Source organism: Paenibacillus sp. cl123 (assembly GCF_900101595.1).
Taxonomy (GTDB): domain Bacteria; phylum Bacillota; class Bacilli; order Paenibacillales; family NBRC-103111; genus Paenibacillus_G.
In genome coordinates, this window is sequence record NZ_FMYY01000003.1 from 1 (window position 1) to 57,671 (window position 57,671).

Annotated in this window: 43 protein-coding genes and 1 riboswitch (1 of these 44 running past the window's edge); of the genes, 28 read left to right on the forward strand and 15 right to left on the reverse strand. The window is 56.9% G+C overall.

Annotated features, from left to right (window positions below):
* On the reverse strand, nt 1–2,534 hold a 2,534-nt coding region (locus tag BLR08_RS06700; protein WP_176835445.1), incomplete at its 3' end, for a polysaccharide lyase 8 family protein.
* 415 nt (nt 2,535–2,949) lie between these two features.
* Nucleotides 2,950–3,092, forward strand: a riboswitch (cyclic di-AMP (ydaO/yuaA leader).
* Between BLR08_RS06700 and BLR08_RS06705 the strand changes: the two genes are divergently transcribed.
* On the forward strand, nt 3,093–3,950 hold the full coding sequence (locus BLR08_RS06705) for a C40 family peptidase (protein ID WP_256257418.1): 858 nt from the start codon (nt 3,093–3,095) through the stop codon (nt 3,948–3,950).
* A gap of 203 nt (nt 3,951–4,153) precedes the next feature.
* Here BLR08_RS06705 and BLR08_RS06710 read toward each other — a convergent pair whose 3' ends face one another.
* Nucleotides 4,154–5,080, reverse strand: a complete 927-nt coding sequence (locus BLR08_RS06710; RefSeq protein ID WP_072328399.1) for an AraC family transcriptional regulator — start codon at nt 5,078–5,080, stop codon at nt 4,154–4,156.
* Between the two features lie 191 nt (nt 5,081–5,271).
* On the opposite strand from BLR08_RS06710, the gene BLR08_RS06715 reads away from it, so the two are divergent.
* Nucleotides 5,272–6,330 (forward strand): glycoside hydrolase family 88/105 protein, encoded by a 1,059-nt coding sequence (locus BLR08_RS06715; protein ID WP_072328400.1) that lies wholly within the window; start codon nt 5,272–5,274, stop codon nt 6,328–6,330.
* 191 nt (nt 6,331–6,521) lie between these two features.
* Here the strand turns inward: BLR08_RS06715 and BLR08_RS06720 are convergent, their stop codons facing one another.
* The 3 genes from BLR08_RS06720 to BLR08_RS06730 all read right to left on the reverse strand — a co-directional run bounded on the left by BLR08_RS06720 (nt 6,522) and on the right by BLR08_RS06730 (nt 10,646).
* On the reverse strand, nt 6,522–7,049 hold the full coding sequence (locus BLR08_RS06720) for a type 1 glutamine amidotransferase domain-containing protein (RefSeq protein ID WP_072328401.1): 528 nt from the start codon (nt 7,047–7,049) through the stop codon (nt 6,522–6,524).
* A 73-nt stretch (nt 7,050–7,122) separates the two neighbouring features.
* Nucleotides 7,123–9,039 carry a GAF domain-containing protein gene (locus tag BLR08_RS06725; protein WP_072328402.1) on the reverse strand — a complete coding sequence of 639 codons (1,917 nt, stop codon included), beginning with the start codon at nt 9,037–9,039 and terminating at the stop codon, nt 7,123–7,125.
* A gap of 32 nt (nt 9,040–9,071) precedes the next feature.
* Nucleotides 9,072–10,646, reverse strand: a complete 1,575-nt coding sequence (locus BLR08_RS06730) for a DUF342 domain-containing protein (protein ID WP_072328403.1) — start codon at nt 10,644–10,646, stop codon at nt 9,072–9,074.
* 347 nt (nt 10,647–10,993) lie between these two features.
* Between BLR08_RS06730 and BLR08_RS06735 the strand changes: the two genes are divergently transcribed.
* The gene (locus BLR08_RS06735) at nt 10,994–11,677 is read left to right on the forward strand and encodes a sulfite oxidase-like oxidoreductase (RefSeq protein WP_072328404.1); all 684 of its coding nucleotides are present in this window, start codon (nt 10,994–10,996) and stop codon (nt 11,675–11,677) included.
* A gap of 142 nt (nt 11,678–11,819) precedes the next feature.
* Here BLR08_RS06735 and BLR08_RS06740 read toward each other — a convergent pair whose 3' ends face one another.
* On the reverse strand, nt 11,820–12,425 hold the full coding sequence (locus BLR08_RS06740; RefSeq protein WP_072328405.1) for a pentapeptide repeat-containing protein: 606 nt from the start codon (nt 12,423–12,425) through the stop codon (nt 11,820–11,822).
* Between the two features lie 296 nt (nt 12,426–12,721).
* Here BLR08_RS06740 and BLR08_RS06745 point away from each other — a divergent pair, with 296 nt between their 5' ends.
* The 5 genes from BLR08_RS06745 (at nt 12,722) to BLR08_RS06765 (ending at nt 17,214) form a co-directional block, all read left to right on the forward strand.
* Nucleotides 12,722–13,450, forward strand: coding sequence for an amino acid ABC transporter ATP-binding protein (locus BLR08_RS06745; RefSeq protein ID WP_072328406.1), 729 nt, complete (start codon nt 12,722–12,724; stop codon nt 13,448–13,450).
* 38 nt (nt 13,451–13,488) lie between these two features.
* Entirely contained in the window at nt 13,489–14,346 is an 858-nt protein-coding gene (locus BLR08_RS06750) for a transporter substrate-binding domain-containing protein (protein ID WP_072328407.1), read from the forward strand.
* 21 nt (nt 14,347–14,367) lie between these two features.
* Nucleotides 14,368–15,021, forward strand: a complete 654-nt coding sequence (locus BLR08_RS06755; RefSeq protein ID WP_072328408.1) for an amino acid ABC transporter permease — start codon at nt 14,368–14,370, stop codon at nt 15,019–15,021.
* A gap of 15 nt (nt 15,022–15,036) precedes the next feature.
* The gene (locus BLR08_RS06760) at nt 15,037–15,687 is read left to right on the forward strand and encodes an amino acid ABC transporter permease (protein WP_072328409.1); all 651 of its coding nucleotides are present in this window, start codon (nt 15,037–15,039) and stop codon (nt 15,685–15,687) included.
* A gap of 159 nt (nt 15,688–15,846) precedes the next feature.
* Nucleotides 15,847–17,214 (forward strand): PDZ domain-containing protein, encoded by a 1,368-nt coding sequence (locus tag BLR08_RS06765; protein WP_072328410.1) that lies wholly within the window; start codon nt 15,847–15,849, stop codon nt 17,212–17,214.
* Nucleotides 17,215–17,436: 222 nt separating this feature from the next.
* Here the strand turns inward: BLR08_RS06765 and BLR08_RS06770 are convergent, their stop codons facing one another.
* Nucleotides 17,437–19,443: a DUF2264 domain-containing protein gene (locus tag BLR08_RS06770; RefSeq protein ID WP_072328411.1), complete on the reverse strand. Its 2,007-nt coding sequence runs from the start codon at nt 19,441–19,443 to the stop codon at nt 17,437–17,439.
* A 197-nt stretch (nt 19,444–19,640) separates the two neighbouring features.
* Here BLR08_RS06770 and BLR08_RS06775 point away from each other — a divergent pair, with 197 nt between their 5' ends.
* From BLR08_RS06775 to BLR08_RS06790, 4 genes are all read left to right on the forward strand, one after another.
* Nucleotides 19,641–20,543, forward strand: coding sequence for a carbohydrate ABC transporter permease (locus BLR08_RS06775; RefSeq protein WP_256257419.1), 903 nt, complete (start codon nt 19,641–19,643; stop codon nt 20,541–20,543).
* Between the two features lie 66 nt (nt 20,544–20,609).
* Entirely contained in the window at nt 20,610–21,398 is a 789-nt protein-coding gene (locus BLR08_RS06780; RefSeq protein WP_072328855.1) for a carbohydrate ABC transporter permease, read from the forward strand.
* Between the two features lie 171 nt (nt 21,399–21,569).
* Nucleotides 21,570–23,372, forward strand: coding sequence for a cache domain-containing sensor histidine kinase (locus BLR08_RS06785; protein WP_072328857.1), 1,803 nt, complete (start codon nt 21,570–21,572; stop codon nt 23,370–23,372).
* Nucleotides 23,365–24,993 (forward strand): response regulator transcription factor, encoded by a 1,629-nt coding sequence (locus BLR08_RS06790; RefSeq protein ID WP_072328412.1) that lies wholly within the window; start codon nt 23,365–23,367, stop codon nt 24,991–24,993. Before BLR08_RS06785 ends, BLR08_RS06790 begins: the two co-directional genes overlap by 8 nt.
* A 68-nt stretch (nt 24,994–25,061) precedes the next feature.
* Here the strand turns inward: BLR08_RS06790 and BLR08_RS06795 are convergent, their stop codons facing one another.
* Nucleotides 25,062–27,329 carry a helix-turn-helix domain-containing protein gene (locus tag BLR08_RS06795; RefSeq protein ID WP_072328413.1) on the reverse strand — a complete coding sequence of 756 codons (2,268 nt, stop codon included), beginning with the start codon at nt 27,327–27,329 and terminating at the stop codon, nt 25,062–25,064.
* A gap of 321 nt (nt 27,330–27,650) precedes the next feature.
* Between BLR08_RS06795 and BLR08_RS06800 the strand changes: the two genes are divergently transcribed.
* From BLR08_RS06800 to BLR08_RS06840, 9 genes are all read left to right on the forward strand, one after another.
* A complete protein-coding gene (locus tag BLR08_RS06800; protein WP_072328414.1) occupies nt 27,651–28,574 on the forward strand; it encodes an ABC transporter permease in 924 nt (307 codons plus the stop codon).
* 16 nt (nt 28,575–28,590) lie between these two features.
* Nucleotides 28,591–29,457 carry a carbohydrate ABC transporter permease gene (locus BLR08_RS06805; protein WP_072328415.1) on the forward strand — a complete coding sequence of 289 codons (867 nt, stop codon included), beginning with the start codon at nt 28,591–28,593 and terminating at the stop codon, nt 29,455–29,457.
* A gap of 36 nt (nt 29,458–29,493) precedes the next feature.
* The gene (locus BLR08_RS06810; RefSeq protein WP_072328416.1) at nt 29,494–31,053 is read left to right on the forward strand and encodes an extracellular solute-binding protein; all 1,560 of its coding nucleotides are present in this window, start codon (nt 29,494–29,496) and stop codon (nt 31,051–31,053) included.
* Nucleotides 31,054–31,064: 11 nt separating this feature from the next.
* A complete protein-coding gene (gene eis / locus BLR08_RS06815) occupies nt 31,065–32,288 on the forward strand; it encodes a GNAT family N-acetyltransferase (RefSeq protein ID WP_072328858.1) in 1,224 nt (407 codons plus the stop codon).
* A gap of 246 nt (nt 32,289–32,534) precedes the next feature.
* Nucleotides 32,535–33,914, forward strand: coding sequence for an ABC transporter substrate-binding protein (locus tag BLR08_RS06820; RefSeq protein ID WP_072328417.1), 1,380 nt, complete (start codon nt 32,535–32,537; stop codon nt 33,912–33,914).
* An 83-nt stretch (nt 33,915–33,997) separates the two neighbouring features.
* Complete coding sequence (locus tag BLR08_RS06825) at nt 33,998–36,019, forward strand: beta-galactosidase (protein ID WP_072328418.1); 2,022 nt, start codon at nt 33,998–34,000, stop codon at nt 36,017–36,019.
* 2 nt (nt 36,020–36,021) lie between these two features.
* Nucleotides 36,022–37,896 (forward strand): heparinase II/III family protein, encoded by a 1,875-nt coding sequence (locus BLR08_RS06830; RefSeq protein WP_072328419.1) that lies wholly within the window; start codon nt 36,022–36,024, stop codon nt 37,894–37,896.
* Nucleotides 37,897–37,950: 54 nt separating this feature from the next.
* The gene (locus tag BLR08_RS06835; protein ID WP_072328420.1) at nt 37,951–39,087 is read left to right on the forward strand and encodes a glycoside hydrolase family 88 protein; all 1,137 of its coding nucleotides are present in this window, start codon (nt 37,951–37,953) and stop codon (nt 39,085–39,087) included.
* A gap of 266 nt (nt 39,088–39,353) precedes the next feature.
* Entirely contained in the window at nt 39,354–41,261 is a 1,908-nt protein-coding gene (locus BLR08_RS06840) for a sensor histidine kinase (RefSeq protein WP_083536733.1), read from the forward strand.
* Nucleotides 41,262–41,496: 235 nt separating this feature from the next.
* On the opposite strand, the gene BLR08_RS06845 is transcribed toward BLR08_RS06840, so the two are convergent.
* On the reverse strand, nt 41,497–41,739 hold the full coding sequence (locus tag BLR08_RS06845; protein ID WP_176835446.1) for an NHLP leader peptide family RiPP precursor: 243 nt from the start codon (nt 41,737–41,739) through the stop codon (nt 41,497–41,499).
* A 70-nt stretch (nt 41,740–41,809) separates the two neighbouring features.
* Nucleotides 41,810–42,757, reverse strand: a complete 948-nt coding sequence (locus tag BLR08_RS06850; protein WP_072328422.1) for a hypothetical protein — start codon at nt 42,755–42,757, stop codon at nt 41,810–41,812.
* Between the two features lie 190 nt (nt 42,758–42,947).
* On the opposite strand from BLR08_RS06850, the gene BLR08_RS06855 reads away from it, so the two are divergent.
* From BLR08_RS06855 to BLR08_RS06870, 4 genes are all read left to right on the forward strand, one after another.
* Complete coding sequence (locus tag BLR08_RS06855; protein ID WP_072328423.1) at nt 42,948–43,913, forward strand: carbohydrate kinase family protein; 966 nt, start codon at nt 42,948–42,950, stop codon at nt 43,911–43,913.
* Between the two features lie 293 nt (nt 43,914–44,206).
* Nucleotides 44,207–45,751: an FAD-dependent oxidoreductase gene (locus tag BLR08_RS06860; protein WP_072328424.1), complete on the forward strand. Its 1,545-nt coding sequence runs from the start codon at nt 44,207–44,209 to the stop codon at nt 45,749–45,751.
* Nucleotides 45,752–45,773: 22 nt separating this feature from the next.
* Nucleotides 45,774–47,522 carry an alpha-glycosidase gene (locus tag BLR08_RS06865; RefSeq protein ID WP_072328425.1) on the forward strand — a complete coding sequence of 583 codons (1,749 nt, stop codon included), beginning with the start codon at nt 45,774–45,776 and terminating at the stop codon, nt 47,520–47,522.
* Between the two features lie 120 nt (nt 47,523–47,642).
* Entirely contained in the window at nt 47,643–48,311 is a 669-nt protein-coding gene (locus BLR08_RS06870) for an FG-GAP repeat protein (RefSeq protein ID WP_072328427.1), read from the forward strand.
* 241 nt (nt 48,312–48,552) lie between these two features.
* Here the strand turns inward: BLR08_RS06870 and BLR08_RS06875 are convergent, their stop codons facing one another.
* Nucleotides 48,553–49,440, reverse strand: a complete 888-nt coding sequence (locus BLR08_RS06875) for a LysR substrate-binding domain-containing protein (protein ID WP_072328428.1) — start codon at nt 49,438–49,440, stop codon at nt 48,553–48,555.
* Between the two features lie 148 nt (nt 49,441–49,588).
* On the opposite strand from BLR08_RS06875, the gene BLR08_RS06880 reads away from it, so the two are divergent.
* Entirely contained in the window at nt 49,589–50,656 is a 1,068-nt protein-coding gene (locus tag BLR08_RS06880) for a branched-chain amino acid aminotransferase (RefSeq protein ID WP_072328430.1), read from the forward strand.
* 132 nt (nt 50,657–50,788) lie between these two features.
* Here BLR08_RS06880 and BLR08_RS06885 read toward each other — a convergent pair whose 3' ends face one another.
* Nucleotides 50,789–51,679 carry a LysR family transcriptional regulator gene (locus BLR08_RS06885; RefSeq protein ID WP_072328431.1) on the reverse strand — a complete coding sequence of 297 codons (891 nt, stop codon included), beginning with the start codon at nt 51,677–51,679 and terminating at the stop codon, nt 50,789–50,791.
* Nucleotides 51,680–51,797: 118 nt separating this feature from the next.
* On the opposite strand from BLR08_RS06885, the gene tkt reads away from it, so the two are divergent.
* The gene (gene tkt / locus BLR08_RS06890) at nt 51,798–53,825 is read left to right on the forward strand and encodes a transketolase (protein WP_072328433.1); all 2,028 of its coding nucleotides are present in this window, start codon (nt 51,798–51,800) and stop codon (nt 53,823–53,825) included.
* Between the two features lie 50 nt (nt 53,826–53,875).
* On the forward strand, nt 53,876–54,532 hold the full coding sequence (gene fsa / locus BLR08_RS06895) for a fructose-6-phosphate aldolase (protein ID WP_072328434.1): 657 nt from the start codon (nt 53,876–53,878) through the stop codon (nt 54,530–54,532).
* A gap of 253 nt (nt 54,533–54,785) precedes the next feature.
* On the opposite strand, the gene BLR08_RS06900 is transcribed toward fsa, so the two are convergent.
* The 3 genes from BLR08_RS06900 to BLR08_RS06910 all read right to left on the reverse strand — a co-directional run.
* Nucleotides 54,786–55,775: an electron transfer flavoprotein subunit alpha/FixB family protein gene (locus BLR08_RS06900; protein ID WP_072328436.1), complete on the reverse strand. Its 990-nt coding sequence runs from the start codon at nt 55,773–55,775 to the stop codon at nt 54,786–54,788.
* Between the two features lie 1,041 nt (nt 55,776–56,816).
* Nucleotides 56,817–57,581, reverse strand: a complete 765-nt coding sequence (locus BLR08_RS06905) for an electron transfer flavoprotein subunit beta/FixA family protein (RefSeq protein ID WP_072328438.1) — start codon at nt 57,579–57,581, stop codon at nt 56,817–56,819.
* Nucleotides 57,582–57,613: 32 nt separating this feature from the next.
* Nucleotides 57,614–57,671: the 3' portion of a TetR/AcrR family transcriptional regulator C-terminal domain-containing protein gene (locus BLR08_RS06910; RefSeq protein ID WP_305367644.1), read on the reverse strand. Its footprint extends 380 nt past the window's final position; the window shows 58 of its 438 coding nt (coding positions 381–438); its start codon lies beyond the right edge, outside the window; its stop codon occupies nt 57,614–57,616.

A 57,671-nucleotide genomic window follows, 5' to 3' on the forward strand; every position in this document is an offset into this window, starting at 1 on the left:
TACGTGCCGCTTGACGGGACATCCAAACTGTACTCCACATAGTCGTTGACCCCGTTGGCATCCAGCTTGTTTCCTGCCCCGTTGGAGCTTTGAGAATCCGTAAAATCGGCCTGGACGGCGCCCGATGCGGTGGTCGGCAAATCTTCCGCCTCGTACAGAGTCGGCGACAGATTGAATTTTGCTTTAAAGGTTTTCCCCTTTGCTCCGCTGACATTGACAGAAAATTTGATCGTCGGGCTAAGCTGAGAAACGGTGATTCCCGCATCGGCCGATATTGTGCCAAATGCCCGTTTGGCGATCTCAATAGTGATGCTGCCTGTGTTCACTTGCGTCGGGTCGGATACGGACACTTCGATATCCGAGCCAGCGTTTTCCTTTGTCATAACAGACGCTTTCGAATCGCTGGTAATGATGCCTGCCGTATGGCCGCTGGTCCAGAAATTAGCGGCTGTGATGTTCAAGTTCTTTTCCCTTACGGCTTGAACATTTGTGGAATTTTCCAGTACGGTGATATGAGGATTTGCCGCATAGCTGCTCACTTGCGCGCTTGTTTTGCCGGGCAGCAGCACATACGAGTAATCCGCATTCGTCGGATTAGTGCCATGATCCAACCACAGGGTGGCGTAATTGCCGGTGATGGGAGCGGTGGAAGAGGAGCTTCTTCCGTCGATATCGCGCCATTTGCCCGTTCTGGCTTCTCGCAGTCCTTTCAGCGTCGTCCCTCCAGGGAAATAGTAGCCGATATCCGACCCGGCCGCATTGCCTGCCAGATGAACCCAGTTCACGCCTGTCATCGTTTCCGACCAACCGAGCGCAGTGGACTTGGCGGTTCCGTTCACCGTCAATGCGTTATTGCCGCTGCTGGTTAGTTTGCGGTTCTCAACGGTCGTCTCCACCTTGCGGGGGGTGCCGTCCCAGCCGTTGCCGGTCTGGCCCGTAGTCGTGATCCCGGAACCAAGCGCCACCACTTCGTCGTCGAACATAAACCAGGACTTATTAGCAGTCAAATTGGTGTCGTTAATATCGGCGGCCATGCCGGAAATCCCGTAGAGCCCCAGAATGGAGGTGCCGCCCACCCAGCTTCTCGAGCTCAAATAGCTTTTGCCGCTGGAGTTGGATCTCGTAAGCGTATCTTCCGTCGTCCCTGGAAGACGATACGGATTCACGGTCGGCCAGAAATTATCCGTGTATTGAGAGATATCGTTATTGTACAAATACGTCATGCCGTCGCCGGTGTACCAGCCTTTCAAATTCTCGCCATTGATGGATTCATAATTATAGATGCGGCTCGACGACATGTTGACAGCAAAGCCGAACCCCGGACGCAGATGAACCGCTTGGTCCATTCTGGGGTACTGCTTGTGTTTGATTAACTCTCCGCGAGAGGTGGCATTCGCATCGATTTCCTTGGCCAAAAGAATCATATTGATCGGAGCGTAAGTGAAGAAGTCTCTGTACGTATTTGTATTAATCCAATATTTCACCATGCTGCGGAACGCGGCTTTATCCGCTGCCGGAGCCGATTGCGACAGGCGAATGATCGCCTTGATCGCACTGACGCCGGTGTCGTGGTCCTGGGCATAGGAACGGGATATATTTCTGCCTCTCGACATATCCATCATCGCGCCTTTGTAGATCAGCGGCTCAAACGAATCGTATACCCAGTCGTAGGCATTCTGCTTGCCGGTATGGGTCACGGCCCATGTGGAGCCGCTAAGCAAATACATCAAATTGCCAATATCCGTAATCAATGCCGTGCCGTAACCCCCGTTATAAGGGTGCTTTTCATGCTGAATAAACGATCCGTCCGTATAAAATCCGTCTCCCGAGTTCACATAAGCAAACAGCGGACTGAGCCCGTCCCGAGCGGCGATCATTTTTGCCGCATCCTTCACGATGATGCCGCGTACGGCGATGATCGTGCATTCCCAAGCCCGGTTCGCGCCGGTCATGCTGACAGAAGGCTGAAACTTATTGACGGCAGTCATATAATTGGTAATTTGAGCCGGAGACAAGTTATCGTACAGCATCACAACCGTATCATTGAGGTTTAACGGCACGCCGATTTCCCAATCCCACCAATTGCCGTATTTCGTCACGGATTCGTTGTATCGGTTCGTATATATCCAATCCAGGGCGGTTTTGATATCCGCCAGCAGCGCTGCGCTGTTGTGAAGCGACGAACCGGTTGTCGCATACGCAAGCGCCATAAGCTTGATCCGGCCATAGGCCGTTGTAATTTGGCTGGAATCCGTCGTGCTGGTCAGATCGCTCCACAGGTAAGTGCCCGGCGTCTTGTCCATGGAGCTCCAGTGGGTATTGGCCGTAGCGGTGATGGCAGTTATTTTACCGGCAATATCCGGGTCCAGCGGGTTGTAGGCCGTTCCGCCGGTTATCATTTCCTTCCATCTGGCCCTCAAGTCATCAAACTCATCTGCCGCTGAAGCCTGATTTACAAAGAACGAGTTGATGGACATAAGCAACATAAGCGTCAATGTAACCATGCTCCCAAGCCGCTTTATTTTTTTTGACAACTCATACTCCTCCTTTGATCGTTGAAATTTTAAAGCGCTTGCAAATTTGTTGTTTCCGATTAGCAGGAATCTCTCCTCCTCCATCCATAAGGTTCTCCGGGTTCATCCGGGAGTCTATGAAACAGCTTCATCATACAGACAAGCGAATGTTTCCGATAGAGGACAGGTTTTTGATTTCTGGTTCATTTGTATACAAATAGGGAAAACAGAAAACTTGGCGCGCCCCATCAGGTTGGGGAAACGTTCAGCCCTTACATTCAATGAAGGATGTGAAAGGTTCTGGTATTTATTGGACGTATACAAAATAATCTGGGTGACTTGTGTCGAAAAGGACGAAATATAGTCGAAATTTAGGGAAAATTTGGTCGAAATGGTTGCGCAATCATTGAAAGAGCGGACCGCCCATGCTAGTCTAATAAAAAAATGGCCGAATCCTATTCAGCATAAGAATGGGTACGGGGGATGATTTACCTGGGGTGAATGTTCGTTTTTTGCGAACTAGGGAGCTACCTCTTCCGAATCCGTCAACTAACCTCGAAGGCTGCAGGAGGAATCTGATTGAACCGTTTTTTCAAAACGCTTGTTTTATCGTGCGCCGTTTCCGCTATCGGGCTGGTAGCCGGTTATGAAGCTCCTGCCGCATATGCGGCATCGACTGAAGTGAAAGTACAAGTGAATGACAGCCTGATCCAGTTTCCGGATGCACAGCCTTTTATCGACACGGCCAATACGCTGCAGATTCCTCTGCGCTTGCTCGTCGAAAATCTTGGATACGGGATAGAGTGGAGCAAGGAAGCCGATATCGTCAAAGTCACCTTGGCCAATGAAGAACGCACCATCGTTCTCCAAACCGGGGATAATCACGCTGTTGTCGACGGCAAGCAGGTGACGATGGATGCGCCGGCACAATTTTCGCAAGGCCGGGTTTATCTCCCGCTCCGTTTTGTGTCCGAAACGTTCGGTTACCGGGTTCAGTGGGATTCCAATAACCGCATAGCCATCATTAATGAAGACGGCCAATATCACGCGCCTGCCTGGTACAAGCCGAAGCCTGCGCCTCCCGTCGTGCAAAGCGCCTATCAATACCTGGGCACTCCGTATGTATATGGCGGACAATCGACCAAAGGGTTTGACTGCTCGGGTTTCGTTCGCTATGTATATCAGCTTCACGGGATTTCACTGCCAAGAACCTCGGTGGATATGTATGATTACGCGGGTCAGGACGTGACGAACTTGCAGGAGGGCGACCTGGTATTTTTCGCAGAGAAAAATAAAACGTCGCATGTGGGGATTTACTTGGGCAACGGCCAGTTTATTTCGGCCGCTTCTTCTTCGGGCGTCTCCGTCGCCAGCATAACGACCGGCTACTGGGGCAAGCGCTACGTCGGAGCCAAGCGGGTTACAACCGTTTCCTGATGGTAACTTAATGGTAAACGATAAGAACTTATATAAAGATCACGAAAAGCTCCTTTCAGGAGCTTTTTTTTGTTCAAGTCTCACTCCACGGGCATGTTTACCTTGATATAGTAGTTTTTACCCTGCATTTCATCGCATGAAACAATCTGTTGCGGCGTTCAGCCGATTGGTGCTGGCCTGCTGCGGCTAAGTCACCGGACGGCCTACAGCAGGCCGTGCGTTGCCCGGTACTGCGTAGGCGTCCGCCCAACCTCACGCTTGAACGTGTGACAGAAATGGGAGACATCCTGAAAGCCTGACGCTGCTGCGATTTCGATAATCGGCAGCCGGGTTGTTTGCAGCAGTTCTTTGGCTTTGTTCAGCCGGTAAGTGACGACGAACCCGTTCAGCGTAGCCCCGGTGTGGCGCTTAAACAGCAAAAAGAGATGCGAGCGGGACAGGTTGAAGTGCCGGCACAGCCGGTCGGCCGGCAGCGGCTCGCGGTAATGCTCCATCAGATAGGCGAGAATACGCTCGATCAGCTGCTTATGGTCCCGGGAAGCGTCGCTCGGGGGCAGCGGTTCCGCGCGGCCCGTATGCCGGTTCAGATCGGCGAACAGCTTCAGCAACAAGCTTTTGACCATAAGAGGATATCCGGGGCTGCGCAGCTTCTGCTCCAGTTCCAGCTGGGTCAGCGTTTCCTGAACAATCAGCAGCCGCTGGGCGTCCAGCCGGCGATATTTGGCATGCTGGCCGGGTTCCGGCAGCCAGGGGCGCATCCAGACCGAGATCGCTTCATCCTGCTCGCCAAGACTGTTCAAGTAACTTTCCTCCACTGCGAGCACAAAACGATGAAACGGCACATCGGCCGCAGGTCGGGAAATATGCAGAGCGTTCGGGCGCACCGCGATCCAGGCGCCCGGGCCGAGGTCGTACAGCTTGCCGCCCGCTATGTAGCTGCCGGTCCCGCTGAGACACAGATACAGCTCGAATCCCGAGTGGGAGTGGAACTGGCGCTGATGCAGCATGCTCGCTCTGAATGTGCAGTTGACCGGAAATGCCGAGAGAGAAGCATTCGTCACCTCATCCTCCCAGATCTGCTCTTCTTGATCCATACTCCCGAAGGAAGGCGGTAAGCTCGTATTGTCCATATCTTGACCTCCTCATGCGCTGCCGCTGCGTCAGCGAGCCGGCTGTGAGTTCAGTATATCAGATAATTGCAGACGATTCCCCAATTCACCGTGGCATATAAGCCAAGAAAACGTCTGTTTTTTCCTGTAAAGTAACTTTAAGACTGCAAAGCAGCTTACTCAATCGCCATACGAAATGGAGGCAGGGATTCATGGACAACAGCGTGTCGAAAGCGGATCTTCAACAGACGGCGAGCCGCATCTGCGCTTATATGCTGGAAGATCATCGGGGCAATTGGGGAATGGATATTCACGAGTGGGATTGGGTGCCGGGTGTAGGCGTCATTGCGATTCTGTCTTATTACGAAGCGACGCGGCTTCCGCAGACGCTGGAGGCTCTGACGCGATGGACGGCGGACAATTTGCATAAAGCCGAGAAGCAGAAAGTGATCAATTCGGCAGCTCCGTTCGCCATCTTCCCGGAGCTGTACCGGCAGACCGGCGACCCGTTGCTGCTGCAGACAGCTGCTCGGATCGGCGACTGGATGCTGACCGAGGCTCCGCGCACGAGGGAGGGCGCCTGGGAGCATACCGTCACCGAGAACGCCAGCTTTCCGGAGCAAGTATGGGCGGATACGGTGTTTATGGCCGTCCTGTTTATGGCGAGGCTGGGACGGCTTACGGGAGACTCCCGCTATACCGGCGAAGCGCTGCGCCAGCTGGAGCTGCATCTGAAGCTTCTGCAGGAGGAGTCAACCGGCGTCCTGTTCCATGGCTGGAACTGTATGGAGGGCAACCATATGTCGGGGGCGCGATGGGCTCGCGCCAATGCATGGGTCGCCTTGGCGGCGCCGATGATTCTGGAGGAGCTCGCGGACCTCAAGACTGTGCCTGCGGGAGTGAAGGAGCGGTATGCCAAGTTGATGCGCGGGCTGATCCGTTTTCAACGCGCAGACGGCATGTGGTCCACGGTCCTGGATCGGCCGGATTTTTATGCGGAAACGTCCGGAACGGCCGGCATCGCCTGCGGAATATGGAAAGCCGTCAGGCTGAATCTGCTTGAGGAGGACTGCACGGAAGCGGCCGATCGGGCGCTGAAGGCCGTGCTCGGAACCGTGCTTCCTTCCGGGGAGGTGACAGGCGTGTCAAGCGGAACGCCGGTGATGCCGACGATTGAGGCTTACAATCATATCCCCTTGCATGCGACGCTGTATGGGCAGGGGCTTGCGTTGATGCTGCTGGCGGAGAAGCTTAGCCAGAGTGGAGGCTAGGGGAGGAGAAGGGCGGCCTTTCGCCCCAATGTTCGGGACCGTCTACAGCTCTGCCCCTTGGTCCGCCGGCCCTTGGGCCGAATCGAAGAAGCAGCCTTCCAAACCCCTGCCTGGGGTGCGGAAGGCTGCTTCTTTACGGCTGAGCCGCGCGTCCGGGCGCCGCCCGCATAACGAGCTGCGCCGGTCGCAGTCTAGCGCTGGCTGACGGTAGAGCGCAGCTTGTTCAAGGTTTCGCGGATGAAGGCGGGCTCGTCCTTGGGCGTGCGGGATGTGATGAGATTGCCGTCCACGCAAACCTCCTGATCGACGAAGGTCGCGCCGGCATTTTTCAGATCATCCTGCAGAGGCGGATAGCTGGTCAGCGTTTTCCCGCTTGCGATGCCCGCGCTGATCAGAATCTGCGGTCCGTGGCAAATCGCCGAGATCGGCTTGTCCTGCTTGTTCATCTCCTGCACGAATTGCAGGATGTCCGGATCGAGACGGAGCCCCTCGGGAGAGGAGCCGCCCGGAATGACGACCGCATCGAATTGCTCGGCCTTCACATCCTTGATGGAAGCGTCCGTCGTATAGGTGGCCTGCTTCTGCTTGCCCGTCAGCTTCTCGCCTTTTTTCAATCCGATGATCACCGCATCATGACCGGCAAGCTTAATCGCCTCGTAAGGCTTTTGCATTTCGGAATCCTCGAATTGATCGGCCAGCAGAAAAGCAACCTTTTTCATTCCAATCCACTCCTTCTGTAGAAAATGACTTGCGTCACTAGTACCTTACCCTATTTCGTGTCCAAGTAATCCGCTAGTTTTCGTACGGGAAGGAGAAGATGCCGCTCATCCGGTATTTATCCGTTATTTCGCTCCAGCCGCTGTCCCTGAGCTCCAGGGGAGCCGGGCATACGGCGAACATATGGCCGTCGAATCTATACAGCTGAGGCTTGCGCCCTCCGGTCTCCGCCGCATGCCGCTCAGCAGCCGCAAGCTCCGGAGAGTCGGACGTATCCGCGGCGAACGGATGGCGGCGATGCGGTCTGTAGTACACATAATAGTCCAGTCCGTAAGCAGCCCAATCGTCTATGCGCCGCTCCAGGTCATCCAGCAGAGCCTGTCGTTCATCCCGCCGGAGCAGCTTCTGCATCGACCTGGTCGCGAACATCTGATAGAGGATCGGGGAGATGTTTTTGGCCACGGTATCGAGCAGCAGCGTCTCCTCCTCCAGCAGCGGGCTTCCCGTCTCCAGCAGGATCAGCAGCCCCAGCGGGTAGGGGTCCTCGCGGCGGACCCGCTCGCTGGCAACGGCCAGCGGCGCAATGACGCAGCAGTTGGTCGTCTCCTGCCCGAGCCAGGCGATGGCGCGAGGGGGGAGCAGGCGCTCGGCGCCTTTGCCCGTGTAGTCGCATAGCAGCTGCCGCTCCAGCAGCGCAGGGGGCAGCTCGTCCAGCCGCATGACGACGCGGCCCTTTGGCTCCGCTGCCTGCATGCCGCCAGGCTCCGCTGCCGATTGCGTACAGGCGAGCCCCGTGTGCTCCGTCACAATATAGCCGTCGTCTTCCCGCAGACAGAGCAGCGCTTTGCGTACGCCGAAAGCAAGACGAAGCGCTTTGACGGTAAAGTAGCAAAGCTCCTCCGGCGTGCCCGATTCGTTGACATTGCCGACCAGACGGTTCAGATTGAGCAGAAGCCGGAGCTTTTTCTCTGCGCTTGAGCGCTCCCGGTTGGCCTCGGCGAAGAGGTTGGCATTGGACAAGGCGATCAGGCTGGAGTTCGCAAGCGACTCGACAAGCTCAAAGGTCGAGTCATCATATTTGCGTTCATCGTTCACCGGTTTGCTGAGCGTAACCATGCCGACGATCTGCCGATTAACGATAAGGATGACGTATTCCGCCTCCAGCTGCTTCAGCTGCTCCACATGAACGAACAAATCCTCCAGCCGGCTCCGGTCGCGCTCCATATGCAGCACGATCGGTCCCGCATATTCGCTCGTGCGCAGCTCGAACTCTCCGTGATACTGCGTATAAGCCAGCACATTGCGAAATCCCGTGATCCGCAGCCTGCCGCTCAGTGGGTCTACGACCCCGAAGGCTGTCACCTGGCTTGCGGTCACTTCGCTGAATACGTCGGTCGCGATCGCATACAGGCTGGACAGCGACATCTCCGAGAGCAGCACCTTCGTGCTCTGGTTGATGGCGAACAGATTGAAATTTTTCTGATCCAGCTTGTGGTTGGATGCCCGCAGCTGCGCCAGATGGAGGCTGTTCTCCAGCGAGTTGTTGATCAGGCGCATCAGCGTATTGGACATGGTCAGATCGCTGCTGGAGAAATGCCCGTCGATATTGCCGTTCGAGAGGATGAAGCCGTGCAGCTTGTCATCCACCATCAGCGGCATCAGCCATTTGACCTCGAAGCTCGCCAGATCCCTTGGCTCCAGGAAATGCTCGAAGCCCCGGGTCATCGTATGTCCGCGGAAAAGCGCAAGCCGCTTCAAGCTGTCCGTATCCGCGATGGCGTATTCTCCCGTGATATGCGGGTAAAGCCGCTTTTGCCTAAGAACGAACCGTCTGCCGTCGTGAATGAAGAGGGCGGAGGCGTTCAGCGTCAAAATCTCATTGACGAATTCGAAGGAATAATGCGAGAGCTGTTCCGTATCGAAGCGCTGAGTAAAGAACTCGATGGCATGTAAAAGTCCCTCGAACCGGTACGACATGCCGGGATAATCCATAGGCTCTGCGTCCTCCTCGTGTTGACTGTGGCTTATTCTTGAACAAATTTGTTTTTGTCTACGTAGAAAATGCCGCCGGTGCTGTTCAAGATCAGCTTCTCCATCTCTTTGATCTGCAGCATGGTTCTCGGGTAGGCTTTCTGGAAAACGGCGACCTCCCCGTCGCCTCGGGCGCTCATATAAGCCATCAGCTTCTGGCGCCTCTCCTCCAGATTCAGCAGCTCGGCGGCTGTCGCTTCATACTTCAGGCTGTAGCCTGTGAACTCCAGCGTCTGAGCGTCGTCCAGCAGATCGACGTAACCCTCGTACATGACCACTTCCCTGCGGCAATGCTCCAATACTTGCAGCAGCCGCTTGTATTCGGCGAGCACCTCGTCCAGCTCGCGGATGATGGAGTTGCGGTCGAAGCCCTCGACCTGCACCTTGGTAGGCCGTTCGAATTCATTGCCGATATAGGCCGTGGTCAACTGGACCGTAGCATGCACATGTCCCCCGATCAGCTTGCCTCGCTTCTTGTCGAGCAAAATATAGCCCGCCCTCAGCTGGCAGCCGATCGCATAAAGCCCGATGTGGATGCTGCCCTCCGCCTCGATCGTACAGTCCTTCGCATGCTTGATGTACACATGCCGGGCCGCGCGGAGGCGCGCGCGCTCCTTGCCGAAGCAGCCGCCCTTGATATAAATATCCCCGGTCGCGGAGACGATCCGGTCGACCGCGCCGATGCCGCTCTCGCCCAGGATGCTGATGTCCTTCGTCGCCATGACGCTGTAGCCGTCGTGTACGGTGCCGGTAATTTTAATCGCGCCGTCATACTCCAGATTGCCTGTCTCCGGTCCGACATCTCCCTGAACCAGCAGCAGCTCCTCGACCTTGAGCAGCTTGCCGACCTTATAGACCGATCCGACGACCTGCGAGCGGAGAACGAAGCGGTCTTCCTCCCACTGTTCCTCGATAAATTCGCTATCATACTGGAGCTTTTTGTCCATCCCTTTGTTCGCCGGAAGCAGATCGCCTTTCAGATTGCGTCCTGGCTTGCCCTCTGTCGCGGGCAGCTTCTCGCCCAGCCATTCGCCGGGCCGCACCTCATCGATGAAATTCATCTCATAATAATCCGCGCTGCCGTCCTGGCGAAGAGAAGGCTTGCGCTCGGACAGCACGTAATAGCTGAGCTGGGCATCCTGTCCGTGCTCCGGCTCGGTGCCGCGGGCGATAACGACGCTGCGCTGGGCGGGCAGATCATGCAGCGTGTCATACTGCAGGCCGTCGGTAATGCGCAGCTGCTTTAATTGCTCCACGACCCGGTCGGCCAGCTGCGGCCGCTGCTCCCGGAGCTCGTCTTCGGTCAAGTTGATCCTGACGGTCGCCTCCATCCAGTCCTTGCTGACGGAGATTTCAATGACGGGCTTCAGCATGCCTATCTCGGCCGGCAGCCCGGAAGCCTGCTGAAGGGCATCGCGCAGCTTGATGAAGTTTGTCATCTGCAGACGGGGGTGCTGCTTCAGCACGGCATCGAATTCCTTGACCGGGAAGCCGGCGGCAGTGACGTTGATATAGACTTTATCCGCATCGGAATGAAGCGTGAAGTTGTCGTTGCGAAAGAACTCCATCGTACTCCTCCAGTTATAGGGTCATACATATATTTTCCAACATGCAGGGGTGTTTTGTCATACTAAAAAAGCGTAAACCGCCGGCCTTGCCTTAATCCGTCCATCATGCCTTAAAAAGGATGTAGCTCTTGGACAATCATACCCTATTTTCTGCACGCGGTGCCAAGAAAAGTGTGCGTTTTTCAAAGAAAATTATTTGATGCGGGGACGAGCGCGTAAGCGCGAAGCATGAAATAGCATAGTTTTTTCCCGGAATGAAAGTTTGTCCGGTTTTTATGCTATGATTGCAGGGGAATCGTAAGTCCATGCCATGCTGGACTGATCATAAGGAAGGGAGAGACTGAACGATGACGGATGGAAGCGGGAAGGATACGAAGGCAAGCCGCATCAAGCGTATGAAGGTGCCCGTCGTGGAACAGTCGCTGGCGCACCGGGTTCCGCCCGGACAAGTGGTGACGGAGAGATTTCCGATCTTGCATGAGGGCGAGGTTCCCACCTACCGGATGGAAGAGTGGAGTTTGCGGATATTCGGAGCGGTAGAGGAGCAGCGGATCGTGCGGTTCGAGGAGCTGCTTGCGCTGCCGCAGACGCGCGTCGTATGCGATATTCATTGTGTGACGCGCTGGTCCAAGCTGGATACGGCTTGGGAAGGCGTATTGTTCCGGGATTTTCTGCGTCTGCTGAACATTGTGCCGACCGGCCCGTATGTGATGCTTCACGCCGATCACGATTATGAGACGAACGTCCGGCTGGACGAGCTGCTCGGCGACGATATTTTGCTGGCCTTCAAGTACGACGGCAAGCCGTTGACTCCAAAGCATGGCTGGCCGCTCCGGCTGGTGGTGCCTCATCTGTATTTCTGGAAAAGTCCGAAGTGGCTCAGGGGCATCGAGTTTATGACCGAGGATCGGGAAGGCTTCTGGGAACGCAACGGCTTCCACAATGAAGCGGACCCGTTCAAGGAAGAACGCTTCTCGGGCGAGCCGCTGCCGATTCCGGAGGATGAGTGGCATTCCAAGGATTTTGATTGAATAAGCGGCGCCGAACCGCTGCTAATAGTGAAAGCGGACCTGCCAGTTCGGGAGGTCCGCTTTCATGCGTTTAACGGCTTGGAGCCGCCAATCCGACTATCGGAGCCAGACGGATTCCGTCCGCGCGGCACGCCTGGCGCCTTCAATCGACCTTCGCTCCGTAGGAACGCAGCAGCATAACCGCCTGCTCCCTGTCCATACGCGCTCCTTTGACGACGATCGTTTTAAAATCTACCCCTTCCATGCAAGCTCCCCGTAAATCTGCGCCCTGCAGCTTGGCCTTGTCGAGAGCGGCACGGGTCAGATCGCAGTCCCGCAGATCCGCCTTTGTCAGATTGGCTTCGGAGAAATCCGCTTCGTAAAAGCGGATTTTGCGCAAATCCTGCTTCTCCAATCTGGCCCGCCTCAGGTTCGTATACGACCAGTCACCCCCGAGCAGCGTAATTCCGTCCATATTGGCGCCGGCAAAATCCGAACCGGTCATCTTGCAGCTGGAGAACCGGGAAACGAACAAATTGGCCTCGGAAAATTGGCAGTTCTCGAAGGCGGATTCCGTATGAATGGAGCCGTTCAGCGACGTCCCCTGAAAATCGCATTCGATAAACCGGCAGCCGCTGGTCATGATCTCTTCCAATGAAGCGTTCGCAAAGCTGCACCGTTCGAAGGTGCAGCGGATTAGCTCGCCTTCCCGCAGATCCCGGCCGCTGTAATTGACGTCCTTGTAATGCTGTTCCGTATATTGAAACATAAATGCAGATGCCTCCCGTAAGCAGCTGCTCGCGAAATTCCGGCTTCGGTGCCGAAGCGGCGCTGCCGCATTAGTTTTCATTATAGAGCCCGGTACAGCGGTCTGGCAAACGCCGCAGGGGACGGGGCAATCGACGGGAGCGGGCCCAGCGCTTCCATTTTTATTTGCGTGCGGACGGGATTTTCTGAGTATTCCTTCGCCGTTTTGGGTAGAAACGAGTAGGCCGGTTTTTATACGGCCTTCACCAGCTCTGTCATGAAGCTGTCACGGATATGCAGCAAAGGAGGCGAAACCGATTGATCAGTTTTCATCAGGTGCAAAAGCATTATGGCAGCTTCCATGTGCTCAAGGACATTACCCTGCACATCAATCAAGGGGAAGTCGTCGTCGTCATCGGTCCCTCGGGTTCGGGCAAAAGCACGCTGGTCCGCTGCATCAATCAGCTGGAAACGATTACAAGCGGCGAGCTGATCGTGGACGGCATCAAGGTGAGCGACCGGAGCACCGATCTGAACAAGCTGCGCCGGGAAATCGGCATGGTGTTTCAGCATTTCAACCTGTACCCGCATAAGACGGTGCTGCAAAATATTATGCTCGCTCCGGTCAAGGTGCTCGGCATCTCCGAGTCCGAAGCGAAGGAGACGGCAATGTTCTACCTGCAGAAGGTCGGCATCGCCGACAAAGCAGGCAGCTACCCGGCCCAGCTGTCCGGCGGGCAGCAGCAGCGGGTGGCCATCGCCCGGGGCCTCGCCATGAAGCCCAAGGTTATGCTGTTCGACGAGCCGACCTCGGCGCTGGACCCGGAGACGATCGGGGAGGTTCTCGACATCATGAAGAAGCTGGCCAAGGAAGGGATGACGATGGTCGTCGTCACCCATGAGATGGGCTTTGCCCGCGAAGTGGCGGACCGGATCGTGTTTATGGATCAGGGGCGAATTCTTGAGGAGGCGCATCCGAGCGACTTCTATGCGCAGCCGCGGGAGGAGCGGGCGCGCTTATTTCTCAGCCGTATCCTGAATCATTAAACGGCCGACAAAATTTAAGAAAAAGGGTGGATGAAGAGATGAACATGAGATGGAAGAGTATGGCGGGACTTGGATTAGCGGTTATGCTCGGAGCGACGGCGCTGGCGGGCTGTACGCGAACGGAGCCGGCGGCGACCGGCGGGAGCGGCGCAGACGGCGCGCCTGTGGCAGCGACCGCAGCGGGTACGCTCGGCGAAATTAAGAAACGCGACAAGTTCGTCGTCGGCGTCAAGTACGATTTGAACCTGTTCGGACTGAAGGACCCCGGCACAGGCAAGGTGGAGGGCTTCGACATCGATATCGCCAAGGCGATCGCCAAGAAGGTGCTCGGCGATGAGAACAAGATCGAGCTGAAGGAAGTGACGTCCAAAACACGGATTCCGATGCTGCGCAATGGGGAGATCGACGCGATCATCGCGACGATGACCGTGACGGAAGACCGGAAGAAGGAAGTGGATTTCTCGGATATTTATTTCATGGCGGGGCAGTCGTTTCTCGTGAAGAAGGATAGCCCTATCCAATCGATCGCCGACATCAAGAAGGGCACCAAGGTCGTCACAGCCAAGGGCTCTACGTCCGCGACGAATATCCGGGCCAAAGCGCCGGAAGCGACGGTTTTGGAGTTTGAAAATTATGCGGAGGCGTTCACCGCGCTCAAGGCCGGGCAGGGCGATGCGCTAACGACGGACAATGCGCTGCTGTACGGCATGGCGAAGCAGGACCCCGGCTTCCGTGTCACCGAGGGCGCGTTTACCGAAGAACCCTACGGAATCGCGATCAGGAAGGGCGACGCGGAGTTCGTCCAGGTCGTTAACGATACCTTGAAGGAACTGAAGGCCAGCGGCGAATACGACAAAATTTATGAGAAATGGATCGGCTCCAAGCCGCAGAAATAACGCCGGGGGAGGGTTATGCGCATGCTTGATCTTACCGTGCTGACAGAGCATTGGGGGATGTATGCGGAAGGATTCGGCAACACGGTCAAGGCAAGCGTGCTCGCGCTGATCGGCAGCTTCCTGCTGGGAACGGTGCTGGCCGTGTTCCGCATCTCGCCCTTCCGGGTGCTGAACGCACTCGGGGCGGCCTATGTGGAATTCATCCGCAACATTCCGCTGATTCTCGTCGTGTTCATGTTTTTTGTCGGCTTGCCGTCGCTGGGCATTATACTGGACCCGTTCATAGCCGGCACGCTCGGGTTGACCGTATACACGGCGGCGTTCATCGCCGAGACGATTCGCGCGGGCATCCAGTCGGTGCCGAAGGGACAGATGGAGGCGGCCCGCTCGTCGGGCTTGACCTACATTCAGGCGATGGTGCATGTCATCCTGCCGCAGGCGATCAAGATCGTAATCCCGCCCATCGGCAACCAGTTTATCAATCTGGTGAAAAATTCTTCGATTCTCGGCGTCATCGCCGGTCTCGACTTGATGTACTTCGCGGATATCGTTTCGACGCAAACCTTTATTACGTTCGATGTTTACATATTCGTCGGGCTGTTTTATCTCATGCTTACCATTCCGCTAAGTCTGCTGGTCGGCTACCTGGAGCGCCGTCTGGAGACGAATCGCTAGAAAGGGGGCAGACAGATGGATTTTATCGGCGCATATTCTCCCGAGCATTTGAAATTTCTGCTGCAAGGCTTCGGGGTTACGCTGGAAGTAGCTTTTTACGCGATCGTATTCAGCTTCCTCGTCGGCGTCGTGCTCGGCGTTCTCCGCTTCGCGAAAATTCCCGTCGTCTCCTGGCTCGTCGTGCTGGCCGTAGAGACGGTGCGCAATCTGCCCTTGCTCCTGATTATCTTTTTTACCTACTTCGCCTTGCCGGAGATCGGCTTCAAGCTGGAGAAGATGTACGCTGCGATATTGGCTCTCGTCATCTTCGAATCGGCGATGATCTCCGAAATTGTCCGAAGCGGCTTGAAGTCGGTGGACAAAGGGCAGGTGGAGGCGGCGCGGGCTTCGGGACTCACATATGTCCAGACGCTGTGGCATATCATCCTGCCGCAGGCGCTGCGCCGGATGGTGCCGCCGCTTGTCAGCCAGTTCATCTCGCTGCTGAAGGACACTTCGCTTGCCGTGGTCATTGCACTGCCGGAGCTGATGAACCATGCGCAGATCATCAACGGACGGAACGTCAATTATGTCATTCCGATATTTATAGCCGTCGCTGTGCTTTACTTCGCCGTCAACTATGGGCTGTCTCTCCTATCGAGGAGGCTGGAGAAACGAGCTGTCTGAACGGACCGTCTCGTGCTTAAGACCCCGTCTTCCGCCAAGCGGGATAGGGGTCTTCGGCGTGCATGCCGTCTGCGCTTGATCCGGGCTGCCGGCCGCTTTACAATTAAGGGCAGAACCAATGGCAGAGCCGGATAGAGAGACAAGCTAAGGAGGCGTTTGATGAACGTGCCCGGCAGATGGTACATCGGCGGATACATCATGGCAGCGGTGTTATCCGTTCTGGGGGAATTGGTATGGCTGGGCGACCCTATTCGCTGGGGCGACCTGTATTGGATCGATCTGCTGCAAGGGCTCGCAGCCCTGGTCGTGCTGGTGCCGCTGGCATGGGCGGCGGGCGCGTTGTCCGGCTTGGCGGGGCTGAGCGGCGGGCAGGTTGTCCGGGCTATCCGGCTGCTGATCGCCATCTGCGGCATCGGAACGGCCGTCCTGCTGGTTGCGGATGCGAGCCGTCTGCTTCCCATCGCCGGAGCGGCCGCAGCGGCTTGCCTGCTCACGCTGGCGGACCTGGCGCTGACGGAGCAGCGGAGCAGGCCGGGCTGGCCGAGGCGAAGTCTGAGCATCGCGGGGGTGCTGCTGGTCGCAGCCGCCGGGCTGTTCTGGCCGACCGCCTATCAGGTAACGTCTCCGGGCTTTACGCTGGCTATGAACCGCTATGCATCCGTAGAAGGAGGCCAGCCGCACGGCTCGATAGCAGGCGTGCTGGTGATAGAACGCCCGGCCTTCCCGGTCGACTGGCTGTACGCATCCCTGTTCCCTCATGTCCGCATCGACAAGCGGGATACGAGCGTGACGATCGGGGAAAGCCTGGAAGCCGCCGGCCGCCAGCGGACAGATGCCAATACGATCGCAGGGGCCGTAGCGCTGCACAAGCTGGGCCTTGGCCGAGGCGTAGTGCCGGACGGCGTCCGGGTTGTGCAGGTGCCGGCGGACAGCCCGGCCGCCGGGCAGCTGAAGCCCGGCGATGTCGTGGTCGAGATGAATGGACAGGCGATCGCTTCCACCGCAGCGCTGACGGAGGCGATGAAAGGCGTCACACCAGGCGCAGAGGCGCGGCTTAAGGTGTGGAGAGCCGGAGCGCTTGCGGAGCTGGCAGTGAGGACCAAGGAAAGCGGGGATACGCCCAAGCGGACCGTGTTCGGCATTCAGGTGGAAGACCGTGTACAGGCCGATCTGACCCGCAAAATCGGCTATCGCTCTTATCTGGTTTACCAGGGCGGACCTTCCCATGGAGCGGTGCTGGCGCTGACGCTGATCGACCAGCTGACGCCAGGCGGCGTGACGAACGGCAACCGGGTGGCGGGCACCGGCACGATCGGAGCCGATGGTGCGGTAGGCCGAATAGGCGGCATCGAGCAGAAAGCCTATGCTGTCGAGCGAGCCGGCGCGGATGTATTTTTCGTGCCGGCCGGGCAGGAGGCGGACGCCCGCAAGGGCGCGTCGGAGCTGAACATCGTCCCGGTGCGTACGCTGGATGAGATGCTGAAGTGGCTAGCGGAGCATCCGGCGTCTTCGCTTTCACGCGACTGAAACGTCTATTCAACCGGTTCTGGCAGCCTGCAGCCACCGTGTGCGGGTGCTAGATTTTTTGCGCGATTGTCGGCCCCACCCTGCGCTCTAAGCCCGCCGGGGGGCTTGAACGCTTGCACCGCGCGCTGCTTTCGCCAGAGCAGGGCAGCATAAACCCAAAAAGGCCGAGTCAGGGCAAGCGTCCGCCCTGACTCGGCCTTTTATCAACATACGGCAGCCCGGCTACTCCAGCCGGCGGCGGAACGCCGGCTCCGGCTCGGCCGGGCTGCGGTAGACGAGCAGCTCGCCGCCTTGCACGAGCGCATACGGCGCATCGGGGCGTTCGCAGAGCCGGACCGGCAGTCCGGCCCGGGCGCCCGCGCTGCCGTCCAGCGGCTCCCCGCAGACGGCGGTAGCCAGCCAGCGGACGCCACGCTCCAGGCGTGTACGAACCGTCGGAATCACCGTGCGCGGATTCATCAGATTCGTATTCGCATGGGGCGTGATCAGCTCGCTCGTGCCCCCGCCATACAGGCAGCGCACCCCGCTAAGCCCCCAAGCCTGCGCGGCCCAGGCCCCGATCTCGCCCTCGCCCCGCGAGCTTGCCTCTTGCTTCAAGCCGCCCGTAGGCCAAGCGGTCGCCGCTGCGGAATTGCCGCCTTGATCCGCAGCCGCGCGATCGGCTCCTCCCGCGGCCGCCCAGCCGCCCGGGCGCTCCAGTCCGAGCGCAAATCCTCCATCGGCTGCGTCGAGCACGCGCTTGGTATCCACGCGGTGAACCCGGATATGCCACGGCAGGCCCGGAATGATCCATGTCTGAACCTCCACATCGTTCCACGGCCGCCACTTCGTATAGACTAGCCCCTCTGTCAAGAAAGCTTCCACGCTTGTGCGCTTCACGCGATATTGGTTATCCCCCTCGGACAAGGCAAGCATGGAGTCGAACGCTCCCTGGCTCAGCCCCCATTCGGCGCGGGGCACGCTGAAGCCGAAGAAGGTCGAATATGCAAACTTCTCGTATTTGGCTGACGTATGCGTATGCTCATTGCTCCCGGGATGACCGGTATTGAAAGCGATCAGATGGGGAGCCGTCCCCGCCTCCGGACTGCCGCTGTCCCGGCAGAGCAGCAGATGCGGCGCCTGCTGCGCCGATACGGGGGCAAGCTCCAGCGCCGACAAAGGCAGCTCCTCCGCTTCCCAGAACGGATGATCGTCAGGCAGCGCGGCCAGCAGGAACGTTTTGAACGCCCAGTAGGGCGAGCCGGGCGAATTATAGTTTTCCCCCATCACGAGATTCGGGTAGGCGTAGCCGATCGACAATACGCCGTCGCGGTGAAAGACCGGCTGCCGGAACCACCAGCGGAGATTGCGCAGGATCAGCCCCTTGACAGCCCCTAGCGGAAGCGCATCGACGCCGGCATAGACGAGCGCGCTCCAGAACGCGGCCTGCGAGAATCGGTAAGCCAAGCTGCGGCCATACGGGAGCGCCGCGCCGTTATCGTCGAACCAATGAACGAACAAGCCGGCGAACAAGCGGGCCCGGGTCTTGTACAGCTCCGCCCGCCTAGGATCCTCTTCCCCCATCAGCGCCGCGTAGATCAGCCCGTAATAATGAATGGCGAACGGCACATAATAATCGCTATGACCGCCGATGCCGTCCGCATACCAGCCGTCGCCGAGGTAGAATCGGTCGAGCTGATCCAAGGTCAGGTCGGTCAGCTCCCGATCGAACGGCAGACCGGCCCGCCGGAATCCGACCTGCACCAGCACGCGGAAAAACAGCCAGTTGCAGTCCCAAACCTTCCGTCTGCTGATCTGGTCGAGCCAAGCCGCCAGCCGCTCAAGCTCCGGAGCAGACAAGGCATTCTTAACCTTGTCCGGGACGAGAGCGAGCATAAAGCCGAAGGCGGCCATCTCCACCAGCCGCTGGTCATAATCGGCGGCCTCGCCCCAATATTCTTCATGCCCGGGATCGGTCCCATGGACGATTCCCCGTACATAGATGTCCCACAGCCAGCCGCCCTCGCCGCCGCCTGCAAGCAGCGGGACAAGCCCCCAGAGCACGCGGGAGAAACCCTCCATTCCGGCGACGTCATGCGAATAGCTCGTTCCGGTGCTGCCCAGCTCAAGCCGCGCGCCCCCCGGACTGAAATAAGGCTGAAGCGGCCCGCTCAGCTGACGGAAGGCCGCGAGCAGGTCTTCCCGGGAACGAAGCGGGTTAGCGGTGATCGGTAAATGCCAGGTATTCATAGTTCGGCAAGCCTCCTTGAATTGATGGGTTGATTATACTTCATTTGTCCCACGGTTAGATGTGCTGTAGCGCAACTGGTCAAAATAGACTCGGAAAAAATCAAAATAACGTTATCTTGACTATCCGCGGATTTTCTATAATTAGCCCATAAGATACAACATTGCCGATACTTCAAACTGAAAGTGGGGAACATACCGTGAAAGTCAAATACAAAGCAAGCGCGCTGCGCAGACAGGAAAGTTTGGCCGGCTTTCTTTTCGTCAGCCCGATGCTGATCGGGGTTACCGTGCTGACGCTGCTGCCGATCATCGCGACATTCGTGCTCAGCTTCGGGGATTGGAACTTCGTTGCGGGCTTGAACGGCTTCAAATGGGTGGGCTTGGACAACTTCACCAAGCTTTTCGCCGACGACAGCTTCCTGATTTCCATGAGAAACAACTTCATCTTCCTGCTTACTGTGCCGATTTACCTGGCTATTTCCATGGTGCTGGCGATCCTGATCAATAAGTATGTTTACATGAAAGGATTTTTCAAGGTCGCTTACTTTATGCCTTATATTTCCAACGTAGTCGCCGTTGCCATCGTCTGGCAGGTGCTGTTCCACCCTTCCGCCGGTCCGGTCAACCAATTTCTCATGTCCATCGGCATTGACAATCCGCCCAAATGGATCGCGGACCCCGCTTACGCGCTGCTGTCCGTCATGATGATCTCCGTCTGGATTTCCATCGGCTACAACATGATCATATACTTGGCGGGTCTTCAGTCGATTCCGAAAGACTTGTACGAAGCGGCCGATATCGACGGAGCCAACGCCTGGGTGCAGTTCCGCAGCATTACGCTGCCGATGCTTTCGTCTACAACCTTCTTCCTGCTCATTACCGGGATTATCTCGACCTTCAAGGTGTTCGACTTGATCGCTGTGCTGACCGCAGGGGGGCCGATTCAATCGACGAGCATGCTCGTCTGGTATTTGTACGAAACGGCTTTCATCAATCTGCGCATCGGCTACGCTTCTTCCATGGCTGTCGTACTGTTCGGATGCGTGCTGATCATTACGCTGCTGCAGTGGCTCGGTCAGAAGAAATGGGTCAACTACTAAGGAGGTGCCGTCGTGCGCAAGGTAAGAGAACCGATAAGTGCTTCAAGAGTGATTATTACCGTCATTATGTTTCTTATAAGTCTGATGTTCCTGCTGCCGTTCATCTGGATGCTGTCCACTTCCTTTAAGCTTGAGACCGACGTATTCAAGTATCCGATCGAATGGATTCCCACCCGTTGGCATGCGATCGAAAACTACAAGGAAATTTGGCTGGGCGCCAACCCGTTCTACTTGTACTACTGGAACTCGATCAAGGTGTCCGTCATCACGACGCTGATCTCCTGCATTGTCTCGGCGCTGGCGGCTTACGGATTTTCCAAAATCGATTTTCCTGCCGGCAAATGGCTGTTCCTGATCGTGCTCGCCACGTACATGGTGCCGAGCCAGGCGATGCTCGTGCCGCAGTTCATCCTGTATCGCAATATCGGGTTGTTCGACAGCCATATGGGTTTGATCTTCCTGGGCTGCTTCAGCGTCCTCGGCACGTTTATGCTGCGCCAGTTTTTCATGGGGCTGCATAACGAGTATATCGAGTCGGCCAAAATCGACGGCGCCGGACATGGCCGGATCTTCTGGCAGATCGCGCTCCCGCTTGTTCGTCCTGCGGTTGCGACCTATGCGATCCTGCGGTTTATCTGGACGTGGAACGATTACCAGAACCCGCTGATCTTCCTGCGGACAGATAAATTGTATACGATCCCGCTGGCCATCCAGAAGTTCGCGTCCATCAACGGCGAATTTTACTCGCTGATTATGGCCTGCGCCGTATCCGCCATCTTCCCGCTGCTCATCATGTTCATTATCGGGCAGAAAAGCGTTATCGAAGGCATCGCGCTCGGAGGCGTGAAGGGCTGACAGCCGATGGCCGGATTGCTCCTTCGATGCCGATGCCGATGCCAATGCTAATGCCTGGCGGAGCACCTGGCACTGGGAGCTTCCTATATAGACAGCCGATCATATACAATAGAGGAGAGGGAGATGATTCTTCCTCTCTTTCCGTTCTATTCGAAAGGAGGCCGCATCGGTATGCGATGGCTTCGTTCTTTATGGTTCCGTTCCTTTCGCGCGAAGCTGATGGTCGTGTCGGTGATGTGCATTCTGCTTCCTGCGCTCGTTACGATGGTTGTCTATAATTATTTGACCCGCGACGCCGTGAAGGAGCAGGCGGTATCGAATGCCCAGCAGACCCTGCAGCTTGTGAACGGACATGTGACCAATGTGCTGAACCACATGATGTACCTGTGCAACTACATTCAGGTTGTCGATCCCGACATGCTGCTTGCGCTCAAGCAGCTGAGCGTGGGGCAGTTTACGACCGACAATGTCATTTACGAGGAGTACCAGGCCAGGAGGCAAGTGACGAATACGATCGACAGCCTGACATATGCGGGGGACCGGAGCTTCGTTACGATCGTGCTGAACGACGCCGTTTTTCTGATGAACTACCAGATTGCCGATTTCGATCCCAAAAATCTGCTCAAGGAGCCATGGATCGGCGATGTCAAGGGATTGTCCGGGCTGAACTCCTATTGGGTCGGAACGACGCCCAATGCGTTTGAGCCGTTCAAAAAAATCAGCCCGTACCAGCTGACGGTCGGGCGGCATCTGCCGGAAGGCATCAACGGCTATATGGTGGTCACGATTTTGGAGAGCGATCTCCATAAATATTTCAAAGATATTCCGGAAGGGCATGAGATGCTGCTTGTCGATAATAACGACCGGATTTTGTCTCATATCGATTCGCGGCGGATCGGCCAGCACTTCCCGCTCTTGAAGCAGGCCCAGGAACGGCAGTCCGATATCGTGACGATGCAGGACAAGGAATATTTGATCACGGCCTCGGAGATCAAGTTCAACGGCTGGAAGCTGGTATCGCTTACGCCGTACAAGTCGGCCATCTCGAAGATTAATGCCATCTTTCAGAATGTATTTACGTTCCAGCTCATTTCGTTCGCCTTGTTCTTCGTCTTGCTGCTGGTGGCGCTGCGCGCGTTCACGAGCCCGCTCGTGAAGCTGGATAAGGTGGCGGTGCTTGTGCAGAAGGGCGATCTCGACGTCCGCTCCTCCATCCGCGGACAGGATGAGATCGGCCGGCTGGGCAAGTCGTTCGATCAGATGCTGGACCGCATATCCGACATGCTCGTCCAGGTAACGCTTACCCAGGCGAGGAAACGCAAGGCGGAGCTGAATATGCTGCAGGCGCAGATCAATCCTCACTTTCTGTTCAATGTGCTGAATTCCATCCGGATGAAGGTGCTGGGTCGCGGCGACAAGGAAAGCGCCGATATGATCAGCTCCTTGTCCAAGCTGCTGCGGATGACGATCCAGGATAACGGGACGATCTCCTTGCATGAGGAGGTCGAGATCGTCGTCGATTATGTCAAGCTGATGAATATGCGGCAGAAGCAGAAGGTCGATCTGCAGCTGGATGTCGCCGTCGAGGTGTTCCTGGAGCGCGTGCCTCGCTTCTTCCTGCAGCCGATCATCGAGAATGCGCTCATCCACGGGCTGAGCCAGCAGGCCGGGACGATTATGCTGGGAGCGGCGGCGGAGGACGGCGGCATCCTCATCCGCGTGCAGGATGACGGCAAAGGCATGGAGCCTGAGGAGCTGGCCGCTCTTCAAGCTAAACTGTCCCGTTATTCGGCGGAAAGCGAGCAGGCGCCGGAGACGGGCAAAGGCTTCTCGGGCATCGGCTTGGCCAACGTGTACGAACGATTGCGCATGACCTTCGGCCAGGAGTTTCGGATGGAGCTGCACAGCGAGCCGGGAGCCGGGACTACGGTAACATTATTTATTCCGAAACAGGAGGAGAGCGCACATGTATAAAGTCATGCTGGTGGATGACGACTACCCTGTGCTTGAGCTGTTGTCGAACACCATTCCCTGGTCTGAGCTGGGGCTTGAGCTGATCGGCTTGTACGAGAACGGGGCGCTCGCTCTGGAGTCGGCCAAGCGCGAGATGCCGGATATGGTCGTCACCGACATCGGGATGCCCAAGATGGACGGGCTGGAGCTCGTTCGGGAGCTCAAGGCGATCCGTCCTGACCTGCGTGTCGCCATTCTCTCGTGCCATAGCGAATTCCAGTATGCGCAGCAGGCGATGAAGATGAATATTCAGGACTACCTGCTGAAGGATACGCTGGACCCGGCCGACGTGCGCAAGCTGCTGGAGCAGTTCAAGACAAGTCTGGACGAGGAGACGAACCGCTCCGAGCGGCAGAAGCAGCTGAGGCATATGGTGGACCGCAGCCGGGAGCGGCATAAGGAGGCGTTTATCCGCGGCACGATCCATGATCCGATGCTCAGCGAGGAAGCCTGGGAGCTGGAAGCGGAGGCGCTCGGCCTGCATGTCGCCGGCCGGACCTGTCTGCCCATCGCGCTCTATATCGACGGTCAGCGGGCCGCGCGGCAGCGGTTCGTCTCGGATGACGTGCTCCGCTTCGCTATTCATAACATTGTGGAGGAAGTGCTGCGGGAGGAAGAGCCGGAAGCCGTTCATTTCACCTATGATGCGCTGCGCTCGTTCATTATGCTTCCCTATCACGGAGGGATCAAGACGAATCCGTACGACCGCGCCGCCGCTGTGCTGGGCAAGCTGCAGACGGCCGTCGAGCGTACGCTGAAGCTCCAGCTCTCCTTCCTGATCGGAGTGGCTACCGGCAAGCCGGCGGCGATCCGGCACGAGCTGGCCGAGCTGCTCGGCTCCAGCGGGCAGCGTTTCTATATGATGCCCCGGACGATCGAGAAGAAAGCGGCGGCCCTTCACTCAACCGCCGATTTATTCGGCCTGTACGACGACGCGTTAAACAATTTCAGGGAAATGATGATCGGGGGGAATCCGGCCAATGTGCGCCCGGTGGTCGGGCGCTGGATCGGATTCCTGCGGGAGAGCAGGTTCCGGCCGGAGACGGTCAAGGACTGGATGCTGAAGCTGGTACTCGATCTGAAGCTGAAGCTGCAGTCGATGCAGATGTTCCGCAGCCAGTTCTCCGTCGATATCCTGCACCGCGAAATACTGGAGACCGATACGCTGGCAGAGATGGAAAATTGGCTGATCGACTTCTTCGAGTCGTCTCTCGTCGTCGTCGAGGACGCCAAGGTGCTGAGCAAGCGTTCGGAGGTGCTGGACGCTTGCCACTATGTATCCCTCCACCTGCACCGCAAGATCGGATTGGACGAGGTGGCGGAGAGCCTGTTCATGAATCCGAGCTACTTCAGCCGCCTGTTCAAGAAAGAAACCGGGGAAACCTTCATCGAATATGTGAACCGGATGAAGGTGAACCGGGCCAAGGAGCTGCTGGATCAGACGAATTTGTCGGTCGCCAAGATCGGCGAAGCTCTCGGCTACGACAATCACAGTTATTTTATCAAGATGTTCAAGTCGGTGGCAGGCTTCACGCCGCAGGAATACCGCAACGGGAGCCATAAAGGAGAACCCGAGCACTAAACAAGCCGACCTTCCGGAGCATGCGCCGGAAGGTCGGCTTGTTGTCATTTTATAAGTGCCGGTCCGTCTCAATTCAGGGCTTGCTGAGACCGGCGGAATTCGGTAGGCGTTTGCCCGGTATAGCGCTTGAACGCCCGGTTGAACGGAGCTATGGTGAAACAGCCGACCAGGGCTGCAATATCCTGGATTTTGAGATCGGTATTCCGCAGCATCTCCATAGCTTTGTTCATGCGCAGCGCATTCGTATATTCGCTCAGATTGGTGCCGGTCTTTTCCTTGAAATAGGCGGACAAATAGGAGCTTGTAAGGTTAAGCTTTTGAGCCAAATGCTCGAGCGAGATGTCCTGGCCGTAGTTGGCTTCGACGTAATCCTTGACGAAGGTGATCACATAATCGGCTTCGGCCGCCTCTTTTTTTAGCCGGACCGCCTCGCCGAAGGCGGTAAGGAATCGCTCGAAAAACAGCTGGCAGCGCTCGGCGGTATAGCATTTCTTTAATTCCTCATAAGGCGCTCTGACCTGCTCATAGCCCGGAATCGACAAGTTCATGGCGTATACCGCTTTGATGGTCTTGTCGATCATTTGTTTGCCGAAGGCCTGGATGTGCGAAGCCGGAGCATTCGCTTTATGCAGCTGCTCGATCTGTTTGTTGACAAGCGTTATGCAGATGGCGGCATTGCCCGCATGCAGATGCGTCGCGAGCTCCTGCTCCTGGGCCAGCGTAGGGACCATCGGAAGCGGGACGGGAGCAAGCTCGGTGAAAACTTGAATGTCTTCGTTCAGCTTGCGCTGCTTGACCAGCTCTACCGCCAGCTCGTAGGTTGCGGCGAATTGGCTCGCATGCAGCTGGAGCGGACTTAGGCCGATGGTGAAGTTGAAGTACAGCACCTCGGGCTGCAGCACGGTTCTCAGCGATTCCAGCAGCTCGCCTGTATCGATCGGCTCGTTCGGATGCTCGAAGAGGATCGTCAGGATATGATCCTGCTCGGTCTGGAAGGTCAGCGAGTCCGGCCTGGCGCTTGTCATATTAAGCCGGATCAATTCCTGTATCAGGGAATAGGCGCGGTGCGGCTCAATATTCAGCTCGGTCTGCTCCTGATCCTTCAGGGCCAGATGCAGCAGCAGCAGACGGTACGGACGGTCATTGTCGATGGCCATCTCGATGTCGGACAAGTTGGCGGAGATCATTTTCAGCCTGCTGATATAGGCGTAATGCTGCAGTAACGAATTTTTGGCATCGAGATCGCGATGGATGCTCCGGTGCACCTGGAACAAATCGTTGATTTTATCGGAAAGGAACTTGAATTCCTTGATCCGGCTTTGTTTGGACAGCAGAAATTGACCGTTTTGCTCGATCGCCTGCATGAGGCCGGTCAATGGATTCTGGAATCGTTTGGCGATAAATAGCGCAATAATCAGACTCAGGAGCAGAGCGGCGGCGAGAAATAAAATGAATACAAGATTAAGCTTTTTGATTTGCTCGGAAATATGCGCCACCGGGATAATATCGACATAGAGATAACCGGAATCCTGCGCCCTCTGGTACACATAAATGACGTCGCCCCGTTCCATATGTCCTTGTCCCGTCAGGGAGGCAAAGGCCGGATCGCTGCCGGTCGATCTGTCGGAAGAGGCGAAGAGCTGCTTGCCGTCCTGGTCAAACATATAAAACCAGCCGTTTTCGACCGGCTGGTGGAACGACTTGTACATGGCCGTCCCGTCCAGCAAGGCCACGAGGCCGAATTGATCGTCAAACTGACTTTTGACCAGAACCGGAAGCAATACGCCATGCGACGAATGCTGGAAGGAGGTTTGCTCCTGGAACGTTTCGCCGGGATAAATATGAAAGCCGCGGGCCCTGGTCATCTCCTGATTCCAAAAGGACGCATTATACGTCGGGCTGACGTAAAGCTTGGAGAACATCGTCTCCACGTCGCGTGTTCCGTTTTTGTCGATAAGCAGCTGCTTGTTTTTGAAAAAATAAAAAATATTGTCTATGTACAAAATCGAGTTGTTTAACGTAACCTGCAGCTCCATCTGGACTTTGCGGAACAATTCGTAATCGATAGGACGGTCCCGGGTGCCTGCAACCGCTTGCGTATCGTTTTTGAATAAATAGGTCATCAGGTAGCTTTTGAGCTGAACGAGATTTTTCTCATAATTGGCGACAGTCGTATTTAAGTTCAGGCTGTTGCTCTTGATAATGTTCTCCCGCAGATTCTCGCGGAAAAAGGAGTAGGATAAATAGTTGAAAGACATGAGCAGAGCAATGATCCCGCCGAAGCTGAGACACAATGCCAGAAAAAGCGATGTATTGGTGATCTTGGCGAACTTCATCGTCTCATGCCCCGCTTCCTTGTAAGTAAATGCAGGGAGAATTATATCACAGAGATTTTCGGGCGAACAAACATTAAATCTTATGAAACTTGACTCTCTTTATGATTTGAGGCTTTTTTGCCATGAAATCATAAGCCGGGTCAAGGTTCCGGAAATAAGATCATACTCATTGGCCGAACGGGTCTGCTACGATGGGGATGAGCCAAACGAGCGCATGCCGAATTGCCGGGGGTGCGGGTCATGATGTGCAGACAAACCGAGAGGAAGGAGTGCCTGTATGAAAAAAAGCAAGCAGAATGAAAGGGTTGGAGGAGTGAACCGATGCAGCTGGCAGCAAGCAAAAGCGAATTTCTAAAAAAATGGTCCAGAAGCAAATATCTCCTTCTGTTGTTTTTGCCGACATTGCTCTATTATATCCTGTTCAAGTATGTGCCGATGTTCGGTATCATCGTCTCGTTCAAGGACTATAACCTGTTCAAGGGGATATGGGAGAGCAGTTGGGTAGGGCTCAAGTATTTCCGGATGTTTTTTGAAAGCCCCGACGCCTTCAAGCTCATCCGCAACACATTTTTGCTTGGCGTCTACAAGCTGATCTTCGGCTTCCCGGCTCCGATCATACTGGCGCTGCTGCTCAACGAGGTCAGGCAGATGGCGTTTAAGAAATTCGTGCAGACGGTCAGCTATTTGCCGCATTTCATATCGAATGTCGTAGTCGTCAGTATGCTCGTGTTGTTTTTGTCGCCGTCCAGCGGCATCGTCAATCATCTTATGGAATGGATGGGCCTTGAGCCGGTCAATTTTATGGCCAACGAGAAGATGTTCCGCAGCATTTATGTGCTGTCGGAGATTTGGCAGCATGTGGGCTGGGAGACGATCATTTACCTCGCCGCGCTGACATCCATCGATCCCCAGCTGTACGAAGCGGCCAAGATGGATGGAGCGGGGCGCTGGAAGCAGATGACGCAGGTCACCTTGCCGGGCATTCGGCCGGCGATTATTATCGTGCTGATCCTGAACGTAGGCAGCGTGCTGGAGATCGGCTTCGAGAAAGTGTTCCTGATGCTGAATCCGGCTATCTACGGAACGGCGGATATATTGAGCACCTTTGTCTACCGTACAGGGATTGAGAAAGGGAATTACAGCTATGCGACGGCTATCGATTTGTTCACGAGCCTGATTAATTTGATCTTTATTCTTACCGCTAACTGGGTTAGCCGGAGAACCAGCGAGACAAGCTTATGGTAGGAGGGAGGCGCCCGGCATGCGGCAGAAAGTAAGCGGTTTCGATATCCTATTATTCATCCTGCTCAGCGGGGTTGTGCTGGTGACGCTGTACCCGTTCGTGTACATGATCGCCGTATCCTTGAGCGATAACGTCCATGTGCTGAAGGGCGAGGTTTTTCTATGGCCGAAGGGGCTTAACTTGGATGTGTACCGCATCGTTCTGCAGGACCCGCTGATATTGCGATCTTATTTGAATACGATCATCTATGTCTTGCTCGGCACCGCAATTTCGCTGCTTGTGACGTCGGCGGGAGCGTTTGCCATATCCAAAACGGATCTGCTGTTTTACCGCGGCTTTATGATCATGATCGTGGTGACGATGTTTTTCAGCGGCGGGATGATTCCGACTTTCCTGGTCGTCAAGAGCTACGGATTGGTCGATACGATCTGGGGCATGGTGCTGCCGACCGCGGTAAGCACCTGGAATTTGATCGTCATGCGCACTTTTTTCGCCGGACTGCCCAAGGAAGTCGAGGAATCCGGCAAGATGGACGGGCTGACGGACGTAGGCGTCTTTTTCCGGCTTGCGCTGCCGCTCTCCAAAGCGATCCTGGCTACCATCGGCCTGTTCTATGCGGTCGCAATCTGGAACAACTTCTTCTCGGCGATGCTGTACTTGCGGAGCTCGGACTTGTTCCCTCTGCAGGTGGTGCTGCGCAACATCGTGCTGCAGGGGGTCAGCAGCTCCAGCCAGGCTACGAATATCGGGGGCGACACGATGCTGGTCGACGAGTCGCTCAAATTCGCTACCATTATCGTATCCACACTGCCCATTCTAATGGTTTATCCGTTTCTGCAAAAATATTTCGCCAAGGGCGCGCTGATCGGGTCGATCAAAGGCTGAGTACATTTATCCAATAATCAGAGAGGGGCATTATCCATGAAAAAAGCAGTTTCATCGTGGCTTGCACTGGCCGTAGGCGTTACCGCGCTCGCAGGATGTTCGGGGGAAAGCAAAGAGCCGGAGACTGTGAACAAGGGGACCGATTCACCCGGTCAGGTTTCCGCGGCGCCGGGGAAAAAAACGTTTACGTTCCTGAATTACAGCAACCCGAGCTGGCCCTATTCGAAGGACTGGCCGGTTTGGAAGTATCTGGAGGAGAAGACGGGCGTCACGCTTGAGGTGCAAACTCCGCCGGGCGGCAAGATGGAGGATGCGCTCAGCCTGACGATGGCATCGGGCACGCTCCCCGATCTGATGTTTACGCAAACGAAAGCGACGGCCGACAAATACGGGCAGCAGGGCGCGCTCGTCAACATTCTCGATCATGTGAACGATATGCCCAATTTCAAAAAATGGATGGAAAAATACCCCGCCGCGGCGCAAAGCGCGATCGCTTCCGACGGCAAGATGTACGTGCTGCCGAATCAGGGCATCGGCGAGACGAACCGGATGATCTGGATGTACAGAGAGGACATCTTCAAGAAGCACGGCCTGCAGCAGCCTGCGACATGGGATGAGTTGTACACGACGCTTAAGAAGCTGAAGGAGCTGTATCCGGACAGCTATCCGCTGACATTCCGCAACGGCCTCCGCTATCTGCAAAATTTCGGCGCTTCCTTCGATGTCGTCGCGACGCTGAGCCTGGATGTCCCAAGCGTGTACTACGACGCGGCGAGCAAGGACTGGAAATATGGACCGACGCAGGACAATTTCAAGACGCTCATTACGTATATGAACAAATTTTATAAGGAGAAGCTGATACCGCCCGACTTTCTGACAGTCGATACGAAAATTTGGCAGGATATGATGTCGACGAACCGCGGATTTGTGACGCTGGATTACATCGGCCGGATCGACTTCTACAACTCCGCTCTGCGCAAGGACAATCCGGACTTCAATCTGTCATTCATGGCCCCTCCGGCAGGCTGGACCGGCGGCCCGCAAAAAAATGCGTTTACGCAAGTATCGGAAGAAGGGCTGATGATCTCCTCCAAATCCAAAAACACGAAGGATATCGTCAAGTATCTGGACTTCTTCTTCACGGAGGAAGGCAAAACGCTGGTAAGCTGGGGCAAGGAAGGCGAGACGTTTAAGACGGAGAACGGGAAGAAGGTTTTCATCGGCGATTACAAGGATGTGTCCGATCTGAGGAAGAAAACGGGGTTGTCTTCCGACGGCGCATATGCCTGGTTCGATTATGACGCCCATATCTCGCTTGCCTCTCCCGAGCTGAAAAAAGCGTATGAGCAAGTGGGCAAGTACGACAACACCCAGCAGCCGAAGCCGGCGTTTACCGCCGAGGAACAGGAGATTTTGAGCACGGTTGGCGACGCCCTTAATAAAAATCGCGATGAGAATCTCTCAAAGTTCATTCTCGGCAACCGGAGCCTTGCGGAATGGGACGGCTTCGTGGAGGAACAGAAGAAGCTGGGTATCGACAAGATCCTGAGTGTCTACAAGCAGGCGTATGACCGCATGCTGAAGGCGACGAAATAACGGTGGTTCCCATGACGGACCAGATCAGATTGCTGAAGCCGGAAGAGGCAAGCGAAAGTCTCGCGTTATCGGAATTTGCCTTCCAGCGCAAAGTCGCACCTGAGAAGAGGGAAGGAATGCTGGCCGACATGCGGGCGGAGCAAACCTGGGGTTACTTCGTCGAGGACCGTCTGGCGGCCAAGCTGACCGTGCTGGAGCTGGAGACGTGGATTCACGGCAAGGCGTACGGCATGGGCGGGATAGCCTCGGTGGCGACATGGCCGGAGTACCGCCGCCAGGGCATGGTCGGGAAGCTGCTGTCCCGGGCGCTGCAAGCCATGAAGGAGAGAGGTCAGGACCTCTCCTTTCTGGCTCCGTTTTCCTATGCGTTTTACCGGAAATACGGCTGGGAAGCAAGCATCGATTATATCCGGTACGAGCTTCCGGCGGGGCGGCTCCCGAAGCCGGATCTAAGGGAGGGCAGCAGAGTTGCCCGGATCGAAGCGGACGCTGCGGAGCTGAACCCGATCTATGCCGCCTATGCGCAGCGCTTCAACGGCATGCTGAAGCGGACGGAAGCATGGTGGCGCAAACGGATATTTCAGGCTAAGCAAGGAATCGTAAACCTGTACGTCAACCCGGCGGGCGAGCCCGAGGGCTATATTTTCTATGAAGTCAAGGAGAAAGTATTCACGGTACACGAGCTGGCGGCTTTGACCGAGGACGCGCGGCGCGGGATATGGCGGTTTATTGCCAACCATGATTCGATGATCGATCGAGTGGTCTATCATGCGCCGGTCGGCGACCCGCTTCCCTACCTGCTGGAGGAACCGCGGATCAAGCAGGAGATCGTTCCCTACTTCATGGCGCGCATCGTCAACGTCGAGTCGTTTCTGCGCCGTTATGCCTTTGCGGGCGGCGAGAGCGGCGGAAGTCCCGCCGCTCCGTTCTACCTTCAGATTATGGATGCCCAGGCCGGATGGAATAACGGAGCATTCCGGATTCGGCCGGGCATACAGGGGGCCAACGAGGTCGTCAAGCTTCCGGCGGGAGCGGCAGCACGGAGCGAGCTCGGGGAAGACGGCGGCCCAGAGGTGATAGCCTGCGATATTCAGACCCTTTCGTCACTGCTGATGGGCTACAAGCCCGCCCTGCTGCTTCACCGGATCGGACGCCTTCGCGGCAGCGAAAATGAAATAGCCAGACTGCAGCAGTACCTGCCCGAGCAAGTGCCTTATTTGACGGATTACTTCTAATACAGTTAACCGAATGCCCCTGCCTTTTTTCTCCCAGGCAGGGGTTATTGCCGTTTTTATTTGCGGATACCGGGCTTACGGGGCTTGCCTCCGGCTGGCTTCAAGTGCATAATTCTGTTAACGGAAAGTAAAAATAACGTCGATACTGGTCAAGATCGCGTCATGTCTGGATGTTCACTGGTTGCTATAATGAGCGTGTAAGTCAGAGAAGTCGACACAGTGAAAACCAGATAACGGAGGGGCACTATGAAAAAGAGATGGATTTCGACGATCGCGGGCGTGGCGGCTATCAGCTTGATCGCAGGCTGCGGCGGCAATGCGGATAACGGAAATGCAAGCGGAAGCACGAGCGGCGACAGCGGCGCGCCCAAAGGCCCGGTTACTTTGAAATTCCACGCATTCGGCAGCGAAGCTCAGCAGAACTGGACGAAGGTCATCTCGTCCTTCGAAGCGAAATACCCGGATATCAAGGTGGAGCTCATCAATCTGAGCGAGAAGGGCGACACGCAGGAATACGCGAAGAAGCTTGACCTGGCTGCCGCTTCCGGCGAAGCGATGGACGTTATGATGTTCAGCGAAGCGGGCATGTACGCACAGCGCGTAGCGCTCGGCATGGTAGCTCCGCTTGACGAGTTCATCAACAAGGAAGGCTATAAGGTCACCGAGGAATACAAGGTTGACACGCAATTGAACGGCAAGTACTATGCGCTGCCAGGCAAATTCAATCCTTGGTATGTGATGCTCAACAAGGATCATTTGAAGGAAGCCGGTCTTGAGGTTCCGAAGGAATGGACCTGGGATCAGTTCACCGAGTACGCGAAAAAGCTGACCAAGGGTGAAGGCGCATCCAAACGTTACGGCACCTATTTCCACGGTCCGCAAGGCGGAGGCTGGCTGGAATTCACTCGTCTGGCGCTTGCCAACCAACCGGATAACTCGGACTACCTGAAGACGGACGGAACGTCCAACCTGGACAATCCGCTGTTCCGCAAGTCGATCGAGCTGCGCTACCAGATGGAGAAGGTCGACAAGTCTTCGACCCCTTACACGGACATGATTTCGCAGAAGCTGCACTATCGTCCGCAGTTCTTCAACCAGTCGGCGAGCATGGTGGTTATCGGCAGCTGGATGAACTCCGAGCTGGGCGGCACCGAGCAGTTCCCGCTTAACTTTAACGTCGCTGTAGCGCCGTTCCCTAAGAATGCGGCATCCGATCAAGGCGGCTACTCGATGGTTACGACTGACTTCATGGCGGTTGCGGCCAGCTCCAAGAACAAGGAAGCGGCTTACAAATTCATCCGTTACTTCACCACGGACGGTTCGATCGCTCAAGGCAAATACGTTCCATCCTGGACAAAGGTTAAAAATGAAGATTTGAGCGCAATCATCGACACGATTCTGGCCGGTACGAAGTCCCCGGATAAAGTCGACAAGGAATCCCTGATCACCGTTCTTCAGAATGCGAGAGCTTCCAAGCTGGTTCCTCCGACTTCCTATCAAGCGGATGTATACAAGGTCATCAACGAAGAGTATGAGAAGCTGATTCTCGACAAGCAGAACCTGGACGCGATGATCAAAAACACGCAGGACCGCGCTCAGAAGCTGATCGATTCCAGCAAAAAATAAAAATTGCAAACCGGCTTAGCGCATAGAGAGAACCCTTATCAGGTTCTCTCTATTTGTACGGCGGCGGGAAGAGAGGACTTTAAATGATACATCCCAAGTTACCTGCCATTTGGTATGGCGGCGATTACAACCCGGATCAATGGCCGGAAGAAATTTGGCAGGAGGATATGCGGCTCTTCCGCCAGGCCGGCATCAATGTCGTGACGCTGCCCGTGTTCAGCTGGGCCAAGCTGCAGCCCGCGGAGGATACGTACACCTTCGGCTGGCTGGACCGGATCATGGATCTGGTGGCGGGCAACGGCATCTACGTCTGCCTCGCCACCTCTACCGCAGCACAGCCCGCCTGGATGTCCCGCAGGTACCCGGATGTGCTGCCGGTCGATATCGACGGGCGCCGGCGGACGCATGGCTCCCGCGTGAACTTTTGCCCGACTTCCCCAAGTTACCGCAAGTATGCGGTCCGGCTGGCCGGAAAGCTGGCCGAGCGCTACGGCCGGCATCCGGCGCTCGTGATCTGGCATGTCGGCAACGAATACGGGCCGCACTGCTACTGCGACCGGTGCGCGGCAGAATTTCGCGTCTGGCTGAAGGCGCGGTACGGCACGATCGAGGAGCTGAACAAGCGCTGGAATATGAGCTTCTGGGGCCATACGGTTTACGAATGGGACGAGATCGTCCCGCCGACGAATCTGAACGGGGACAACCGCTGCTTCCAGAGCATGACGCTTGATTACAAGCGCTTTATGTCCGATGCCATCTTGGCCTGCTACCAGGCCGAGCACGACGTTATCAAGCGAGCTACGCCCGAGCTTAAGGTGACGACGAATATTTGGGGGCTGTTTAACGGACTGGACCTGCAGCGCTGGGCGGACCGGATGGACATCGTCTCCTGGGACAGCTACCCGCAGATGAACGAGCCGATGAACCAGGTCGCCATGCGCCACGACTATATGCGCGGGCTGAAGCAGGGCGCGCCGTTCATGCTGATGGAGCAGACGCCGAGCCAGCAGAACTGGCAGCCTTACAACTCGCTGAAGCGCCCCGGCATCATGCGGCTCTGGAGCTATCAGGCGATCGCGCGCGGAGCGGATACGGTGATGTTCTTCCAGCTGCGCCGCTCGTTCGGCGCTTGCGAGAAATATCACGGCGCGGTGATCGAGCATGCGGGTCACGGAAACACGCGCGTATTCCGGGAATGCGCGCAGCTCGGCGCGGAGCTGCAGCAGCTGGGCGATACGCTCATTGATTCGCGGCATCGGCATGAGGCGGCTTTGCTGTTCGATATCGATACGTGGAACGCTGTCGAGATTACGAGCGGACCGAACGTCGATCTGGATTATGCCGCGCAGGCCCAGAAGTACTATAAGGCGTTCTATGACTTGAACGTAGGGCTCGACGTCATCAGTCCGCTCAGCGACTTCTCCGGCTATAAGCTCGTGGTCGCTCCGGTTCTGTACATGCTGAAGCCGGGCGTTGCCGAACGCATCGAGGCGTTTGTGAAGGCGGGCGGGATATTCGTCACGACGTTCTTCAGCGGGATCGTGAACGAGAACGATCTGGTTACGCTGGGCGGCTATCCCGGCGAGCTGCGTCAGCTGCTCGGCATCTGGGTAGAGGAGATCGACAGTCTGCCGCCCGACCTGAGCAACCGGATCGTCGTCAGCGAGCCGTTCGGCAGCGTCGCCGGCGAGTACGGCTGCGGCATGCTGTGCGATCTGCTGCATCTGGAGGGAGCAAGGGCGCTTGCCGCGTATGGCGACGATTTTTATGCCGGAATGCCGGCGCTCACGGAAAACAGCTACGGACAAGGCCGGGCCTATTATGTGGCGACCGACGCGGACGAGCGGTTCCTGGCCGATTTCGTCCGTACGCTCTGCGATAACGCAGGGCTCCAGGCGCCGCTGGCGGCGGACGCCGGCGTTGAGCTGACGCAGCGGCACAAGGCAGGGAAGCGTTATACATTTGCGCTGAATCACAACCCGCGCCCGGCGGGGGTGAGCATGGGCGACGGCTGCCGCGATCTGCTGACGGGCCGCGTTTTCACCGCAGGCGAGAGGGTGGAGCTGGAAGCGCACGGCGTACTCATCTTGGAGGAGTGGGATTGATTATGGACGCGAATATGATCCTGAGCAAGCTGGGAGGCATGAGCATGGATGCGGCGGCGGCTCGGCTGTTGTTAGGGGAGGAGTCGCCGGAGCAGGCCCGGAACAGGCTGCTCGGCTCCGCCGCCCACGCGCCGCTGATCCGCGAGATCCGCGAGGAGGCCGACAGGCTCTTGGCGGAGCCGCTGCCGGAGCTGACGTATTCGCTGCTGCGTTTATTCGAGGAGCAAGGCTCGCGCAGCGACTACGACCGGACGTATTTCCGCCGCCGGGGCGCTCTTACGGCGTTCGGGCTGATGGGCTGGCTGGAGCACGAAGAGCCGCGATATGCCGAGGCGCTGGCCGATGCCGTATGGTCGATCTGCAACGAATATACCTGGTGCCTGAGCGCGCATCTGGCCCCGGGAAGCCCCGAGCTGCGCATCGGTCACGGTACGGCAGTGCGGGCATGGCGGGAAGAGGGGCAGCTGACCGTCGATCTGTTCGCGGCGGAGACGGCATTCGCGCTGTGCGAGGTCGCGGCGCTTGCCGGGGAGCGGCTGCCCGCTCTGCTGCACAGAAGGATTCAAGAGGAAGTGCGCCGCCGCGTGCTGGAGCCTTTTTTGACCGGGGAGGCGTACAAGTGGGAGACGCAGACGCATAACTGGGCCGCCGTATGCGCGGGATCTATCGGCGCCGCCGCGATGTACGCGCTGCCCGGCGGGGAGGAGCTGGCCGCCGTGCTGGAGCGATGCCTGCGGGCGGTCGATCATTATTTGCTAGGCTTCGAGCCCGACGGCGCGTGTACGGAAGGTTATCTGTACTGGCAGTACGGCTTCGGCTTCTATGTTTACTTCGCCGATCTGCTCAAGCGACGCACTGGCGGGGAGATCGATCTCTTTGCGCCGGATAAGGTGCGCTCAATCGCCATGTTTCAGCAGACATGCTTCCTGGACGGCCGGCAGGTCGTCAACTTCTCGGATTCGCTGCCTCAGGCCGGCGTCTTCCTGGGACTTACCCACTATCTGCACGGGCTGTACCCCGAAATGGACGTGCCGGAGCTGAGCCTGAGAGCGGCATACACGGACGATCACTGCCGCCGCTGGGCCCCGGCGCTGCGGAACCTGCTCTGGTTCCGCGAGGAGCTGCCCGGCGAGCCATGGGCCGCCGCCTCTTATTACCTGCCGGATGCCCAGTGGCTCGTGTCCAGGCATCGCTCCGCCGCAGGCAGCTATGTGTTCGCCGCGAAGGGCGGACATAACGCAGAGCCGCATAACCATAACGACATCGGCCAGTTCATGCTTACCGCAAACGGCACCTCGCTGCTGGCCGATCTCGGCTGCGGCCAGTACACCCGGGAATACTTCGGCGACGGCAGGTACGACATATTGTGCAACGGCGCTCAGGGACATTCCGTGCCGGAGGTGGACGGGCAGCGGCAGCAGGCCGGAGCTTCGGCCAAAGCGGTGCTCGTCGAGCGGTCGTCGGCGGAGGAGCGGGAGGTATTCGCCGTCGAGCTGGCCTCCGCGTATGCCCATCAGGGCTTGTCGCGGCTGGAGCGCCGGTTTGTCTGGTCGAAAGCGGCGCCCATCCCGACGCTGGAGCTTACGGATATCTATTCCTTCTCTTCCCCAGCCGGCATAATTACGGAACGGTTGATCAGCTGGTTCAAGCCGGCGGAGCAAGGTCCGGGACTTGTGCGGATCGACGGCGGGGGCGGCGCGGGACTGAGCATCCGGTACGACGCCGGCCGGATGACTTATAAGGTCCGGGAGCTGGAGCATACCGATCATTTCGGGAACAGGATGCCCTGCTATGCCCTGGACTTTACGCTGGAGCATCCCGCCGGAGCCGAGACAGTGAAGTTTGTCTTCACGTTCACGGAAAAGGCTTCAACATAATCAATAAGCAAGCGACCGGTACAAGCTTGACCAATGGAATAAGGGAGTGGGAGCATGACACTGCAAGCAGGCTGGGCCCAGGAAGCATGGGAGAACACGGCAAGTAAGGTTACGAGGACAAGCAAGCGGATCGGAGACCGGTTCCCGCACGCAAGCGTAGGCGGCGAATACCAGCTGGAGCCGGCCTACTGGTGGACGGCCGGCTTCTGGCCGGGGCTATTATGGCTCGTCTACCGCACGACGAAGGACGAGGCGCTTCGCGAGCTGGCCGAATCCTGCGAGCGCCAGCTGGATCAGGTGATCGCGGATTATTACAAGCTGGATCACGACATCGGGTTTATGTGGACGCTGACCAGCGTGGCGCGCTGCCGGCTGCTCGGCACCGGAGAAGCGCCCGATTCGAGGCGGCGTGCCTTGCTGGCCGCCAATCTGCTGGCCGCCCGCTTCAACGTACAGGGCAATTATATCCGCGCCTGGAACCCGTGGCGTGAAGGCGAAGAAAACGCCGGCTGGGCTATTATCGACTGCATGATGAATTTGCCCCTGCTGCACTGGGCGACCCGCGAGTCGGGGGACCCGCGCTACAAGCATATCGCGGTCCGTCATGCGGATACGGCGCTGGAGCATTTCATCCGGCCGGACGGCTCGGTCAACCATATCGTGGTGTTCGACCCGGCAACGGGAGAGCAGCTGCGCGTCGAAGGCGGACAAGGCTATGGCCCGGCATCGGCCTGGTCCCGCGGCACAGCCTGGGCCATCTACGGCATGAGCCTGAGCTACAAGCACACAGGCGATGACAGCTACCTGCAGGCGGCCAAGCGCGCTGCGCATTTTTTCCTGGCGAATCTGCCGGAGGATCATGTGCCGCATTGGGACTTCCGTCTGCCGGAAGGGGTAACGGCTTACCGCGATTCGTCAGCCGGGGCCTGCGCCGCCTGCGGGCTGCTGCTGCTATCGCGCCAGGTCCACGGCGCGGAGGCGGCGCTGTACCGCCAGGCGGGCGAGCGCATCCTTCATTCGCTTTACGTGAATTACGGCGCTTGGGAGAATGATAGCGAAGAAGGGCTTGTCACTCACGGCACGAGCCATTTCCCGGAAGGAAAAAACATCGACGTTCCGCTCATCTACGGCGACTATTATTTCGCAGAGGGATTGTCGATGCTGCTTGAGCATGGAGAGTTGTTCTGGTAAGAGCCTGCAAAGGAGGGCGGCTGGAACAACGAGCTTAAGGTTAATCGGATATGGAAAAGCTGGAGAGACCGCGGCACAGGCGCTGCGAATCTCTCCGGCTTTTTTGGGCTTGGGCCAAGGCGGGGCTTCGAACACCGCCCGGATTCTGAAGAAAACTTTCGTAACAAATAGTAAATGGTGATATTTAAGTTGATCTCCTAGAAATTTGAAGGGAAATGCCGGAAAGCTGTCGAATCCTTTGTACATCTCAATTGTAGGGGTGTTTTATGGGTAGACGGGTAGGAATTATGTTCATTATGACCGTTCTCGGGATCATGGCTGTCGGTTTCATCCTCAATCAGCTGCGGCTGCAGGATGACTCGGTCAAAGCGCCCTGCTTGTCCGCTTGGCAGCGGCTTATGACGGCAGAGGCTTCTTCGGCAAGCCTGGATCTCGCTCACATCAAGGAAGCCGGCGAGTGGGTCCATGAGTCGGTTCAGCAGCGTATGCCGCATGAGCCTGCCGCCTCATCGTCCGTATGGGTGAAGTTCCAGATTCCGTCCTTTGAGGCGAGGCACCCGATGATATTAATGAATCGCTTGTATGCCCAGAGCATCCGCATTTATTTGGCAGATCAGCTGGTGTACGAATCGATCCGCGATCATTCCTTCGATACGAATAATGTGCTGCTGCCGATCAAGCAGGAGGACATGGGGCAGACGCTGTATATGTGGCTGGATTCGCCCAAGAAACAGATCGGGCTGAGCGAAGGCGTTCTTTTCGGCGAGGATAGCCAGCTCCGCGAGCTGCTCGATGAGAATATCGAGAGCGTCATCATCGGAAGCTCCTTCGTATTTATTGCCATTACGATGCTGTGCTGTTCGGTGTTCTTGCTGCGCACTCAGGCGGCTTCCTCCTGGCTGCTGCTGACGGCTATCGTGTTTCTGGTGGGGATTTTGTTCATTTCCTATTCTTCCTACACGCATGTCCATTACGAAAAATACGGATATCTGCTGACCTGCTTTTTCGATCTGGCGCTGTTTGCCATACTTCCTGCCGTCACGTATTTTTTCGAGAAAATTATCGGCCCCGGCTACAAGGCGTCTATCCGCATCTGGCGGTACATCCAGGTCGGCTACTCGCTGTTTGCTTGCGTGTTCCTCATTATAGACCGGTCGAATCCGGATGTGTATTTCGGCATCTATTATTTTATTTCCGTAACTGCCATCGGTCTGATGGCGACCGTGCAGTTTTTGCTGCTGTCTTTGTCCACGCTGTTCTATGCGCGCAAGGGAAACCGGGACGCCCGGATTTTCGCGTTCGGGGCTTTGCTGCTGGCTTCCTCGGTCATCGGCGATATGGCCAATTTTTATATGACATCCGGCAATTATGAATTGATGCTGTGGAGGTGGGGGATCAGCTTCTTCGTTATATCGCTGATCGTCATCATGGGGCGGCGGCTTGCCGACTATTATGAGCAGATCATCAATTACTCCAAGGAAGTGGAGCTGTACAATAACCAGCTGCAGCGCTCGGACAAGCTGGAGGTAATCAGCGAGCTGGCCGCCTCGATCGCCCATGAGGTCCGCAATCCTCTGCAGGTGACAAGGGGGTTCCTGCAGCTGTTGTCCCAGAAGGTAACCGAGCAGGAAAAGGAGTTTATGAATTTGGCGATCTCGGAGCTGGATCGGGCTGCGGACATTATTACCGACTTCCTGACGTTCGCCAAGCCGCAGATGGATAACTTCGCGACCCTGCATGTGCAGCATGAGCTCAAGCAGATCGAGGGGATCGTCATCCCGCTGGCGCGGCTGAACGGGAGCGAGGTCGAGCTTACTATTCCGCAACATCTCTACATCCGGGGCAACTCCTCCAAGTTCAAGCAGGTGCTGATCAATCTGATCAAAAACAGCATTGAGGCGATGCCGAAGCCCGGGAAAATCGACATATGGGCTTATGAGGCGCATCAGCGCGTAAGCATTCACATCCGGGATACCGGAGAAGGCATGGATGCCTCGGAGGTGGCCCGGCTTGGCGAGCCTTATTTCTCCACGAAAACGAAGGGCACCGGCCTCGGCTTGATGGTGACCTTCCGAATCATCGAAGTGATGCAGGGAACGATTCATTTTGAAAGCGAGAAGGGGAAAGGGACCGAGGTCGTTCTTACCTTCCCGGCGCTGGCGGATTCGGCTTGAGACCGCTCTTGGGTCTTGCGCTTGCCAGGCGCGAGGTGAGCTTGCGAGCGAAAAAACACCTGGCCATCGGCCAGGTCCTTGAAGATCTCCGCGTACGACTCCATGCTTTTGGTGCGCGGGAGAATGGATAGGGGGTTCCAACTTGTCCTGCGATCACGTCAGGGGTACCCCTCAGGATTTTACTCCTCAAAAAAAGAAGGGCACGCTCGGCGCCCTTCCTTCTACAAATTCCTGCTTACCAGCCCGCTCTGGGCTCATTGACTCCGCCCGCCAATACAGTGGAAGGCTCTTTGGGGAGAACCAAATAAAATTGGGTGTCCGTTTCCGCCAAAACCTGAACGTTGAAGCCCTCCGGAATCTCGATGCCGAATGTTTCTTTAATCGCAGCTTTGGGTTCGGCTAACAGTCTTGCTTTAAATCCTTCGTCTTCCCAAGTCATCCGAATAATCTTGTACTTCAACTCTTCTGGCGTCATCATAACAGTCACCCCTGTATTGATATTTGGGTAATTATCCCAAATAAAATATATCATGTAATTCTACAAAAATCTAGCTATTTTGCAAATTTTTTGATAGATAATAGAATAATCCTCCGGATTCTAGCAGCTGCTTCTCTTTTCGAATTTTCGCCGCCTCTTGCGACAAGCCGTTTAACAGAAATTTCCCGAAGGCTTGCATATATGGAAGGGTCAGCCGTTGCCGGGACTGGGGCTGGTCCTGCAGCAGCTTCTCGGCCATTTGCACATAGCGGTCGAGCAATCCCCTGTCATAGATCAGCTTGCGGATGATGTCGGGACTTGGGACTGAAGGATCCGGTCCCAAGGACTCCGCTGCCAGCGCAACAAGCGCATTATAGCTGCCTTCCAGCAAATCCTCCTGCCAGTCGGACCAGTCGTCGACGAGCTGCAGCAGGACCAGAATCTGGTCGACCTGCCGCTCCATCTCCTCGCGCAGGTCGGCATGATTCGCCAAAAGCAGCGCTCCCATGCCTGTCAGCTTGACCGGCGCGGCCTTGTGGGCCAGCGTGAGAGGGACATCGCGCATATAAACACTGTCCTTCTCCCGGATCATCGCCTCCGCCCACTGGGCATCATAGACGCGGTAGCAATTCCAGATCGGACAGTCCGGGGCAGGGAAAAGCTCGCGGAAAATACTCAGAAATTCATAGTGAAATAAATGACCGAGCGGCAGCTTCTGCCTGCATTCCGGATTCGGAGAGTCGATCAAGTCGTCCATAATGAAGTAATACAGCATGCCGAAGACGCTGCCGAGCGCCAGCTTCTTGTTAAGAGCAGGCTCCAGGCCGGTCGCATCGCTTAACCAGAAAGGCAGCAGGTAGCATATATAATTTTTGCTGCTGGCTTCCTTCAACACCGTGAACTGCTCCAGATAGCGCTGGCCTGCCGTATCGAAGGGCTGGGGGAAACGGGCCACGATCGTCTCGGCTTGTACGAATACCGCTGTCATTTCTTTGCGAAAATCCTCGAACCACTTCATGCATTCACATCCTCTAATGGGAATTATTTCTATTATATTCAATAGCAAGGTTTTTTCATAGATAGCTTGGGAACTATACGCCGGAGCCAAGATTTGGGGAGATGTTCGTCTTTACTTGTGAGCTTGTATCCGGTATGTTGGGCATATGGCCTATACATACCGAAGGAATACATACAGGGAGGAAACGAGAATGGGCGTCGTCTATACAATAGGAGAAGCATTGATTGATTTTATACCTGCGGAGAAAGGAGTGCCGCTGAAAGAGGTTAACGGGTTCGAGAAGGCTGCCGGTGGAGCGCCGTTTAACGTAGCTTGCGCAGTGGCGAAGCTCGGAGGGCGGAGCGGATTTATCGGAAAGCTCGGCTCGGACGCTTTCGGCGACTTTCTGGTCGAGACGCTGACCCGGCTGCAGGTGGATGTGAGTCATGTGCGGCGGACGCGAGAGGCGGGCACGGGGCTGGCTTTTGTCAGCTTAAGCAGCGACGGCAACCGCGACTTCTCCTTCTATCGCAATCCGAGCGCCGATATGCTGCTCACAGAGCAGGAAACGGCGGACATCCGCTTCGCAGCTGGGGATATCCTGCACTTCTGCTCGGTGGATCTGATCGAAGCTCCCGTGAAATATGCGCATCGCGCGGCGCTCGCAGCGGTCCGGGAAGCGGGCGGACTTATCAGCTTTGACCCGAATGTAAGATTGCCGCTGTGGACCAGTCCGGAAGCTTGCCGGAAGACGATTTTGGAGTTTCTGCCTGAAGCGCATATCGTGAAGATCAGCGACGAGGAGCTTGCGTTCATCACTGGACTTGCGGATGAGGAGGAAGCGATCTCTTCGTTATTTGTCGGAAACGTACGCCACGTCGTCTACACGAAGGGGGCGGAGGGCGCTCTCTGGCACCGGTCAAGCGGCAAGGTGGCGGTTGCCGGACATGCGATCCGGGTGGCCGATACGACCGGCGCCGGCGACTCCTTCATCGGCGCGCTGCTGTACCAGCTGCATGCCCGGGGACTGGGCGCGGACAGCATCACGGAGGTCGATATCCGGCCGATCCTGGAGTTCGCCAATGCGGCCGCCGCCCTGACGACAACCCGCAAGGGAGCGGTTGGCGCGCTGCCCGGCAAGGAGGAAGTGCTGGACTTTTTGGCTGGGAAAAGGTAAAAGCGATCGTAAGGCCAGGGCGTAAAACGTCTGCTGCGGCCTAACGGAACGTTGGCGGCATAATAAAGCACAACCCCCGTTTCTTGCGGAACGGGGGTTGTTGGCATGCCGCTTGAGCAGGAGGAGATGCGAACAAATGATCGTGCTGGGCAAGAGGGGAGGCTTGCCGGCTGGTTCGGGAGAAACGCCCGGTCCAGGCAAGCTTCCCTCCTTGGTTTAGCAGGGAACGAAAGTGGTAAGCATGTAAGGAAGGCCTAGCAGGCTGGACCGATTTATGAAAGGAGTCAACATATATGGATCTTCATTCTCCGCAAGCGGCGAATTCGCTTCCGCAGTTCTCCCGCTCGTATTGGCTTGACTCGGAGCCGCCCCGGACTTTTCCCCCGCTTCAGGAAGATATTGAAGTGGATTATGCGATAGTCGGCGCCGGTATGACCGGCGTAACGCTCGCTTATCTGCTGACTGCGGAGGGGCATCGGGTCGCCCTGCTGGAAGCGAGAGACCCGGTTCATGGCACAACGGGACATACGACGGCCAAGGTGACCGTGCAGCATGATCTCATCTATCATGAGCTTGCCGAGCATTTTGGTTCTGCGCAGGCAAGGCTTTATTATCAGGCCAATGAGGAAGCGCTGCAATTTATAAAACGGACGGTCGCCGAGCTTCGGATCGACTGCGGCTGGGCTGAAGAGGAAGCCGTCTTATACGCGCAGACTGTGGAGGGAGCCAGGCTGCTGGATCAGGAATATGAAGCCTGCCGGAGGCTTGGTATTCCCGTGGAGAAGACCGGTGAAATTCCTCTCCCTCTCCGGGTGGAGAAGGCGCTCAAGCTGGCCGGTCAAGCGCAGTTTCATCCTGCGGCTTATATGAACGCCTTGATCGGCCGGATCACGGATGCGGGCGGCTTGATATACGGGCAGACCCGGATTATCGGGAAGGTGGAGGAAGGCGAGCGTCCGGTGCTCAACACGACGGACGGCAGACGAATTACATGCCGGCATGCCGTCGCCTGCTCCCATTTTCCGTTCCATGACGGCCTCGGCCTGTATTTTGCCCGTCTCCACCCGGAGCGTTCGTACATTATCGCGGCGAAGCCGGCTGCCGCTTATCCCGGAGGCATGTACCTCAGCGTCGATGGGCCCAAGCGTTCGCTCCGATCGGTTATGATCGATGGTGAGCCTATGGTGTTGATCGGAGGCGACTCGCATAAAACAGGACAGGGAGACCCTACGGAGGAGCATTACCGGAATCTGGAGCAGTTCGGAAGAGAAACGCTCGGCATCGAAGCGATTCCTTATCGGTGGTCCGCGCAGGATCTGCAAACGCTGGACAAGCTGCCTTACGTCGGGATGCTGACCTCCCAGCATACGAATATTTGGGTCGCGACTGGCTTCCGGAAATGGGGAATGACCAACGGCACGGCGGCCGCGCTGCTGCTGAACGATTTGCTGACAGGCCGGCCCAATGCTTACAGCGACCTGTTTGCGCCCTCGCGCTTCAAGATCGATCCCGGCATGAGAAATCTGATCAAGGAGAACGTGAATGTGGCGGCGCAGCTGATCAAGGGCAAGTTCCAGTCCGTCAGCCAAGAGGCCGAGCGGCTGGGGCCGGATGAAGGGGCTGTCGTCCAAGTGAAAGACGGCCGGGCCGGGGCGTACCGGGATGCCGATGGCGTGCTGCATCTGGTCGATACGACTTGTACCCATATGGGCTGCGAGCTGAATTGGAACGGCGGTGAACGGTCATGGGATTGCCCTTGCCACGGATCGCGCTTCGACTATAAGGGGAATGTCCTGGAAGGGCCGGCCATGCGGCCGTTGAATAAAATCGAGGAATAGTCTGCGGGGGAGGATGAGGCTCATGCTTAAGGAATGCTTTTATCACGGCACGCGGAACAGCTGGGCGTACGCCTACGACCGCGAAACGATTCATTTGCGGGTAAGGACCAAACGCGACGATGTGGGAGAGATCGTCGCATTTGCCGGGGATAAATACGATTGGGCCTCCTATCATCGTGAGTATGCGATGGAGAAGGTAGCCTCCGACAACCTGTTCGACTATTGGCAGGTCGGGGTAAAGCCCCGCTTCAAGCGCCTGTCTTACATATTCTGCTGCAAGAGCGGGTCCGAGACGGTATGGGTGAGTGAAGGCGGGTTTTACCCGGAACAGCCGGAACCGCCCGAAGGGTATTATGATTTTCCCTATCTGCATGAAGCCGATATGTTCAAGGTGCCGGATTGGGTCAAGGAGGCGGTCTTCTACCAGATCATTGTAGACCGGTTCGCCAATGGCAATCCGGCGATCAACCCCGATCCCATAGACGAATGGGGCGCTCCGCCGACCGAAAGCAATTTCTTCGGCGGCGATCTGCAGGGCGTGATGGAGCATCTTGATTATTTATCGGAGCTCGGCGTCAATGCGATTTATTTCACGCCCCTGTTTGCCGCGCCGTCAAACCATAAATACGACACTATGGATTATAAACAAGTAGACCCGCACTACGGCGATAACGAGCAGCTTCGGGCTCTGGTCGACGCCTGCCACGAGAGAGGGATTCGAGTCATGCTCGACGCGGTGTTCAATCATTGCGGCGAGCACTTTCCTCCCTTTCAGGATGTGAAGAAAAAAGGGCCTTATTCCCCTTATGCCGACTGGTTTCATATCAATGAGTACCCGGTGGAGGTGAGGGACGGTATTCCGACTTACGATACATTCGGTTTTTTTGCCCATATGCCCAAGTTCAACACAGCCAATCCTGAGGTGAAAAAATATTTGCTGGACGTTGCGGAATATTGGATCAAAGAGTTAAAATTAGATGGATGGCGGCTGGATGTAGCCAATGAAGTGGATCATCAGTTCTGGCGGGAATTCCGCCGAGTCGTTAAGCAGGCTAATCCGGATGCCTACATCGTAGGCGAAGTGTGGTCGGATTCCTTGACTTGGCTGCTGGGCGATCAGTTCGACTCCGTTATGAACTATCCGTTCTCCGGCAAGGTGCTCGAATTTTTCTCCGGCGATACGATGGATGGCCTGGCGTTTTCCCAAAGCATCGGACAATTGCTGATGCGCTACCCGCAGCAGACGAATGAAGTGATATTCAACCTGCTGTGCAGTCATGACACGCCGAGAGCGCTTACGGTCATGAAAGGGGATAAGCGCAGATTGAAGCTGGCCGTGGTGTTTCTTTTCACTTATACCGGAACGCCTTGTATTTTTTACGGCGACGAGATCGGCCTGCAGGGAGGGGGAGATCCCGAATGCCGAGTGTGCATGCAATGGGACCCTGACAAGCAGGACCGCGAGCTGTTGCAATTTTATAAGGACATCATTCATTTGCGCAGGACCAATCCAGCTTTGCAAAGCGGCCGTTTTCATTTCTTGCAGGCAGCCGCGGGCAAATCGTATCTGATCTATGAACGCAGAGACAGCGAAAAGCAGTTCACCATCTGGATAAATAATTCTCCTTTGCCTGCCGAGCTGACTTGCCAGTTGGAAACGGACGGCTGGCGCGATGCGCTGACGATGGAAGAGGTCGGCGCGGAGGGAGGAGTAATGACTGTTCGGCTGGACGCGTTCGGGTACCGTATATTAGTACGCGAGCTTTCGTAGAATTTAATAGATGCAGCGAACCGAAGGAAGGAGGTGGATGCCCCGCAAGCGCAAAGCAATTCTGCTGTGACGGACAACATTCCCATGCAAATTAGAGGCAACCGACTAGGAGGAGAGGAAATGCTCAAAGTTCCGAGGGTTCTGATGATATGCACACTGCTGCTGGCCGGCTGCGGACAAGTTCAGCCATCAGCGAGCCCGGCCGCCCAAGCGGTACAAGGCGCTCCGATGCAGGCCGAGCCTGCGATTTCCGTTCAAGGGCAGATGACCGTCTCGCGCACCGAGCTGGCTAACGGGCACAAGATCGCCATAGCCCTGGTGGAAGGGCGATATTTCGAGGAATGGACGACACCCGGCCCGTTCATGGGGAAAAATTGGGAGGGGGAGTTCCGTCTTCAATGGCTGGATGAAGCCGGCCATGAGCTGCACGCGGTCAGTCTGAATACGTCCTTTCAGGGGGAGCAGCTTGCGTTTAACGGGGATTTTACTATCTATACCGATGATTATAACGGAGACGGCGACCTTGACTTTGTGATCGGGCAATACGGATCAAGCAATGGCAGCGTTTACCGAATATTTACGCTGAAGCAGGCGGAGCAATGCATCCAGGAGCTGGGGCTGGACACGGAAGGCGGCGGCCTGTTCGTCAGCAGCAGCGACGGGAGGTATTCGATTCCGCTGACGAAGACGGCGAAGGATGCGTTTCGAGTCAGCTATTATGACAATGCTCAAGGCGCGCACATAGAAAGTACGTACAAGTGGGACCGGGACCGGTTCGTCAAGCAGTAAGCGGCGAAAAAGTTTAAAGCGGAGGTTTAAAGCGAAAGACAGAGTGGAAGTTTAGAGCGGAAATTCAAAGCTAAGGTTTGAAGTAAAAGTTCGCAGCAGAGGTTTTAAGCAAAAGTTCGAGGCAGAGGTTCAAGGCTGAGGCTCGAAGCTCGGAGACGTCCTGCTGTCTTGTTGTCGTCATTTGCAGCCTGCCGACGGATCTTTAGATTCGGCGGCAGGCTGCTTGTGCGCCCGGCGTCTGTCACGCGAGGCCGCCCGCGCCCAGCTGATCGGTGAGATGCCGGATGAAGGCGGTCATCGACGCCCCCATATACATATCTTTGCGGTACACGATGCCGATGCTCTTGCCGGGCACCGGGTCCGTGATGTCCAGCGCGCGGACCCGGCTGTCCTGCAGCGGGGCCATATAAGAGGCCGGCAGGACGGCGCCGCCTATGCCGCGTCTGGCCAGCTCGAGCAGCGAGTCAAGCGTCGACACCTCCACAAGCGGCCGCAGCGAGAATCCGGCCTCCAGACAATATGAATCGATCATCTGCCGGACGAGGAACTTGGGCTGCAGCAGGACGACCGGCTGCTGCTGCAGCTCGGCCAGACTCACGGCCGGGGAAGCGAACAACGGATGCCGCGAGGAGACGACCAACTGCAGCGTATCATGAAAGAGCGGGATGCTGACGAGATGCTCGTCCTTGATGGGCAGGAAGACGACGCCGATGTCCAGCCGGTTCGAGAGAAGACCCTCGCGAGTTTCCTCTGTAGCCAGCTCGGTGACGGACAACTCGATGCCCGGATATGCTTCATGAAAGCTGATGACCGCGGAAGTCAGCAGATGATTGCCGGAGCAGCCGATCCGCAGATGTCCGCGCTTCAGCCCGCGCAGCTCGTCGATGGCAAGCCGGGCCTGCTCAAGCTCGTGAAAGGCGTTCACGGTATGCTTGTACAAAATTTCGCCGGCTTCCGAGATGTAAATTTTTTTGCCCATCCGCAAAAAAAGCGGGGCACCGATCCGCTGCTCCAGCAAGGCGATCTGATGGCTGAGCGTCGGTTGGCTAATGCCCAGCTTGTCGGCCGCTTTCGTAAAATGCAGCTCCTGACAGACGGCGACAAAGTACTCCAGCAGCCTGTGCTCCATGGGGATCATCATCCTTTTTGTTGGTCGTTTATTGATAGATCGTATCTATGATTTTAATCGAAAATACAGAATTGATCAATGAAGGGGCTTCCCTTACAGTAGAGAGAATAACCATGCTCGCATGAGCCTGAAAGGTGGAGCTTCTGCTATGATGCCAAGCGTGAGAATTGAACGAACGGACAGTCCTAAACCTAAGCCGGTTGCGTCCAAGCTGGGCTTCGGTCAAGTGTTTACCGATCATATGTTTCTGATGGATTACGAAGCCGGACAAGGCTGGCATGATCCGCGCGTCGTGCCTTATGCGCCGCTGGCGCTGGACCCTGCCTCGATGGTCTTCCATTACGGGCAGGCCGTATTCGAAGGGATGAAGGCTTACAAGGGGGGCGAAGGTCAGACGCTGCTTTTCCTGCCGGAGCGCAATGCGGAGCGGATGCGCCGCTCGCTGGAGCGGATGAGCATGCCGCTGCTTGACGCGGATGTATTTATCGGGGCGGTAAAAGCGCTGGTCCAGGTCGATGAGGACTGGATTCCGTCGGAGGAAGGCACCTCGCTCTACATTCGACCTTTCGTGATCGCGACGGAGGCTTCATTTGGTGTCAGACCTTCCTCCCGGTATATGTTTGCCATTGTGTTGTCGCCGGTCGGAGCTTATTTCGAGGAAGGGCTGAAGCCGGTCGACATTCAGGCGGAGGCTCATGATGTTCGCGCTGTAAGAGGCGGCACAGGCTCCGTGAAGGCGGCGGCCAATTATGCCGGCAGCCTCAAGGCGCAGGCGGCGGCCAAGGAGGCCGGCTGCCAGCAGGTGCTGTGGTTGGATGCGCTGGAGCGCAAATACGTCGAGGAAGTCGGCAGCATGAATGTGTTTTTCCGGATCAACGGCGAGGTGCATACCCCGATTCTGAACGGCTCGATTCTCGAAGGCGTGACGCGCGGCGCGGTGCTGGAGCTGCTGGAGGATTGGGACATTCCTTGCACGGCTCGCCAGATCTCGATCGACGAGCTGGTGCGTGCCGCTTCGGACGGCACGCTCGAGGAAGCGTTCGGCACAGGGACGGCAGCCGTGATCTCCCCGATCGGAGGCATCCGCTGGAAGGGACAGCTGTACCCGGTAGGCGGCGGTCAGGTCGGCGAGCTGTCGCAAAAGCTGTACGACACAATCACCGGCATCCAGCGCGGCATGGTGCGGGATGTGTATGGCTGGACTGTCAACGTGTAGGCTGTGGGACGCGCAAGCGGCGGCGGAAAGGGGCGGGGGCGCTTCTTTCGCCGCTTTTTTGTTCAACCCGGTGTTTAATCTCTAGGTAAAAGCACGGCTTCTGAAGAAGCCGTAAGGCGGTTAGCCCGCTGCCTAGGCTTCGTTCATCATCTCCAGCTTGCTTACGAATGCGGAAGCGGCTTGCGACAAGGGCATGTTCTTCAGCGTGATGATGCCGATCTGGGCCGCAGGAATCGGCACGTCCAGCTTGATCTCGAACAGATCGCCGGCCTCCAGCTCCCGGGAGACGAATTCGCGGGTGACGAAGGAGATGCCGAAGCCGATCTTGGCAAATTGAATCAGCAGATCGACGCTTCCGAGCTCGATATCCGGATGCAGGTCGAGGCCGCGTTCCCTGAACAGCCGGGTAATAAAGTTGCGCGAGCTGCTGTTGCGGGTGAACAGAATGATCGGATGCTCCAGCAGCCGCTCCATCGACACGGGCTGTTCGGCGAGCTCCCGGTATTTGGCGCCGGTCACGAAGCAGTCCTGCAGGGTGATGCCCTCGCGCACGATCAGCTGACTGTCGTTCACCGGCATGCGGACGATGCCGATGTCGATTTTGCCGTCCTTCAGCTCTTTGACGATCTCCGGCGTCGTGCCGTGCACCAGGTTGATCTGCACGTTCGGATATTCCGCATGGAACGACTCCAGAAACGGCAGCAGATAATGCTTGCACAGCGAATCGCTGCCCCCGATCTTAATCTCCCCTACGGCGATGTTTTTCAGCTCTCTCAGCTTCTCCTCGGCCAGCGACACAAAGTTATACGCTTGCTCGATATAAGGCAGCAGCACGGCCCCTTCCTTCGTCAGCTCCACCCCTTTGGCCGTCCGCGCGAACAACGGCAGTCCCAACTGCTGCTCCAGCTGCTTGATGGCATGCGTGACGCTCGGCTGTGTGATGTACAGCTCCTTGGCCGCCTTCGACAAGCTCCCCGACTTGGCCGTTATGTAAAATACTTTATATAATTCCAGGCTTATCATATAGACTCCTTCTATATCTCATATACAAACTATCGATTATATCAATGTAACCTCTTTCATTATAATAGATAACAAGGCATCAAGATACTGTTAATTCTAAAAATGGAGGCTGGAGCACATGCATACAACAACGACGGCCGCAGTCGAAACCTTAAGCATCAACACGATCCGCACGCTGACGATCGACGCGGTGGAGAAAGCCAATATGGGTCATCCGGGGATGCCGATGGGCGCCGCACCGATGGCTTACGCGCTATGGGCGCGCCATCTGAAGCATAACCCGGGGAACGCCCGGTGGGCGGACCGCGACCGGTTCGTCCTGTCGGCCGGACACGGCTCGATGCTGCTGTACAGCTTGCTTTACCTTAGCGGCTACGGGCTGACGCTGGACGACATCAAGCAGTTCCGCCAATGGGGCAGCCTTACGCCGGGTCATCCGGAATTCGGCCACACCGTCGGCGTCGAAGCGACGACCGGCCCGCTCGGTCAAGGCGTGGCGATGGCGGTAGGCATGGCCATGGCCGAGGCGCATATGGGGGCCGTATACAACCGGGAAGGCTATACGGTTGTCGACCATCATACGTATGCGATTTGCGGCGACGGCGATCTGATGGAGGGTATCTCCTCCGAGGCGGCTTCGCTGGCCGGCCATCTGAAGCTGGGCAAGCTGGTCGTGCTCTACGATTCGAACGATATTTCGCTGGACGGCGAGCTGAGCATGTCTTTCTCCGAGCGTGTGCAGAACCGTTTCGAATCTTACGGCTGGCAGTATCTGCGCGTGGATGAGCAGCATGACGTCAACGCGATCGCCGAGGCTATCGCACTGGCCAAGGCGGACACGGAGCGCCCGACGCTGATCGAGATCAAGACGACGATCGGCTACGGCAGCCCGAACAAAGCCGGCAAGGGCGGACACGGCGGCACGCACGGCAGCCCGCTCGGCAAGGAAGAGGTTGCACTGACGAAGCAGGCGCTGAATTGGCCGGCCGAGCCGGACTTCTATGTGCCGGCCGAGGTGCTTGCGCATTTCGCGGAGCTGAAGAATGCGGGAGCGGAGCGGGAGCAGGCGTGGCTGGAGCTGCTGGCCGGCTATCGTCAGGCGTATCCGGAGCTTGCCGCCGAATTCGAACGCGCTTTGCAGGGCGAGCTGCCCGAAGGCTGGAATGCGAAGCTGCCCCGCTATGCGGCCGACCACGCGCCGATCTCGACGCGTTCGGCATCCGGTCAGGCGATCAATGCGCTTGCTGCGGCCAATCCGCTGCTGCTTGGCGGATCGGCGGACCTGGCGAGCTCGAACATGACGATGATCAACGGAGCTCCGGCATTTGACGCAGCGAATTATGCAGGCCGGAACATCTGGTTCGGCGTACGCGAATTCGCGATGGGCGCAGCGCTGAACGGCATGCTGCTGCACGGCGGCGTGAAGGCGTTCGGAGGCACATTCCTCGTATTCAGCGACTACCTGCGCGGAGCGATCCGGCTGTCTGCGCTGATGAAGCTGCCGGTCGTGTACGTGTTCACCCACGACAGCATCGCAGTCGGCGAAGACGGCCCGACGCATCAGCCGATCGAGCAAATTCCTTCGCTGCGGCTGATCCCGGATCTGACGCTGTTCCGTCCGGCTGACGCCAACGAAACGGCGGCTGCTTGGGAGTATGCGCTTCAGGCGAAGCAAGGACCGTTCGTGCTTGCGCTGACCCGCCAGAACCTGCCGGTGCTGCCGGGTACGTCGGAGCTTGCCTTCGCCAACATCGGCCGTGGCGGTTATGTGCTGGATGCGGGCGGAAGCGACACGCCGGATGTGCAGCTGATCGCAACCGGTTCGGAGGTTGCGCTGGCGCTGGACGTTCAGAAGCAGCTGGCGGCAGAGAACATCCATGCCCGCGTTGTCAGCGTGCCAAGCCGCGAGCTGTTTGAGCAGCAGGACGAGGCTTACCGCAACTCCGTCGTCCTCCCGCAGGTGAAGGCCAAAGTTGTGATCGAGATGGCGTATCCATCCGGCTGGGATGAAGTGCTGGGCGGTGACGGCTTCGTCGTCGGCATCCGCAAGTTCGGCGCATCGGCCAAAGCCGACAAGGTGATCCGCGAGTACGGATTTACGCCGGAAGCTATCGTGCAGCAGATCAAGGCCCGGTATTTCGCTTAATTCGCATAAAACGATTAACCATTAAACGATGAAAAGGCAGGGGACCAACTATGAAATTTTTTATCGATACGGCTAATGTAGAAGAAATCCGCAAAGCTTACGAGCTTGGCGTTATCGCCGGCGTAACGACGAATCCATCGCTAATTGCGAAGGAAGGCCGCGACTTTTTCGAGACGGTCAAAGAAATTATTTCCGTCGTCGGCAACCAGCCGATCAGCGCAGAGGTCATCTCGCTGAAAGCGGACGAAATGGTCGAGCAGGGCAAGAAGCTGGCGGAGCTCGGCGAAGGCGTTGTGATCAAGCTTCCGATGACAGCCGATGGCCTTAAGGCAACGAAAGCTTTCAGCGAGCTCGGCATCAAAACAAATGTCACGCTGATCTTCAGCTCGACGCAAGCTTTGCTGGCTGCGCGCGCAGGCGCAACTTATGTGTCTCCGTTCATCGGACGTCTGGATGATATCAACCAGATCGGTATGAACTTGATCAAGGAAATCTCGCAAATTTTCCAAACGCACAAGATCGAATCGGAGATTATTGCCGCCAGCGTGCGCCACTCCGCTCATGTCATCGAAGCGGCTCTGCACGGCTCGCATATTGCGACGGTACCGTACAAGGTCATCGAATCCATGATCAAGCATCCGCTGACGGATAGCGGCATCGAGCGCTTCCTGGCGGACTGGGAGTCGGCTAAGCAAAGCACGTTTTAAGCGGAATCCTCGTTCAGAAATATAAAGGAGCTTCGCGCGATAAATGTCCCATAACCCTCCGGGAGGAGGAAAGGGCCTATATCGCGCCGGAGCTCCTTTTTTTGTTTGCTGCGCATAAAGTCGGGTGAATAACGCGCGGCCTGCGGCGAGGCCGGTTTTTCTAATCGTTGCTTGCTTCAACTCTCCATCGGCTCTCCGGTCTCTTGTTCACCGGGTTTTTAAAGCTTGCCGCAGCCTCTCTTTTTTTCGTCCGCTATGCCAAAGCCTGCCTCAGCTCCTCGGTCAGCAGCGGCACGATCTCGAACAAGTCGCCGACGATGCCGTAATCCGCGATCTGGAAGATCGGCGCTTCCGGGTCCTTGTTGACGGCGATGATGATCCGGGACTGGCTCATCCCGGCCAGATGCTGGATCGCCCCGCTGATGCCGCAGGCGATATACAGCTCCGGCGTCACGACTTTGCCGGTCTGGCCAATTTGCAGCGCGTAGTCGCAGTAACCCGCATCGCAAGCTCCGCGCGACGCGCCCACGGCCGCATTCAGCACCTGCGCCAGCTCCTCCAGCGGCCGGAAGCCTTCGGCGCTCTTTACGCCGCGTCCGCCGGAGACGACGATGCGGGCTTCCGTCAAATCCACCTTGCCGGCCGCCTTGCGTACGACGGTTTTGACGATAGACCGCAGGGAGGCGTTGCCGGCGGGCGCGGGCGTCGTCGCCTCAGTGATGGGGGCGGCCCCCCCGTCTGCCGGCTCGGCCGCAGGAATGTTATTGGGCCGGAACGTTGCGATGATCGGACCCTGCAAAAACCGTTTCTTCTCGAACGCCTTGCCTGCGTAGAGAGGACGGGTGAACAGCAGCCCGCCGCCGTCTTGCTTCAGCGCGACAACATCGGAGATTTGCCCTGCCCCGAGCAGTGCCGCAGCTTGGGGAGCGAGGTCCCGGCCTACGGCGGTATGTCCGAAGAAGACGGCGTGCGGCGTTGTCTCTTCGATAATGGCAGACAACGCGGGGAAATAAGTGTCAGGGTTATAATGCTCGAGCTCGGGCCGGTCAGCGACCAGCACCTGATCCACCCCCAGGCGGGCCAGTTCGCCGGCGAACGTCTCAAGCTGCCAGCCGAGCAGAGCGGCGACGATCCGGTCTCCGTTGTCCCGCCGGGCCAGCTTGGCGGCTTGCACGAGCTCGCCCGTCACCTGACGGAGCTTGCCCCCCCGGATTTCCCCGATAACCAGATAAGTGTGGCTCATTTCGAATTCCTCCCTTGCTATACGAGTAAAGAAGGCTCATTTTAAGTTTAGTGTCACATACCGCGTACCCTCGCCCTAACACGACATACATATGCTGCCTCGTTAGGCAAGCCCACGGAGAGCGACGCATCGAGATCCGTGTTGGTCCGCGGCTTGCTCTGTTACACCAGTTGAATTGTAGTCTTAGAACGCGGATTTTTCCTCCTATGGAACGGTACCTTTAACTCCAAGCCCGCCCGCGGTCTTGGAGCAGGCTACTCGGTAGCGTTCTGGTGATTTAAGCCCAGGGGCGGCTTTAGAACACCGGTAAGTGGTCGATCGAGCGGGTAAATGTACAAAAAAACGGAGTGCACGCAACAGAGCGGAATGGTAACGGAACTCAGCGACGCTAAGCGCATGGAATCGACTGAATTCAATTTGTAACGGAACTGGGAGCTCCTTAGAGAGCCAGTCGGTCCATTTTTCACTCCATTTGCCCGTCTAAGGGTCACTGAGTTCCGTAAGAATGGCAAAATTGTGAGAAAAGCGGCTTAAGAGTCGCTAGTTCCGTTAGAGTTCCTCGCCATCCACCTGTCCTCTCTCCGTCAGTACGCAAGGATGCCGTAAGGCGGATATCCTCGAGAAGCCCGCTGAAAAAGAAGCCGGAAAGCCGATAGGGAGTTGAAACAGCGATAGCGGTCGCTAGGGGTCTAACAATCAAAAAATCTGGCTGCAACAGCGAGTGGAAACCCCGATCGGCAGCAGGCCGAGCGTTATTCACCGGACTTTTGAGAGTAAAAAAGTTTCATTTCACCATAGCTATCAAACGCGGTGAAACTTTTTGCTCTCAAGAAAAACTGTCGCTAAAACGCGAATGGTTCTTCCTTGAAAGGACTTCGATCAGAGTTTTTCTTAGCTACTCATACAATAAACCGGCTGCCAGAGGTTATGTCATAAACAATCCGGCAACCCGTGTACATGCAGCTCCTACCGCTCAAGCGCGGGGAAGGCTCGCAGCACCGTGGTTTCCGTCCTGCTCCTACCGTACAACCGCGGAAAGGTTCACAACACCTTGGCTTCCGTCCGCAGCAGCCGGACGAGCTCGGACACCTGTTGCTGCGGATCCCCGGTCATCCGCTTGCCCGCCTGCCGCTCGGGCGGAAGGGCAAGCGAGGTCCGCGCTGTGCGGGGAGAAACATCCGCTTCGTTTAAACCCAGATCGGCCAGCTGAAGGTGGCGGAATGGTTTTTTCTTGGCCTTCATAATGCCGGGCAGCGACGGGTAGCGGGGATCGTTCAGCCCTTGCTGGGCGGTGAACAGGGCAGGGAGCGCAACCTCCAAGGTCTCGCTGTCTCCCTCGGCATCGCGCAGCACGGTGGCCCGGTCGCCGTCGATATCCAGGCGGGTGATGGAGGAGGTATGCGGAATATGCAGCAGCCCGGCCACGCGCACGGCCACCTGTCCCGCTCCGTTATCGACGGAGAAGCTGCCGCCCAGCAGCAGATCATAAGGCTGCTTTTCCAGAAAAGCAGCCAATGCGAGGGATACCCCGAATTCGTCCGCAAGGCCGTCACCGGAGATGCGTACGGCTTCATCGGCGCCCATCGCGAGCGCCGTCCGAAGCGCCTCCGCGCAGCGCTCCGGGCCGACCGACAGCACGGTAACGAAGCCTCCATGCTTCTCCTTCTGCCGGATCGCTTCCTCCACGGCATATTCGTCGTACGGATTGAGAATAAACTTGGCGCCATCCTCGGCCACCGCTCCGTCACGAATGACAATCTTTTCTTCCGTATCAAAGGTTTGCTTCATCAGCACGATGATGTTCATGCTCTTGCCCTCCCTTGCGAGTACAAGCTTGGTCAGGAACGCAGGCCTTGCAAGAAAAACTCCACGGTTTTGTCGACCTGGGCGGCAAGC

Excerpts from the sequence above, each read along its gene's own strand:
- BLR08_RS06710 (WP_072328399.1), bottom strand. The coding sequence starts at position 5,080 with ATGGACAATACGAGCTTACCGCCTTCCTTCGGGAGTATGGATCAAGAA.
- BLR08_RS06715 (WP_072328400.1), top strand. The coding sequence starts at position 5,272 with ATGGACAACAGCGTGTCGAAAGCGGATCTTCAACAGACGGCGAGCCGC.
- BLR08_RS06720 (WP_072328401.1), bottom strand. The coding sequence starts at position 7,049 with ATGAAAAAGGTTGCTTTTCTGCTGGCCGATCAATTCGAGGATTCCGAA.
- BLR08_RS06725 (WP_072328402.1), bottom strand. The coding sequence starts at position 9,039 with ATGGATTATCCCGGCATGTCGTACCGGTTCGAGGGACTTTTACATGCC.
- BLR08_RS06730 (WP_072328403.1), bottom strand. The coding sequence starts at position 10,646 with ATGGAGTTCTTTCGCAACGACAACTTCACGCTTCATTCCGATGCGGAT.
- BLR08_RS06735 (WP_072328404.1), top strand. The coding sequence starts at position 10,994 with ATGACGGATGGAAGCGGGAAGGATACGAAGGCAAGCCGCATCAAGCGT.
- BLR08_RS06740 (WP_072328405.1), bottom strand. The coding sequence starts at position 12,425 with ATGTTTCAATATACGGAACAGCATTACAAGGACGTCAATTACAGCGGC.
- BLR08_RS06750 (WP_072328407.1), top strand. The coding sequence starts at position 13,489 with ATGAACATGAGATGGAAGAGTATGGCGGGACTTGGATTAGCGGTTATG.
- BLR08_RS06755 (WP_072328408.1), top strand. The coding sequence starts at position 14,368 with ATGCTTGATCTTACCGTGCTGACAGAGCATTGGGGGATGTATGCGGAA.
- BLR08_RS06760 (WP_072328409.1), top strand. The coding sequence starts at position 15,037 with ATGGATTTTATCGGCGCATATTCTCCCGAGCATTTGAAATTTCTGCTG.
- BLR08_RS06765 (WP_072328410.1), top strand. The coding sequence starts at position 15,847 with ATGAACGTGCCCGGCAGATGGTACATCGGCGGATACATCATGGCAGCG.
- BLR08_RS06770 (WP_072328411.1), bottom strand. The coding sequence starts at position 19,443 with ATGAATACCTGGCATTTACCGATCACCGCTAACCCGCTTCGTTCCCGG.
- BLR08_RS06780 (WP_072328855.1), top strand. The coding sequence starts at position 20,610 with ATGTTTCTTATAAGTCTGATGTTCCTGCTGCCGTTCATCTGGATGCTG.
- BLR08_RS06785 (WP_072328857.1), top strand. The coding sequence starts at position 21,570 with ATGCGATGGCTTCGTTCTTTATGGTTCCGTTCCTTTCGCGCGAAGCTG.
- BLR08_RS06790 (WP_072328412.1), top strand. The coding sequence starts at position 23,365 with ATGTATAAAGTCATGCTGGTGGATGACGACTACCCTGTGCTTGAGCTG.
- BLR08_RS06795 (WP_072328413.1), bottom strand. The coding sequence starts at position 27,329 with ATGAAGTTCGCCAAGATCACCAATACATCGCTTTTTCTGGCATTGTGT.
- BLR08_RS06800 (WP_072328414.1), top strand. The coding sequence starts at position 27,651 with ATGCAGCTGGCAGCAAGCAAAAGCGAATTTCTAAAAAAATGGTCCAGA.
- BLR08_RS06805 (WP_072328415.1), top strand. The coding sequence starts at position 28,591 with ATGCGGCAGAAAGTAAGCGGTTTCGATATCCTATTATTCATCCTGCTC.
- BLR08_RS06810 (WP_072328416.1), top strand. The coding sequence starts at position 29,494 with ATGAAAAAAGCAGTTTCATCGTGGCTTGCACTGGCCGTAGGCGTTACC.
- eis (WP_072328858.1), top strand. The coding sequence starts at position 31,065 with ATGACGGACCAGATCAGATTGCTGAAGCCGGAAGAGGCAAGCGAAAGT.
- BLR08_RS06820 (WP_072328417.1), top strand. The coding sequence starts at position 32,535 with ATGAAAAAGAGATGGATTTCGACGATCGCGGGCGTGGCGGCTATCAGC.
- BLR08_RS06825 (WP_072328418.1), top strand. The coding sequence starts at position 33,998 with ATGATACATCCCAAGTTACCTGCCATTTGGTATGGCGGCGATTACAAC.
- BLR08_RS06830 (WP_072328419.1), top strand. The coding sequence starts at position 36,022 with ATGGACGCGAATATGATCCTGAGCAAGCTGGGAGGCATGAGCATGGAT.
- BLR08_RS06835 (WP_072328420.1), top strand. The coding sequence starts at position 37,951 with ATGACACTGCAAGCAGGCTGGGCCCAGGAAGCATGGGAGAACACGGCA.
- BLR08_RS06840 (WP_083536733.1), top strand. The coding sequence starts at position 39,354 with ATGGGTAGACGGGTAGGAATTATGTTCATTATGACCGTTCTCGGGATC.
- BLR08_RS06845 (WP_176835446.1), bottom strand. The coding sequence starts at position 41,739 with ATGATGACGCCAGAAGAGTTGAAGTACAAGATTATTCGGATGACTTGG.
- BLR08_RS06850 (WP_072328422.1), bottom strand. The coding sequence starts at position 42,757 with ATGAAGTGGTTCGAGGATTTTCGCAAAGAAATGACAGCGGTATTCGTA.
- BLR08_RS06855 (WP_072328423.1), top strand. The coding sequence starts at position 42,948 with ATGGGCGTCGTCTATACAATAGGAGAAGCATTGATTGATTTTATACCT.
- BLR08_RS06860 (WP_072328424.1), top strand. The coding sequence starts at position 44,207 with ATGGATCTTCATTCTCCGCAAGCGGCGAATTCGCTTCCGCAGTTCTCC.
- BLR08_RS06865 (WP_072328425.1), top strand. The coding sequence starts at position 45,774 with ATGCTTAAGGAATGCTTTTATCACGGCACGCGGAACAGCTGGGCGTAC.
- BLR08_RS06870 (WP_072328427.1), top strand. The coding sequence starts at position 47,643 with ATGCTCAAAGTTCCGAGGGTTCTGATGATATGCACACTGCTGCTGGCC.
- BLR08_RS06875 (WP_072328428.1), bottom strand. The coding sequence starts at position 49,440 with ATGGAGCACAGGCTGCTGGAGTACTTTGTCGCCGTCTGTCAGGAGCTG.
- BLR08_RS06880 (WP_072328430.1), top strand. The coding sequence starts at position 49,589 with ATGATGCCAAGCGTGAGAATTGAACGAACGGACAGTCCTAAACCTAAG.
- BLR08_RS06885 (WP_072328431.1), bottom strand. The coding sequence starts at position 51,679 with ATGATAAGCCTGGAATTATATAAAGTATTTTACATAACGGCCAAGTCG.
- tkt (WP_072328433.1), top strand. The coding sequence starts at position 51,798 with ATGCATACAACAACGACGGCCGCAGTCGAAACCTTAAGCATCAACACG.
- fsa (WP_072328434.1), top strand. The coding sequence starts at position 53,876 with ATGAAATTTTTTATCGATACGGCTAATGTAGAAGAAATCCGCAAAGCT.
- BLR08_RS06900 (WP_072328436.1), bottom strand. The coding sequence starts at position 55,775 with ATGAGCCACACTTATCTGGTTATCGGGGAAATCCGGGGGGGCAAGCTC.
- BLR08_RS06905 (WP_072328438.1), bottom strand. The coding sequence starts at position 57,581 with ATGAACATCATCGTGCTGATGAAGCAAACCTTTGATACGGAAGAAAAG.